At 73.3% G+C, this 56,012-nt stretch carries 56 protein-coding genes (2 of these 56 running past the window's edge); 25 read left to right on the forward strand and 31 right to left on the reverse strand.

Going from position 1 to position 56,012, the window contains the following annotated elements; genetic code table 11:
- From ABEB17_RS13500 to ABEB17_RS13515, 4 genes are all read right to left on the reverse strand, one after another.
- A protein-coding gene (locus ABEB17_RS13500; RefSeq protein ID WP_345717199.1) for a M48 family metallopeptidase crosses the window boundary here: on the reverse strand, positions 1-1,281 show its 5' portion. Its footprint begins 36 nt before the window's first position; the window shows 1,281 of its 1,317 coding nt (coding positions 1-1,281); its start codon is at positions 1,279-1,281; its stop codon lies off the left edge, out of view.
- Positions 1,278-2,651, reverse strand: coding sequence for a gluzincin family metallopeptidase (locus ABEB17_RS13505; protein WP_345717200.1), 1,374 nt, complete (start codon positions 2,649-2,651; stop codon positions 1,278-1,280). Before ABEB17_RS13505 ends, ABEB17_RS13500 begins: the two co-directional genes overlap by 4 nt.
- A 73-nt stretch (positions 2,652-2,724) precedes the next feature.
- Complete coding sequence (locus ABEB17_RS13510) at positions 2,725-2,907, reverse strand: hypothetical protein (RefSeq protein ID WP_345717201.1); 183 nt, start codon at positions 2,905-2,907, stop codon at positions 2,725-2,727.
- A gap of 116 nt (positions 2,908-3,023) precedes the next feature.
- Positions 3,024-4,355 (reverse strand): NYN domain-containing protein, encoded by a 1,332-nt coding sequence (locus tag ABEB17_RS13515; protein ID WP_345717202.1) that lies wholly within the window; start codon positions 4,353-4,355, stop codon positions 3,024-3,026.
- A 63-nt stretch (positions 4,356-4,418) separates the two neighbouring features.
- Between ABEB17_RS13515 and ABEB17_RS13520 the strand changes: the two genes are divergently transcribed.
- On the forward strand, positions 4,419-6,176 hold the full coding sequence (locus tag ABEB17_RS13520; protein ID WP_345717203.1) for a DEDD exonuclease domain-containing protein: 1,758 nt from the start codon (positions 4,419-4,421) through the stop codon (positions 6,174-6,176).
- Between the two features lie 82 nt (positions 6,177-6,258).
- Positions 6,259-6,543, forward strand: a complete 285-nt coding sequence (locus ABEB17_RS13525; protein ID WP_345717204.1) for an Lrp/AsnC family transcriptional regulator — start codon at positions 6,259-6,261, stop codon at positions 6,541-6,543.
- A gap of 6 nt (positions 6,544-6,549) precedes the next feature.
- On the opposite strand, the gene trpD is transcribed toward ABEB17_RS13525, so the two are convergent.
- Together trpD and ABEB17_RS13535 are read right to left on the reverse strand one after the other, a co-directional pair.
- Positions 6,550-7,638: an anthranilate phosphoribosyltransferase gene (trpD, locus tag ABEB17_RS13530; protein ID WP_345717205.1), complete on the reverse strand. Its 1,089-nt coding sequence runs from the start codon at positions 7,636-7,638 to the stop codon at positions 6,550-6,552.
- A 3-nt stretch (positions 7,639-7,641) separates the two neighbouring features.
- Positions 7,642-8,067 (reverse strand): response regulator, encoded by a 426-nt coding sequence (locus ABEB17_RS13535; RefSeq protein ID WP_345717206.1) that lies wholly within the window; start codon positions 8,065-8,067, stop codon positions 7,642-7,644.
- A gap of 171 nt (positions 8,068-8,238) precedes the next feature.
- On the opposite strand from ABEB17_RS13535, the gene ctaE reads away from it, so the two are divergent.
- The 4 genes from ctaE to qcrB all read left to right on the forward strand — a co-directional run bounded on the left by ctaE (position 8,239) and on the right by qcrB (position 12,644).
- A complete protein-coding gene (gene ctaE, locus ABEB17_RS13540) occupies positions 8,239-8,886 on the forward strand; it encodes an aa3-type cytochrome oxidase subunit III (protein WP_345717207.1) in 648 nt (215 codons plus the stop codon).
- 133 nt (positions 8,887-9,019) lie between these two features.
- A complete protein-coding gene (qcrC, locus tag ABEB17_RS13545; protein ID WP_345717208.1) occupies positions 9,020-9,823 on the forward strand; it encodes a cytochrome bc1 complex diheme cytochrome c subunit in 804 nt (267 codons plus the stop codon).
- Positions 9,824-9,870: 47 nt separating this feature from the next.
- A complete protein-coding gene (gene qcrA / locus ABEB17_RS13550; protein ID WP_378226956.1) occupies positions 9,871-10,956 on the forward strand; it encodes a cytochrome bc1 complex Rieske iron-sulfur subunit in 1,086 nt (361 codons plus the stop codon).
- On the forward strand, positions 10,953-12,644 hold the full coding sequence (qcrB, locus tag ABEB17_RS13555) for a cytochrome bc1 complex cytochrome b subunit (RefSeq protein WP_345717209.1): 1,692 nt from the start codon (positions 10,953-10,955) through the stop codon (positions 12,642-12,644). Before qcrA ends, qcrB begins: the two co-directional genes overlap by 4 nt.
- 17 nt (positions 12,645-12,661) lie before the next feature.
- On the opposite strand, the gene ABEB17_RS13560 is transcribed toward qcrB, so the two are convergent.
- From ABEB17_RS13560 to ctaC, 5 genes are all read right to left on the reverse strand, one after another.
- Positions 12,662-13,480, reverse strand: a complete 819-nt coding sequence (locus ABEB17_RS13560) for a phosphotransferase (protein ID WP_345717210.1) — start codon at positions 13,478-13,480, stop codon at positions 12,662-12,664.
- A 63-nt stretch (positions 13,481-13,543) separates the two neighbouring features.
- Entirely contained in the window at positions 13,544-14,785 is a 1,242-nt protein-coding gene (locus ABEB17_RS13565; protein ID WP_345717211.1) for a L,D-transpeptidase, read from the reverse strand.
- Positions 14,786-14,983: 198 nt separating this feature from the next.
- Positions 14,984-15,385 carry a cytochrome c oxidase subunit 4 gene (locus ABEB17_RS13570; RefSeq protein ID WP_345717212.1) on the reverse strand — a complete coding sequence of 134 codons (402 nt, stop codon included), beginning with the start codon at positions 15,383-15,385 and terminating at the stop codon, positions 14,984-14,986.
- Position 15,386: 1 nt separating this feature from the next.
- Positions 15,387-17,177, reverse strand: a complete 1,791-nt coding sequence (gene ctaD / locus ABEB17_RS13575) for an aa3-type cytochrome oxidase subunit I (protein WP_345717213.1) — start codon at positions 17,175-17,177, stop codon at positions 15,387-15,389.
- Positions 17,177-18,016: an aa3-type cytochrome oxidase subunit II gene (gene ctaC, locus ABEB17_RS13580; RefSeq protein ID WP_345717214.1), complete on the reverse strand. Its 840-nt coding sequence runs from the start codon at positions 18,014-18,016 to the stop codon at positions 17,177-17,179. Before ctaC ends, ctaD begins: the two co-directional genes overlap by 1 nt.
- Before the next feature lie 150 nt (positions 18,017-18,166).
- Between ctaC and ABEB17_RS13585 the strand changes: the two genes are divergently transcribed.
- From ABEB17_RS13585 to ABEB17_RS13595, 3 genes are read left to right on the forward strand one after another with little or no spacing between them, the layout of a single operon-like run.
- Positions 18,167-19,327 carry a cysteine desulfurase family protein gene (locus ABEB17_RS13585; protein ID WP_345717215.1) on the forward strand — a complete coding sequence of 387 codons (1,161 nt, stop codon included), beginning with the start codon at positions 18,167-18,169 and terminating at the stop codon, positions 19,325-19,327.
- On the forward strand, positions 19,324-19,605 hold the full coding sequence (locus tag ABEB17_RS13590) for a sulfurtransferase TusA family protein (protein ID WP_345717216.1): 282 nt from the start codon (positions 19,324-19,326) through the stop codon (positions 19,603-19,605). Before ABEB17_RS13585 ends, ABEB17_RS13590 begins: the two co-directional genes overlap by 4 nt.
- A gap of 26 nt (positions 19,606-19,631) precedes the next feature.
- Positions 19,632-20,267: a pyridoxamine 5'-phosphate oxidase family protein gene (locus ABEB17_RS13595; protein WP_378226970.1), complete on the forward strand. Its 636-nt coding sequence runs from the start codon at positions 19,632-19,634 to the stop codon at positions 20,265-20,267.
- An 18-nt stretch (positions 20,268-20,285) separates the two neighbouring features.
- Here the strand turns inward: ABEB17_RS13595 and aat are convergent, their stop codons facing one another.
- Both aat and ABEB17_RS13605 read right to left on the reverse strand, forming a co-directional pair.
- On the reverse strand, positions 20,286-20,963 hold the full coding sequence (gene aat / locus ABEB17_RS13600) for a leucyl/phenylalanyl-tRNA--protein transferase (RefSeq protein WP_345717218.1): 678 nt from the start codon (positions 20,961-20,963) through the stop codon (positions 20,286-20,288).
- Positions 20,964-20,989: 26 nt separating this feature from the next.
- On the reverse strand, positions 20,990-21,976 hold the full coding sequence (locus ABEB17_RS13605; protein ID WP_345717219.1) for a carbohydrate kinase family protein: 987 nt from the start codon (positions 21,974-21,976) through the stop codon (positions 20,990-20,992).
- 62 nt (positions 21,977-22,038) lie between these two features.
- Between ABEB17_RS13605 and ABEB17_RS13610 the strand changes: the two genes are divergently transcribed.
- Positions 22,039-22,239: a hypothetical protein gene (locus ABEB17_RS13610; RefSeq protein WP_345717220.1), complete on the forward strand. Its 201-nt coding sequence runs from the start codon at positions 22,039-22,041 to the stop codon at positions 22,237-22,239.
- A 76-nt stretch (positions 22,240-22,315) separates the two neighbouring features.
- Here ABEB17_RS13610 and ABEB17_RS13615 read toward each other — a convergent pair whose 3' ends face one another.
- The gene (locus tag ABEB17_RS13615) at positions 22,316-22,690 is read right to left on the reverse strand and encodes a HesB/IscA family protein (protein ID WP_345717221.1); all 375 of its coding nucleotides are present in this window, start codon (positions 22,688-22,690) and stop codon (positions 22,316-22,318) included.
- Positions 22,691-22,807: 117 nt separating this feature from the next.
- The gene (locus tag ABEB17_RS13620; RefSeq protein WP_345717222.1) at positions 22,808-23,959 is read right to left on the reverse strand and encodes a glycerate kinase family protein; all 1,152 of its coding nucleotides are present in this window, start codon (positions 23,957-23,959) and stop codon (positions 22,808-22,810) included.
- Between the two features lie 74 nt (positions 23,960-24,033).
- Here ABEB17_RS13620 and nadA point away from each other — a divergent pair, with 74 nt between their 5' ends.
- Positions 24,034-25,230, forward strand: coding sequence for a quinolinate synthase NadA (gene nadA / locus ABEB17_RS13625; protein WP_378226957.1), 1,197 nt, complete (start codon positions 24,034-24,036; stop codon positions 25,228-25,230).
- Between the two features lie 21 nt (positions 25,231-25,251).
- Here nadA and ABEB17_RS13630 read toward each other — a convergent pair whose 3' ends face one another.
- Positions 25,252-25,575, reverse strand: coding sequence for a cupin domain-containing protein (locus tag ABEB17_RS13630; protein ID WP_345717224.1), 324 nt, complete (start codon positions 25,573-25,575; stop codon positions 25,252-25,254).
- On the reverse strand, positions 25,572-26,948 hold the full coding sequence (locus ABEB17_RS13635) for a dipeptidase (RefSeq protein ID WP_345717225.1): 1,377 nt from the start codon (positions 26,946-26,948) through the stop codon (positions 25,572-25,574). The genes ABEB17_RS13630 and ABEB17_RS13635 overlap by 4 nt, the downstream gene beginning before the upstream one ends.
- Positions 26,949-26,982: 34 nt before the next feature.
- Between ABEB17_RS13635 and ABEB17_RS13640 the strand changes: the two genes are divergently transcribed.
- The 9 genes from ABEB17_RS13640 to pepN are packed head-to-tail and all read left to right on the forward strand — an operon-like array spanning position 26,983 to position 35,583.
- Positions 26,983-27,999: a cation diffusion facilitator family transporter gene (locus ABEB17_RS13640; protein WP_345717226.1), complete on the forward strand. Its 1,017-nt coding sequence runs from the start codon at positions 26,983-26,985 to the stop codon at positions 27,997-27,999.
- Between the two features lie 9 nt (positions 28,000-28,008).
- A complete protein-coding gene (locus tag ABEB17_RS13645; protein WP_345717227.1) occupies positions 28,009-28,617 on the forward strand; it encodes a DUF3043 domain-containing protein in 609 nt (202 codons plus the stop codon).
- Positions 28,618-28,624: 7 nt separating this feature from the next.
- Positions 28,625-29,422, forward strand: a complete 798-nt coding sequence (locus ABEB17_RS13650) for a methyltransferase (protein WP_345717228.1) — start codon at positions 28,625-28,627, stop codon at positions 29,420-29,422.
- 29 nt (positions 29,423-29,451) lie between these two features.
- Positions 29,452-29,787 carry a VOC family protein gene (locus ABEB17_RS13655; RefSeq protein ID WP_345717229.1) on the forward strand — a complete coding sequence of 112 codons (336 nt, stop codon included), beginning with the start codon at positions 29,452-29,454 and terminating at the stop codon, positions 29,785-29,787.
- Positions 29,784-30,353 (forward strand): MBL fold metallo-hydrolase, encoded by a 570-nt coding sequence (locus ABEB17_RS13660; RefSeq protein ID WP_345717230.1) that lies wholly within the window; start codon positions 29,784-29,786, stop codon positions 30,351-30,353. Before ABEB17_RS13655 ends, ABEB17_RS13660 begins: the two co-directional genes overlap by 4 nt.
- Complete coding sequence (locus tag ABEB17_RS13665) at positions 30,350-31,591, forward strand: lanthionine synthetase LanC family protein (RefSeq protein ID WP_378226958.1); 1,242 nt, start codon at positions 30,350-30,352, stop codon at positions 31,589-31,591. Before ABEB17_RS13660 ends, ABEB17_RS13665 begins: the two co-directional genes overlap by 4 nt.
- A 23-nt stretch (positions 31,592-31,614) precedes the next feature.
- Positions 31,615-32,067 (forward strand): DUF3237 domain-containing protein, encoded by a 453-nt coding sequence (locus ABEB17_RS13670; RefSeq protein ID WP_345717231.1) that lies wholly within the window; start codon positions 31,615-31,617, stop codon positions 32,065-32,067.
- A gap of 10 nt (positions 32,068-32,077) precedes the next feature.
- Complete coding sequence (locus ABEB17_RS13675) at positions 32,078-33,088, forward strand: aldo/keto reductase family protein (protein ID WP_345717232.1); 1,011 nt, start codon at positions 32,078-32,080, stop codon at positions 33,086-33,088.
- A 2-nt stretch (positions 33,089-33,090) separates the two neighbouring features.
- The gene (gene pepN, locus ABEB17_RS13680) at positions 33,091-35,583 is read left to right on the forward strand and encodes an aminopeptidase N (RefSeq protein WP_345717233.1); all 2,493 of its coding nucleotides are present in this window, start codon (positions 33,091-33,093) and stop codon (positions 35,581-35,583) included.
- A gap of 3 nt (positions 35,584-35,586) precedes the next feature.
- Here the strand turns inward: pepN and ABEB17_RS13685 are convergent, their stop codons facing one another.
- From ABEB17_RS13685 to ABEB17_RS13710, 6 genes are read right to left on the reverse strand one after another with little or no spacing between them, the layout of a single operon-like run.
- Positions 35,587-35,802, reverse strand: a complete 216-nt coding sequence (locus ABEB17_RS13685) for a hypothetical protein (protein WP_345717234.1) — start codon at positions 35,800-35,802, stop codon at positions 35,587-35,589.
- Between the two features lie 22 nt (positions 35,803-35,824).
- On the reverse strand, positions 35,825-36,358 hold the full coding sequence (locus ABEB17_RS13690; RefSeq protein WP_345717235.1) for a DUF1697 domain-containing protein: 534 nt from the start codon (positions 36,356-36,358) through the stop codon (positions 35,825-35,827).
- A gap of 9 nt (positions 36,359-36,367) precedes the next feature.
- Positions 36,368-37,612, reverse strand: coding sequence for a uroporphyrinogen-III C-methyltransferase (gene cobA / locus ABEB17_RS13695; protein WP_345717236.1), 1,245 nt, complete (start codon positions 37,610-37,612; stop codon positions 36,368-36,370).
- On the reverse strand, positions 37,609-39,372 hold the full coding sequence (gene cobT / locus ABEB17_RS13700) for a nicotinate-nucleotide--dimethylbenzimidazole phosphoribosyltransferase (protein ID WP_378226959.1): 1,764 nt from the start codon (positions 39,370-39,372) through the stop codon (positions 37,609-37,611). The genes cobA and cobT overlap by 4 nt, the downstream gene beginning before the upstream one ends.
- Positions 39,369-40,460 carry an Rv2231c family histidinol phosphate aminotransferase CobC gene (cobC, locus tag ABEB17_RS13705; RefSeq protein WP_345717238.1) on the reverse strand — a complete coding sequence of 364 codons (1,092 nt, stop codon included), beginning with the start codon at positions 40,458-40,460 and terminating at the stop codon, positions 39,369-39,371. The genes cobT and cobC overlap by 4 nt, the downstream gene beginning before the upstream one ends.
- Positions 40,453-41,841, reverse strand: coding sequence for a cobyrinic acid a,c-diamide synthase CobB (locus ABEB17_RS13710; protein ID WP_345717239.1), 1,389 nt, complete (start codon positions 41,839-41,841; stop codon positions 40,453-40,455). Before ABEB17_RS13710 ends, cobC begins: the two co-directional genes overlap by 8 nt.
- 84 nt (positions 41,842-41,925) lie before the next feature.
- Here ABEB17_RS13710 and cbiE point away from each other — a divergent pair, with 84 nt between their 5' ends.
- Positions 41,926-43,140, forward strand: a complete 1,215-nt coding sequence (cbiE, locus tag ABEB17_RS13715; protein WP_345717240.1) for a precorrin-6y C5,15-methyltransferase (decarboxylating) subunit CbiE — start codon at positions 41,926-41,928, stop codon at positions 43,138-43,140.
- Positions 43,137-43,892: a precorrin-4 C(11)-methyltransferase gene (gene cobM / locus ABEB17_RS13720; protein WP_345717241.1), complete on the forward strand. Its 756-nt coding sequence runs from the start codon at positions 43,137-43,139 to the stop codon at positions 43,890-43,892. Before cbiE ends, cobM begins: the two co-directional genes overlap by 4 nt.
- On the opposite strand, the gene ABEB17_RS13725 is transcribed toward cobM, so the two are convergent.
- Complete coding sequence (locus tag ABEB17_RS13725) at positions 43,853-44,950, reverse strand: cobalt-precorrin-5B (C(1))-methyltransferase (protein WP_345717242.1); 1,098 nt, start codon at positions 44,948-44,950, stop codon at positions 43,853-43,855. The two genes, cobM and ABEB17_RS13725, sit on opposite strands and share 40 nt — an antisense overlap.
- A gap of 29 nt (positions 44,951-44,979) precedes the next feature.
- On the opposite strand from ABEB17_RS13725, the gene ABEB17_RS13730 reads away from it, so the two are divergent.
- Positions 44,980-45,747, forward strand: coding sequence for a cobalt-precorrin-6A reductase (locus tag ABEB17_RS13730; protein WP_345717243.1), 768 nt, complete (start codon positions 44,980-44,982; stop codon positions 45,745-45,747).
- 21 nt (positions 45,748-45,768) lie between these two features.
- Here the strand turns inward: ABEB17_RS13730 and ABEB17_RS13735 are convergent, their stop codons facing one another.
- The 4 genes from ABEB17_RS13735 to ABEB17_RS13750 are packed head-to-tail and all read right to left on the reverse strand — an operon-like array spanning position 45,769 to position 49,791.
- A complete protein-coding gene (locus tag ABEB17_RS13735) occupies positions 45,769-47,334 on the reverse strand; it encodes a precorrin-2 C(20)-methyltransferase (protein ID WP_345717244.1) in 1,566 nt (521 codons plus the stop codon).
- 2 nt (positions 47,335-47,336) lie between these two features.
- On the reverse strand, positions 47,337-47,984 hold the full coding sequence (locus ABEB17_RS13740; RefSeq protein ID WP_345717367.1) for a precorrin-8X methylmutase: 648 nt from the start codon (positions 47,982-47,984) through the stop codon (positions 47,337-47,339).
- Between the two features lie 17 nt (positions 47,985-48,001).
- The gene (locus ABEB17_RS13745; RefSeq protein WP_345717245.1) at positions 48,002-49,276 is read right to left on the reverse strand and encodes a precorrin-3B synthase; all 1,275 of its coding nucleotides are present in this window, start codon (positions 49,274-49,276) and stop codon (positions 48,002-48,004) included.
- Positions 49,276-49,791 (reverse strand): histidine phosphatase family protein, encoded by a 516-nt coding sequence (locus ABEB17_RS13750; RefSeq protein WP_345717246.1) that lies wholly within the window; start codon positions 49,789-49,791, stop codon positions 49,276-49,278. Before ABEB17_RS13750 ends, ABEB17_RS13745 begins: the two co-directional genes overlap by 1 nt.
- A gap of 194 nt (positions 49,792-49,985) precedes the next feature.
- On the opposite strand from ABEB17_RS13750, the gene ABEB17_RS13755 reads away from it, so the two are divergent.
- A complete protein-coding gene (locus tag ABEB17_RS13755) occupies positions 49,986-50,195 on the forward strand; it encodes a CbtB domain-containing protein (RefSeq protein ID WP_345717247.1) in 210 nt (69 codons plus the stop codon).
- A gap of 12 nt (positions 50,196-50,207) precedes the next feature.
- Positions 50,208-50,972 carry a CbtA family protein gene (locus ABEB17_RS13760; protein WP_345717248.1) on the forward strand — a complete coding sequence of 255 codons (765 nt, stop codon included), beginning with the start codon at positions 50,208-50,210 and terminating at the stop codon, positions 50,970-50,972.
- 35 nt (positions 50,973-51,007) lie between these two features.
- Here the strand turns inward: ABEB17_RS13760 and cobO are convergent, their stop codons facing one another.
- The 3 genes in view from cobO to cobN are tightly spaced (at most 1 nt apart) and all read right to left on the reverse strand, a layout consistent with a single transcriptional unit that may run on beyond the window.
- Positions 51,008-51,622: a cob(I)yrinic acid a,c-diamide adenosyltransferase gene (gene cobO / locus ABEB17_RS13765; RefSeq protein WP_345717249.1), complete on the reverse strand. Its 615-nt coding sequence runs from the start codon at positions 51,620-51,622 to the stop codon at positions 51,008-51,010.
- 1 nt (position 51,623) lies between these two features.
- Positions 51,624-53,669, reverse strand: coding sequence for a putative cobaltochelatase (locus ABEB17_RS13770; protein ID WP_345717250.1), 2,046 nt, complete (start codon positions 53,667-53,669; stop codon positions 51,624-51,626).
- A protein-coding gene (gene cobN, locus ABEB17_RS13775) for a cobaltochelatase subunit CobN (protein WP_345717251.1) crosses the window boundary here: on the reverse strand, positions 53,666-56,012 show its 3' portion. It continues 1,385 nt past the right edge of the window; only the last 2,347 of its 3,732 coding nucleotides appear in the window; its start codon lies beyond the right edge, outside the window; its stop codon occupies positions 53,666-53,668. Before cobN ends, ABEB17_RS13770 begins: the two co-directional genes overlap by 4 nt.

The raw sequence follows: 56,012 nt of genomic DNA on the forward strand, positions 1-56,012 counted from the left end.
GTGGTCCTGCGCCCAGGCCCGGGCCAACGCCACCCGCCAGGCGGACGACGGGTGGTTCTCGAAGAACAGCTCGCGGTACCAGCGCGGGTCCAGGTCGCTGATGTTCGCCAGCGCCAGTCCGCGCTGCATGTCCGCGACCGTGGCGGGGTCGCGGGTGAGGTCGAGGGCGTGGACGTCGGCCCGTGTCTCGATGTTGCGGGACACCAGGTTGGTGACCGGCGCGGCCAGCCAGGTGCCGGCCGCCAGCACGGCGAGCAGGAAGGCGATCGACCGCGGGTCGCCCACGCCGCGGACACCGGCCCGGCGACGCCACCACCGCCCACCGGTGAGCAGGCCCAGGCCGACCACCGCCCAGACCGCGCCCAGCGCGCCCAGGGTGGTGCCGTGCCGGACGTCGTGGTTGGCGACGTGGCCGAGCTCGTGCGCCACCACGGCCTCGACCTCGGCCGGCGAGGCCCGGTGCAGCAGGGTGTCGTAGACGACCAGCCGCCGCGTCGACCCGAAACCGGACACGTAGGCGTTCTCGGCCGTCGTCCGGCGGGAGGCGTCCGCGACGAGGACGTCCCGCACCGGCTGGCCGTCGTCGGCCGCCAGCTGCAGCAGGTCGGTCCGCAGCTGGCCCGCAGCCAGCGGGGTGAACGTGTTCGACAGCGGCTCGATCAGCACCGGGTAGAGCAGCGAGCCGACCACCACGAGAACCGCGGCCAGACCCGCGCACGGCGCCCACCACCAGCGCGGCCAGCGCCTCGCCAGCCCGACCACGACCAGCAACGCCAGCGCGGTGACGAGGCAGCTGATGCCGGTGCCGCGCAACAGGTCCACGGTCCAGCCGGCCCAGTCCTGGGTCGACAGGCCGTACCGGCGCAGCACCAGCTCGGCGGCGACCGAGAAGGGCAGCGCGACCAGGACGGACACCACCGTCAGGGCGAGCGTGCCCGCGACGACGGTGGCCGGCCAGGACCCACCGAGCAACCGGCCGGCCCGGCCCACCAGGCGACTCCCGAGGGGGGTCAGCCCGAGGATGAGCGTGGCGGTGAGGCCGACCAGCAGCCGGGGGTAGGTCCAGATCCGCAGGTCCGCGTGGAAGGTGCTGTCGCGCTTCAGCTGCTGGGCGGTGAAGTCCAGCGCCGGCGTGGAGTGCACCGTCGAGCCCGACCACGGGTGCCACGGGACCAGCACGGCGGCGGCGACCAGCAGCAGCACCCCCAGCACGGCGAACGTCGTCCAGGCGACCTGGCCTGAACGGTCCCGGTCGACCCGCGGCTGCGTCTCGACGCTCACTGGTCGGCCAGGCGGCCCAGGTAGCGGCGCCAGTCCTGGACGAACGCCGACTCGCTGACCCCGAGCGCCTTCGGGAAGGCCGCGGACAGCTGTTCCTGCGGATCCGAGTCGGGCGACCTCGACCCGGCCGCCCTGCGGTAGAGGTCGACCAGCTCGTCCTGGCCGTACTCGTCAGCGATCCGCAGGCAGGCCAGCCACGACGCCGAGTACGACGGCGCGATGGTCGTGCGGGTGGGATCGAAGTCGTCTGCGGTGGGCAGTGCCGTCGGCCCGTGGCCGCTGCGGACGAGCACGAGCACGTCGCCGGCGGCGCCTCTCGCCGTGACGCCCGTGCCGCGGTAGCCGACGTAGTCGGCGAACCCCTCGGCCAACCAGGTCGGGACCGAGGCCGATGTGGTCTGACGCACGGCCACGTGCGTCATCTCGTGCGTGAGCACCACGCGCTGCCCGGTGCTGCTGAGCCGTGCGAAGGCGCCGGGGTTGAGCACGACCCGGTCGTTGCCCGCCCGGCCATCGGCGGCGTCCGGTGCCGACGAGCCGGGGCTGCCGAGTGCGCCTGTCGTCACGGCGGCCACCTGGCTCAGTCCCTTGGACTCACGCAGCAGGAGCTTGCCGAACTCGGCCTGCGTCCGCGGCACCACCAGCACCGCCCGCCGCGACCAGTCCCGGCCCCACACCTCGCTGACCCGGCCGACGGCGCGGTCCCCCGCGGCCGCGTACGACCGCAACGTGCTCGGCGAGGCGGTGCCCAGGACGAGGACCCGGTCGCCACGGGCCACGTGCACGGGTCCCAGGTCCCAGGGCTGCGGGGCGGTCCCGCCGTCAGTGTCCGCCGCGACGTACCAGTGCCCGTCCCGCTGGACCATGGTGAGGTACTGCTCGGCCGTCGAGGTCGTCGTGTCGAAGCCGCGAAGGCGGTAGCCAGCCTCGACTCGGGCCACCCACGGATGACCGCCCAGGCGGGTCGCGCGTTGCGCGGACAGCTCCGGAGCGCGGTTGAGGTACTGGTACGTCCACGACGCCAGCGGGACGGCAGACAGGTTGTCGAACACGGCGGCCTGTCGCGCCCGGAACGCCGCCGCCTCGGGGTCGACGGTGGACAGCCAGCGGGCTCGGTCGCGATGGGTCAGCGCACCGACGCGCGTATCGAGCAACCCGCGCAGCGCGTCGACCTGCTGCTGGTCCTCGTCAGCGGTCGGACTGCTCGTGGCGGTTGCGGCCGGAGCGGGTCGGGCGGAGCCACCACGGGGCCACCACGCCGTCCCGAAGCCGATGACCAGGCCGACGACGACAACCGCTGCCACCAGGGCTGCCAGCAGCGACACCACGGGCGCGCCGCGCCGGGTGGGCCACCCTCGCGGCTCGCTCACTCCGACATCGTAGGCAACCGGACCGATCCCCCCGGCCGCTTCGGCGAACGTCGTCGCGCCCCGACCAGACACCTCATCCGGTGGCGCGCCTCAGTCGCAGCGGGGGAACGAGACCGGTCTCGGACAGGACCCCAATGGCCACCTGCTCGGCGGCGTCGAGCTCGACCCCCTCGGGCGCGGCACCCAGCAGGAAGGTGACCACGCAGTCACCGCAAGCCAGACCCTTGACCTCACAGCTGTCGCAGTCGATGTGCATCTCGGTCGCCTCCTCACGCGGGGGGCCGACGACCTGCCGACCTCGCTGCAGACGACGCTAGGGGCAGGGTCTGACAACCGGCCGTGCACGCCTGGCCCGAGGAGTCTGATTCCCCCTCAGCCGCGGGTGAGCAGCTTGACCAGGGCCGCGCTGGGCACGGGTCTCGCTCCCGAGCGGCGCACCCCGTCGGCGACCTCCCGGTCGCTGGAGACCACCACCACGACCCGGCCGGTCGGCTCGGCGCGGACCAGCCTTCGGATCAGCTCGTCCGCCGTCTGTCCGGGGTCGCTGAAGCGGACGCGCACGCCCCGGGCCGCGGGCGCGCTGACCCGTCCCTCGACGACGGCGCCGTCGAAGCAGCAGGTCACCTCCGCGCCGGTACGAGCCGCCAGGGCCGACAGGCCGCTCACCAGCCGGCTCCGCTGGTCGACCAGCGGCAGCTCGCCGTACGCGCTCTTGGTCACGTTGTAGCCATCCACCACGAGGTGCGCGCGGGGCATCAGCAGCAGCTCGGTCAACCGGGTCGGGTCGTCCTCCTCGCGGGCCCGTGATGCGGTCACCGGTGCGCCGGCCGACGGGTCGTGCGCACCCACCAGGTCGGCCGGCAGCACGTCCGCCGGCGGCAGCCCGAGCTCGCGACGCAGACCGACGGCGGCGTCCACCACCGTGTCCAGCAGCAACCGCGCGCGTGACCCGGCCAGCGAGCGTCCCTCGCGGTCGGCCCGCCGCAGAGCCTCCAGCGCGTCCTGGGCGCGGGCGAGGTCGCCCTGCGCCCTGGCCGCCTGGGCCTGCGACTCCCGGACCCGCTCGTCCGCTGCCGCGGCCCGCTCCTGCGCGGCCTGCTCGGCCGCCTTGCCCTGCGCCCGGGCCCGATCGGCGTCCGATCGGTGCCGACGCAGCTCGCGGCGCACCTCCGCCAGCTCCTCGTCCAGCGCCCGGACCCGCTGCTCGGACTCTGACTGCTGGGTGTCCAGCTGCGCCCGCGCGGCCGCCAGCTCCGTCCGCAGCCGGGTCAGCTCTCGCGCGTCCTGGGCCACGGCGCCAGCCTCGGCGCGCTGTCGTACCTGCTGCAGGGCGGCCTCGAGGGTGGCCTGCCAGCCGTCCGGCCGGAGCAGGTACGCGGTGACGGCGACGTCCACCGGGTCGGCGGCGGCGGGCACCTCGCCCGCCGCGAGGGCGGCCGACAGCTCCGGGGCGGACTGCCGGACGACGGATGCGGCCTCAGCGCGGAAACCGGCGTCCCGCTCGAGCGCGGCCGCCAGCGGCGTCGCGCCGGAACCGGCCCGACGGGCCGGCGCGAACCCCCGCACCCGCGCCAGACCGGCGGGTACGAGCTCGGGCGCGAGCTCGCCCAGGGCAGTCGCCGCGGCGTCCAGCACCCGGCGCCGCACGACGTCCGGCAGGACCGGCGCGGCGGCGAGCGGTTCGGACGCGGTCTCTCTGGACACCGTCGCAGCCTAGGTCAGCGAGCCTCACCGCCGCTGTCGGCGCCCGGATCTACCCTCCGGAACATGAGGCTGATCCAGGGCACGCTCGACGAGCTGGGCACACCGCTGTCCGACGTCGAGTTCGTCGTGGTCGACCTCGAGACGACCGGCGGTGCGCCGGGGACGTCGGGCATCACAGAGGTCGGCGCCGTGCGGGTGCGCGGTGGCGAGGTCCTCGGCGAGTTCCAGACGCTGGTCCACCCCGGGGTGCCGATCCCGCCGTTCATCGCCCTGCTCACCGGCATCACCGACGCGATGGTCCGCGAGGCACCGGGTATCGGCTCGGTGCTCCCGGCGTTCCTGGAGTTCGCCCGCGGCAGCGTGCTGGTCGCGCACAACGCCCCGTTCGACGTCTCGTTCCTGAAGGCCGCTGCGCGCCAGTGCGGCCAGCCGTGGCCAGGCTTCGCGGTCGTCGACACCGTGCACCTGGCCCGCCAGGTGGTCACCAACGACGAGGTGCCGAACCGCAAGCTGAGCAGCCTCGCCCGGCTGTTCGGCTCCCCCACCACGCCCGACCACCGCGCCCTCACCGACGCGCGCGCGACCGTGCACGTCCTGCACGGTCTGCTCGAGCGGGTGGGCTCCCTCGGGGTGCGCTCGCTCGAGGAGCTCAGCACCTTCAGCTCGCGCGTGTCCCCCGCGCAGCGTCGCAAGCGGCACCTCGCGGAGCCGCTGCCCAACGCCCCCGGCGTCTACGTGTTCCGCGACGGCCGCGACCACGTCCTGTACGTCGGGACGTCGCGTGACATCCGGACCCGGGTGCGCAGCTACTTCACCGCGTCCGAGACCCGCACCCGGATGGCCGAGATGGTCGGCATCGCCGAGCGGGTCGACCCGATCGTGTGCGCGACGCCGCTCGAGGCCGAGGTGCGCGAGCTGCGGCTCATCGCCGAGCACAAGCCGCGGTACAACCGGCGTTCGCGGTTCCCCGAGCGCCAGCCCTGGGTGAAGCTCACGGTGGAGCCGTTCCCCCGGCTGTCCATCGTCTCCGAGGTCCGGGCCGACGACGCGACGTACCTGGGGCCGTTCAGCGGCCGCCGGGCCGCGGAGCAGGCCGTCGACGCGCTGCACGAGGTCTTCGCCCTGCGTCAGTGCTCCCGGCGGATGGGGCGGCGGGGCGGCGGGGGCGCGTGCGCACTGGCCGAGATGGGACGCTGCGCCGCGCCCTGCACCCGCGCGGCTGACGAGTACGACCACGAGCAGGCGGTGGTCGACTACGCCGCGATCGTCGCGCAGGCACGGGCCGCGATGACCGGGGACTGCCGCGGGCTGGTCCGCGACCTGAGAGCCCGGATCGGCTCGCTCAGCGACGACCAGCGGTTCGAGCAGGCCGCGGTCGTCCGGGACCGCCTGGTCGCGGTGGTCCGGGCGGCGGCCCGGGTGCAGCGGATCGGCAGCCTGGCCTCGTGCGCCGAGATCGTCGCCGCCCGCCGCCCAACGCAGGGTGGGTGGGAGATCGTCCTCGTGCGGTACGGACGCCTGGCGGGCACCACGGTGAGCCCGCGCGGCAGTGACCCGTGGCCCTACGTGGACGCCCTGCGCGCCACCGGTGAGGTCGTCGAGAGCCCGGTGCTGCCCTCCCCCGCGGCGACGCCCGAGGAGGCCGAGAAGGTGCTGCGCTGGCTCGAGGCGGACGGCACCCGGCTGGTCGACGTCCAGGGCTCCTGGTCGTGCCCGCTGCACGGAGCAGGCTACGAGCGGGCGCAGCTCGACCCGGTGTCCGCGGCGCTGCGCACCGGTGTCGCCGGCTTCGGCGACCGGCTCGCCGGGGTGGCCGGCTGACGGCTGCGCCGACCCCGGCCGAGACCTGCGATCCGGGCCAGTACGCTCGGCACGAACCCCCCGACGTCCAGGGAGACCACCCGTGATCACAGCGATCGTGCTCATCCAGGCCGAGGTGGACCGCATCCCCGAGGTCGCCGCCGCCATCGCCGCCCTCGACGGGGTCAGCGAGGTGTACTCCGTGACCGGCGACATCGACCTCATCGCCCTGGTCCGGGTGCGCGAGCACGACGCCCTCGCCGACGTGATCGCCGACCGCCTCAACAAGGTGCAAGGCGTGCTGAACACGCAGACCCACATCTCGTTCCGGGCCTACTCCAAGCACGACCTGGAGGCGGCCTTCGCCCTGGGCTTCGACGAGGGCTGACCGCGGTCAGAACGCCGCGGTGGCAGCGACCCAGCGGTCGAGCACCTGAGCGGTCGCACCGGTGTCGACGGACTCCGCCGTCCGGACCAGGGCCTCGCCCATCCGCTCGGTGAGGCTGCCGGAAGACCGCTCGGTGGGCCGGGCGTCGTCCGCGGCATCGGCCGCGACCAGCGCCGAGGCCGCGTTGAGCAGCACCGCGTCCCGCACCGGACCGGGCTCCCCAGCGAGCAGCCGGCGCACCACGTCGGCGTTGAAGGCCGCGTCGCCGCCGCGCAGCTGCTCGATGGACGCCCGCGGCACGCCGAGGTCCGCCGGGTCGAGCGACTGCTCGACGACGTCCCCATCCCGCACCTCCCAGACCGACGACGGGCCCGACGTGGTCAGCTCGTCCAGCCCGTCGTCGCCCCGGAACACCAGGGCGCTGACCCCGCGGCCGGCCAGCACCCCGGCCACGATCGGAGCCATCCGCCGGTCGGCCACGCCGACGGCAGCGGCCCGCGGCTGGGCCGGGTTGGTCAGGGGCCCGAGGAAGTTGAACGCGGTCGGGACGCCGAGCCCGGCCCGGGCCGGGGCGGCGTGTCGGAACGAGGGGTGGAAGACCTGGGCGAAGCAGAAGGTGATCCCGGCCTGCTGGGCCACCTGGGCCACCTGGTCCGGCGACAGGTCCAGCCGGACGCCGAGGGCTTCCAGCACGTCGGCCGACCCGCAGGCGCTGGACGCCGCGCGGTTCCCGTGCTTGACGACGCGCGGGCCCGCGCCGGCCACCACGAGGGCCGCCATGGTCGAGATGTTCACCGTGTGGGCCCGGTCGCCGCCGGTGCCGACGATGTCCACGCACGGGCCGGGCACCTCGATCCGGACCGCGTGGTCCAGCATCGCCGCGACCAGGCCGGTCATCTCGTCGACGCTCTCGCCCTTGGCGCGCAGCGCCACCAGGAACCCCGCGACCTGCACGGGCGCCGCCTCGCCGGACATGATCCGGTCCATGGCCCAGGCCGTCTGCCCGGCGCTCAGGTCACCGCGCCCGATGAGCCGGTGCAGCAGCTCGGGCCAGGTGGGCTCGGCGACGGGCCGATCCGCGCCCTGCTCGGGCACCGCTCAGGCCTGCAGGCTGCGAGCGAGCTCGGCGACCGCCTCGGCGACGCCGGCCGGGTCGAGCGGGTGGGACACCGCGTTGTCGGCGAGCGACCATGCGGCCAGCCACGAGTCCTGCGGCCGACCGGTGAGCACCAGGATCGGCGGGCACCGGAAGATCTCGCTCTTGAGCTGGCGGCACAGGCCCATCCCGCCGAGCGGGCTGGCCTCGCCGTCCAGGATCACCAGGTCGGCGCGGCCGGCGTCCAGCGCCTCGACCACAGCGGCCGGCGTGGCGCACTCGAGCCACTCCACCCGCGGCACGTCGGCGGCCGGACGACGTCCGACGGCCATCCGGACCTGGGTGCGGGTGTCGACGTTGTCGCTGTAGACCAGCACGGTCAGCGTCCGGGTGTCCTGCTCCGCGCTGGTCGCCTGCGTCGCGCTCATGCGTGTCGTCCTCTTGGGCCGTGGGCTGTCTGGGGTGGGATCTGGCGTGCTCGCGATGGTAGCGCTCCCGGCCTGAGGCGAACCGAGCGCACCCGACGTCCGCACTGATTTCGCGCCACCTTCGCCCGGGCCGGGGGGTCGCTTCCCCCTTCCGTGGCTGATGGGGCAATAATGACGCCCGTGGCGACCGCATCCGCAGTTCAGGCTCCCTCAGCCCACGCGTCGGTGAGCCGGCCGAACATGGCGTCGGTGGGCACCATCGTGTGGCTGTCCAGCGAGCTGATGTTCTTCGCCGGCCTGTTCGCGATGTACTTCACGATCCGCTCCGTCGTTCCGGCCCTGTGGACCGAGAACACCGACAAGCTGAACGTGCCGTACGCAGCGGCGAACACGCTGATCCTGGTGATCAGCTCGGTCTGGTGCCAGTTCGGCGTCTGGAAGGCCGAGCAGTTCCAGCCCGCGCGCACCGGCTCGCTGCTGCAGGTCCGGCTGTGGGGCATGCGCGAGTGGTACGCGCTGACGTACGTCTTCGGGGCCATCTTCGTGTCCGGGCAGGTGCTGGAGTACGCGCACTTGGTCAGTGACGGCGTCAAGATCAACTCCGACGCCTACGGCTCGGTGTTCTACCTGACGACCGGCTTCCACGCCCTGCACGTCACCGGCGGCCTGATCGCGTTCCTGCTGATCATCGGCCGCACGTTCCTGACCCGCCGGTTCGGCCACGCAGAGGCCACCGGCGCGATCGTCACGTCGTACTACTGGCACTTCGTCGATGTGGTCTGGATCGCCCTGTTCGCAACCATCTACCTGCTGAAGTGACCGGTACGGTGACCAGGGAGGCAGGCTGTCGACGGATCGCGTCGCCGCCTGCGCAACGTCCCCTCGCTCGCCGTACGCTCGCTGGACAGCCCGAGCCCCGCGCTCGTGCTCGGCACGAAACGAGGATCCGCACGTGACCGCACTCGCCGCCCGTCGGCGCCACCCCATGGCCCTGGTGCTGCTGATCGCCCTGGCCCTGCTGGCGACCGGAGCCGCCTACGCCGCGCTGGCCCCCAAGCCCGCGCAGGCGTCGACGGCGTCCTCGGACGACATCGCGGAGGGCAAGAAGCTCTTCCTCGCCAACTGCGCGACGTGCCACGGGCTGAACGCCCAGGGCGGTCCGGTCAACCTGGACGACGAGACCACGGCGCCGAGCCTGATCGGGGTCGGTGCGGCGTCGGTGGACTTCCAGGTCGGCACCGGCCGCATGCCGATGGCCCAGCCCGGCCCGCAGGCACCGGAGAAGCGGGTCCAGTTCAACCAGGAGCAGATCGGTCAGCTGGCGGCGTACGTCGCCTCACTGGCTCCCGGCCCGGCGATCCCAGGTGCGGAGTACACGAGCGGTGAGGGCGGGGACGCGGCCCGAGGCGGCGCGATCTTCCGGGTCAACTGCGCGATGTGCCACAACTTCGCCGGCGCCGGCGGGGCACTGACCCGAGGCAAGTACGCGCCCAGCATCCGCGGCGTCAGCGGCACCCACATCTACGAGGCCATGGTCACCGGCCCGCAGTCGATGCCGGTGTTCAACGACCAGAACATCACGCCGGAGCGCAAGCGCGACGTGATCGCGTTCCTGAACACGATCCAGGAGGAGCCCAACGCGAGCGGCTCCTCGCTCGGCAACCTCGGCCCGGTGCCGGAGGGGCTCTTCGTCTGGATCGTCGGCATCGGCGCCCTGATCGGCTGCGCCGTCTGGCTCGGCTCCAAGGCGGCGTGATGGCTGACGACAGCACCACTGACGGCGTCGACGCAGGACGGACGGACATGAGCGACAACGCCCCGGCGCGGACCGAGGACGTCCCCGCACCCGAGCACGCGGTGACGCTGGCGGGCACCACGGCCGCCCCGACGCTGTTCGAGAACCCGGGCATGCCCGTCCACGTGCACCGGATGGCGGACTCGGACCCGCGCGCGGCCAAGCGCGCCGAGCGCCAGGTCGCCACCATGTTCGTGCTGTCGATGGTCGGCACCCTGGTGTTCCTGGTGTCCTACTTCGCGGTCGACCTCGACGACGTCGTGCACATCCCGTTCATCGGCGACACGTTGCTGCAGAACCTGTTGCTGGGCTGCGGCCTCGGCTTCGGGATGCTCTTCATCGGCCTCGGCGCGGTGCACTGGGCCAAGACGCTCATGCCAGATGAAGAGGTCGTCGAGGAGCGCCACGACCTGCGCAGCAGCGACGAGACCCGGGCGGACGCGGTCGCCGTGCTGGCCGAGGGCGGCGAGACCTCCGGCATCGGCCGCCGACCGCTGATCAAGCTGACCCTGGGCGGCGCGCTCGGACTGTTCGGCCTCCCGTTCATCGTCGGTCTGCGCGACCTCGGCCCGATGCCGGGCGACTGGCTCTCGACCACGTTCTGGGAGACCGGCATGCGCCTGGTCAGCGACCCGGAGCTCGCGCCGATCAAGGCGTCCGACGTGACGATCGGCTCCGTCTTCCACGTGATGCCCGAGGGCATCGACCAGACGGACGACGTGCTCGAGCAGCAGGCGAAGGCCGCCGTGATCCTGATCCGGCTCGACCCCACGGACATCAAGAACTCCAAGGAGCTCGACTGGGGCTACGAGGGCATCGTGGCCTACTCCAAGATCTGCACCCACGTGGGCTGCCCCGTGGGTCTGTACGAGCAGCAGACGCACCACCTGCTGTGCCCCTGCCACCAGTCCACGTTCGACGTCACCGACGACTGCAAGGTCATCTTCGGCCCGGCCCACCGCCGGCTCCCGCAGCTGGCCATCAGCGTGGACGACGAGGGCTACCTGGTGGCCCGGCAGCCGTTCCAGGAGGCTGTCGGACCGAGCTTCCCCGAGCGTGGTCAGCGCCATCCTGTGAAGGGCCAGTCATCATGAGCACCCAGACGGCGTCCGGCCGGGTAGCCGGCGGCATCGGCAACTACGTCGACGAGCGCACCGGCGCGGCCGGTGCGATGCGGTACGGCCTGAAGAAGGTCTTCCCGGACCACTGGTCGTTCATGCTCGGCGAGGTGGCGATGTACAGCCTCATCGTCCTGCTGCTGACCGGCACCTTCCTGACGTTCTGGTTCATCCCGTCGGCAGGCCACGTCGTGTACGACGGCTCCTACGTGCCGCTGAAGGGCATCGGGATGTCGGAGGCGTACAAGTCGACGCTGGACATCTCCTTCGACATCCGCGCCGGCCTGATCATCCGGCAGATCCACCACTGGTCCGCCCTGCTGTTCGTCGCCGCGATCGCCTGCCACATGTTCCGGGTGTTCTTCACCGGCGCGTTCCGCAAGCCGCGCGAGATCAACTGGGTGATCGGCATGGTGCTGGCGCTGCTGGCGCTGGTCGAGGGTTTCGCCGGCTACTCGCTGCCGGACGACCTGCTGTCCGGCACCGGCCTCTCCTTCGCCCGCGGCATGATCCTGTCGATCCCGATCGTGGGCTCGTACGTGTCGTCGTTCGTGTTCGGTGGGCCCTACCCCGGTGAGGCGCTGATCCCCCGGCTCTACACCGTGCACGTTCTGCTGATCCCGGCCCTGCTGGTCGGGCTGTTCACCGTGCACATCATGCTCGTCGCGCTGCAGAAGCACACCCAGTACCCCGGCCCCGGCCGGACCAACAAGAACGTGGTCGGCTTCCCGGTCATGCCGGTGTACGCGGCGAAGGCCGGCGGCTTCTTCTTCATCGTGTTCGGCGTCACGACGCTGCTCGCGGCCATCGCGCAGATCAACCCGATCTGGGCGTACGGCCCCTACAACCCCTCTCCCGTCACGGCCGGCTCGCAACCGGACTGGTACATGGGCTGGCTCGAGGGGGCGATCCGGCTCCTGCCTGGCTGGCTGGAGTTCCAGGTCTTCGGGTGGACGTTCAGCTTCAACATCGCCATCGGCGGATTGATCCTGCCGGGCATCGTGACCACCGTGGCCATCGCGTACCCGTTTCTCGAGGCGTGGGTGACCGGTGACAAGCGCGAGCACCATCTGCTCGACCGCCCGCGCAACGCACCGACCCGGACGGCCCTGGGCGCGATGGCGATCTCGTTCTACCTGCTGCTGTGGGCGGGTGGCGGCAACGACATCATCGCCACGCACTTCAAGCTGTCGATCAACGACATCACGAACTTCCTGCGGATCGCGGTCTTCGTGATCCCGCCGCTGGTGTTCCTCGTCGCCAAGCGGATCTGCCTGGGACTGCAGCGCCGGGACCGGGACCTCGTCCTGCACGGCGTCGAGACCGGTCGCGTGGTGCGTCTGCCGCACGGTGAGTTCTTCGAGGTGCACGCGCCGTTGGACGAGCACGCCCGCTGGGAGCTCGTGCAGCACGACACCCACCGCCCGCTGCCGGTCGAGGACGGCGTCGACGAGAACGGCGTACGTCGGCCCGGGCACCGGGCGCAGGCGATCCGCGCGAAGCTGTCGAACTTCTGGTTCGAGGACCGCGTCGAGGCCGTCACCCCGGCCGAGCTGGCCGCGGCACACGCCCACGGGGGGCACGACGCCATCGAGGCCCACGACGAGCACCGTGCGGCCATCGAGGGCAGCCCCGTCGGGTCAGGCGCCGACACCCACGCCTGACCGCCGGCTCAGCCGGTTCAGCGCGCGAGCAGCGAGCTGCGCGCCAGGTCGGCGTGGACCCACCACTCGGCGTCGCGGCGGGCCGCTCGGGCGTAGTCGAGGTCGACCAGCCGAGCGAACACCGGGTCGCTCCGGGCCATGTCGTCGAGGTCCGCTGCGTGGCCGCTCATCTGCCGCGCGATCGCGTCGGCCAGTGCGCGCCGTTGGCGCTTGGACGGGCCGTACCCGTCGAGGAGGCCGGCCAGGTTCCGCTCCTGGCGCCGGCGGACGTCCTCGTCGGCGCCGACCCCGTACTCGGCATGCCATCGTCGGCCGGTCATCAACGGCACCCATCGCCACGCCGCCCAGGCCAGGTCCTCGATCGGATCCCCGGGTCGGGCGAAGTCCCAGTCCAGCACGACGAGGGAGCCGTCCGGTCGACGCACGGTGTTGTACGGCGAGACGTCGTGGTGCACGATCACGTCGTCCGGCCCCAGCGCAGTCCCCTCAGCGCGCCGCCACGGCTTCGCGGGATCCACCACAAGACCCGCCTGCGCTGACTGGAAGTCGCGGATCCAACGTCCGATCGACCAGCAGCTCTCCGGCGTCCGAAACCACGCCGGCAAGGGCTCAGCCTCGGTCAGCCGTCCCACGTCGCCCGGGACGAACTCGAGGATCTCCCGATCCGCGTCGTCGATGCCGAGAACCTGTGGCGAGCCAGCGAAGCCGACCGCGGTCAGGTGGTTCAACAGGTCGTGCACGGCCGGCGTCCACGGCCCGACCGGACGCCGCACCGTCGCCCCGACGCGGACGACGACCGTGGTGTTGCCACCGGTGAGCGGTTCCTCCTCAGGCATGACGGGAAGCCTCTCACGCTACGAGCAGCGCGCTCCCCCGCCCCCGGGGCCACCGCCAGCCGATCAGCTCGCGAGGGCGGACTTCTGACCCCACTGCGCAGCCGTCTGGTTCCACATCGTGTAGCCGTTGTACTCCTCGAGCCCGCGGCTGGAGCCGACGAACTTCACGACGTCCCCCATCTTGGAGTGGTCGAAGAGCCACTTGGCGTCGGAGGGGCTCAGGTTCGTGCAGCCGTGGCTGACGTTCGCGCTGCCCTGCGAGCCGACCGACCACGGTGCGGAGTGCAGGAACTCACCGCTCCAGGTCAGGCGCATCGCCCATTCGGTCTTGAGCCGGTAGTAGCCCGGCTGACCCTTGGGGATCCCGACCGTCGTCGAGTCCATCGTGTGCTCGGACTCGCGCGACAGGATGACCTTGATCCCGCTGCGGGTCTCGGTCTTGCTGCCGGGGCGGCCGGTGCTGACCTTGAGGGTGCGCAGCACCTTGCCGTTCTGGGTGACGGTCATCCGGTGCGTCTGGGTGTTCACCGTGCTGATCATGGCGGAGCCGACGGTGAAGGTCGTATCGGCGTTCGTCGCCGTCCAGAGGTCCTTCTTGGTCTCGATGCCAGCGACGTCGGCCGTGACGTGCACCTTGCTGCCGCTCTTCCAGTACTTGCTGGGCCGGAAGATCAGCTGACGCCCGTCCAACCATCCCCAGGTCCCCTTGACGGCCGGGGTGGCGCTCACCGTGACGCGCTTCTCGATGTCGGCGCGCTTGTCCTTGTCGACGGGGCTCACGAACTGGATGACCACGGGCATGCCCACGCCGACCACGCCGCTGGACGGGATGACCGTGTAGTTCGCCGTGTCCTTCGGGGTCAGCGTGCGCAGGGTCGACGTCGTCGAGGTGGACGCGCCGTCAGCGTTCTCGGCCTTCGCGGTCACGGTGTACGTCGTCTTGGGCTTGAGGCCGCCGGTCGCCGTCCACACCGACTTGTCGGCGCTCAGCTCACCCTCGATGCTCGCGCCGCTCGCGGCGGTCATCGTGACCTCGCTCAGGGTGCCGTTGCTGGCCTTCACGGTGACCGGGGCATCCGGGCGCACCGACTTGGCCCCGTCGCGCGGGGTGATGGTGACGGCCGCTGCCGGCGACGTCGTCGTCGACGCCGAAGCGGACGCCGACGCGGACGGCGTCCCCTGAGCGGCAGCGTCGGGCGTGACCGACTGGCAGGCGGAGGTGGTGAGCCCGACCGTGAGCAGCACCGCGGACCACGTCAGCACGCCCTTGCGGCTCAGCAACGCGGTGGTGGTCGAACTCGTCATGCACATCCCCTGTGGCTGTCCCGGGCGGGGGGCACCCAGGTGCCGCGCGCTCGACCGGGACCAGATGGACTGACCGCCGCCGTGACGCGTCCCGGCAGGGGCGTCAAGATCCACGACGGCGTGGATCTGGCGACCCTCCGATTGTAGAGCACGAGGACAGGTCTGCCCTAAATCTCGCCGGCTGCCGCCGCGTCGCGCTCAGTGCGCGTGCACGCCACGCCAGTACTCGAACACCCAGCCGACGAGCGCGAGAGCGGCCAGCCCGACCCCGATGTAGAGCAACCACCAGCCCACGGCCAGACCCAGGAACATCACGGCGCACGAGGCGGCTAGCGGCAGTGGCCACCAGCTGTGCGGGGAGAAGAATCCGTACTCCCCCGACGCGGCCTCGATCGGCGCGGCCGGGTCGTCCTCAGGTCGCGGGTCGATGTGCCGGGCGGTGTACCAGAGGTACCAGCCGACCATCAGGGCCAGACCCGCGGTCAGGAACAGCCCCACCGGGCCGACCGGCTCGTCCCAGTGCGTGAGGATGCCGTAGATGATCCCGACCGGCGCGAAGAAGAACGCGCCGGCCCCGAACAGCCAGCTCTCGACCTTCACGTCAGCTTCCCTCGCCCTTCCGGTCCTGGTTCGCGGCCGTACCGTCGCCCGAGCCCACGCCACCGGACGTCGTCCCGGCGCCCTCGGCGCCGATGTCCGGCTCGCCGTAGAGGTCGTCGAGGATGGTCTTGTCAGCGGTCGGCTGGTCGAGGTTGGCGATGTCGGGGTGGTGCAGGTCGAACGCGGGACGCTCGGAGCGGATCCGCGGGATGCTGGTGAAGTTGTGCCGCGGGGGCGGGCAGGAGGTGGCCCACTCCAGCGACGCGCCGTAGCCCCAGGGGTCGTCGACCTCCACCAGCGGCGCCGTACGCCAGGTCTTCCACACGTTGTAGATGAACGGGAGCGTGGAGGCGCCGAGCAGGAAGGCGCCGATCGTGGAGAACTGGTTCTCCCAGGTGAAGCCCTCGCCCGCGACGTAGTCCGCGTAGCGACGCGGCATGCCCTCGACACCGAGCCAGTGCTGGATCAGGAACGTCATCTGGAACCCGATGAACAGCATCCAGAAGTGGATCTTGCCGAGTGTCTCGTCCAGCATGCGCCCGGTGAACTTCGGCCACCAGAAGTAGAAGCCCGCGAACATGGAGAACACCACGGTGCCGAACACGACGTAGTGGAAGTGCGCCACCACGAAGTAGCTGTCGGTGACGTGGAAGTCCAGTGCGGGACTGGACAGGATGATGCCGGTCAGGCCACCGAACAGGAACGTCACGAGGAAGCCGATGGACCACAGCATCGGGGTCTCGAAGCTCAGCTGGCCCCGCCACATCGTGCCGACCCAGTTGAAGAACTTCACCCCGGTCGGTACCGCGATCAGCATCGTCATGAACGCGAAGAACGGCAGGAGCACCTGGCCGGTGGCGTACATGTGGTGGGCCCACACCGTCACCGACAGCCCGGCGATGGCGATGGTCGCGAAGACCATGCCCTTGTAGCCGAACAGCGGCTTACGGCTGAACACCGGGATGATCTCGCTGATGATGCCGAAGAACGGCAGGGCGATGATGTACACCTCGGGGTGGCCGAAGAACCAGAACAGGTGCTGCCAGAGCATGGCTCCGCCGTTGCTGGCATCGAACACGTGCGCGCCGAGTCTTCGATCCGCGCCGAGGGCGAGCAGCGCGGCCGCCAGCACCGGGAACGCCATCAGCACGAGCACGGACGTGATGAGCGTCGTCCAGCTGAACAGCGACATCCGGAACATGGTCATGCCCGGGGCGCGCATGCAGATGATCGTGGTGATGAAGTTGACGGCGCCCAGGATGGTGCCGAAGCCACCCATGGCCAGGCCGAACACCCACAGGTCCGCGCCGAGGTTGGGCGAGTAGACCAGGCTCGACAGCGGCGAGTACGCCGTCCACCCGAAGCTGGCCGCGCCCTGCGGGGTGAAGAAGCCGATCGAGGCGATCAGGCCGCCGAACAGGTAGAGCCAGTAGGCGAACATGTTCAGGCGCGGGAACGCGACGTCCGGCGCGCCGATCTGCAAGGGCATCAGGGCGTTCGCGAACCCAGCGAACAGCGGGGTGGCGAACAGCAGCAGCATGATCGTGCCGTGCATCGTGAAGAGCTGGTTGTACTCCTCCGGCGTGCGGACGATCTGCAGGCCCGGGGAGAACAGCTCGGCGCGGATCAGCAGCGCCAGCACACCACCGATCAGGAAGAACACGAACGAGGTGATGAAGTACAGGTTCGCGATCACCTTGTGGTCGGTGCTGGTGAACCACTTGACGACGGTGCGTCCGAGCGTGGGGCGTCGGGGCTCGACCCAGTCGGCTTCGCGGTACAGCGCGGTCATCACTGGCCCCCCACGTTCGGAATCTTCTCGGCCTGGCCCGGCTCGAGGTTCTCCAGGCTGAGGGAGTTGGGCAGCAGGCCGGTCTGGCCCTTGGCCTTGAGCTCCGCCATGTGCTGGTCGTAGTCGGCCTGCGAGACGACCTTCACGGAGAACAGCATCTGCGAGTGGTACGTGCCGCACAGCTCGGCGCACTTGCCCGTGTACGTGCCGATCTCGGTCGGCGTGACCTGGAAGGTGTTCACCAGCCCGGGCAGCATGTCCATCTTCATCAGGAAGGCCGGCACCCAGAACGAGTGGATGACGTCGCGCGACGTCAGCACGAACTGAGTGGACTTGTCGACCGGCAGGTACAGCACCGGTGCGGCCGCCTGGTCAACCCCGCCAGCCGTCACCGGGGTCTGCACGCTCGCCTCGTAGACGTCGTTGGACAGGTAGTTGAAGTCCCAGGCCCAGCGCTTCCCCACGATGTTGACCACGTTGTTGGGGTTGTCGGAGACCTTGAGCAGCGTCGCCTCGTCGCGGGCCGTGTAGTAGAAGAGCGCGCCGATCATGAACAGCGGGATGACCGAGTACAGGATCTCGATCGGCAGGTTGTACCGCAGCTGCACCGGCACGCTGTCGTCGTCCTTGCGGCGGCGGTACGCGACCACGCAGAAGATGATCAGGCCCCAGACGAGCACCCCGACGGCGAGCGCCGCGATCCACGAGCCCACCCAGAGGTTCGTGACGACGTCCTTGTCCGTGGTCACGCCCTTGGGCAGGAACCCGCGCTTCTGCGTGTCGGTGCACCCGGTGAGGGCCACCGCGGCCACCGCCGCAGCGACGGCGAGTCGCGACACGCGGCCGCGACTCGGACGCGATCGAGGGAGCTGTCGCACGACGCACCTTTCGGACGGTAACCGCAGCGCCAGAGGGCTGCCTTCGAACAGGTCACAACGTACCGCAGCGTCCCCGCTCAGCCTGGGCAGGGTGGGGCTAGCGTTGCGCGCGTGCCGAACCCGCCGCAGCCAGCCCGCCGGCGCCTGCTCGACGCCGCTGCACCGCCGCTGTCGCCGGTGGCTCGCCAGACCCTGCTCGAGGCCGTCGACCTTGGCTGGGCGGACCCGCGCCGGCTCTACGCGGAGGGACGGCGGGCCCGCGCCCTGCTGGACGGTGCCCGCGAGAGCGTGGCCGGGGTGCTCGGGGTCGGCACGGACGCCGTGTCGTTCACCGGTTCCGGCACCGTCGCTCGCCAGCTCGGGCTGCGCGGGCTCCTGCGCGGCCGTCGCCGGGTCGGCGACGGGCTGGTGCTGAGCGCGGTCGAGCACTCGGCCCTGCTGCACACCGGCCAGTGGCACGCAGCCGGCGGCGGGACGACGTCCCTGGTGCCCGTGGACGGTCGGGGCCGGGTCGATCTCCTCCGGTTCACTGCCGCGGTGTCCGCCGGGGGCGTGGCGGCCGCCTGCCTGCAGGCCGCCAACGGGGAGGTCGGGACGCGGCAACCGGTGGCCGGAGCCGTCCACGCCTGCCGGACGGCGGGTGTGCCGCTGCTGCTGGACGCGACGGGGACGCTCGGGCGCGACGACCTGCCGGGCGGCGCCGACGTCGTCGTCGCGGACGCGCGGTCCTGGGCCGGGCCGCCCGGGGTCGGGGTGCTGGCAGTCCGGACGGGCGTCCGGTGGCGCTCGGACGGGCCCGCCGACGAGCACGAGCACGGACGGGTGCCGGGGGAACCGGACGTCCCGGCGGTGCTGGCCGCCGCGGCGGCGCTGCTGGACGCGGAGGAGCACCGGGCCCGACGCGCGAGTGTCGCGCACGCGTTGGTGGAGCGGATCCGGGCTGCGGCCGCGGCGGTCCCGGACACGGAGGTGGTCGGCGACCCGGTGGACCGGCTCCCCCACGTGTCGACGTTCTCGTTCCTGTTCGTCGACGGCGAGGCGCTGGTGCACGAGCTCGACCGGCGCGGCTTCGCGGTGGCCAGCGGGTCCGCGTGCACCGCGAGCACCCTCGAGCCCAGCCACGTGCTGGCCGCGATGGGGGTGCTCACCCACGGCAACCTGCGGGTCACCCTCCCGCTGGAACCGGTCGAGGCCGACGTCGACGCGTTCTGCGCGGTGCTGCCCGAGACGGTGGCCCAGGTACGGCGGGTGCTGGGCACGGAGGGGCTGTGAGCGACCAGCCGGTGGTGGTGGACGCTCGTGGCCTGCGCTGCCCGCTGCCGGTGGTCCGGCTCGCGCAGGCAGTGGCCGACCTGCCCGCCGGCAGCGTGGTGGTGGTGCGCGCCACCGACCCGGCGGCGCAGCACGACGTGCCCGCCTGGGCCCGGATGCGTGGGCACGAGTGGCTCGGCGCGGAACCGGACGAGCCCGACGGCCTGCGCCTCACCGTCCGGATCGGCCCATCCGGTTCGGCCGGTCCGTCGGTGGGCCGTCCTAGGGTGGTCCCGTGAGCGCCTCCACGAACGACGAAACGCCCATCGATACCACCCCGGTCACCGAGATCAGCAGCCTCGAGCAGCTGCGCGCCCTGGTCGGCGAGCCGATGGCACGGGCCGCGGCGAAGGACCGTCCCGCCCTCGAGGACGTGCACCGCCGCTGGCTCGCCGCCGCGCCGATGTGCTTCCTGGCCACCGCAGCCGCCGACGGCACCTGCGACGTGTCTCCGAAGGGTGACCCGGCCGGCGACCTGGCGCTGGTGCTCGACGAGCGCACGCTGGCGATCGCCGAGCGGCCGGGCAACCGTCGCGTGGACGGCTACCAGAACGTGCTGAGCAACCCGCACGTCGGTCTGATCTTCGTGATCCCCGGAAGGGACGACACGCTGCGGGTCAACGGGCGAGCCCGACTGGTGTCGGACGCACCCTGGTTCGACGACATGGTGGTCAAGGGGCACCGGCCGCTGCTGGCCCTGGTCGTGGACGTCGAGCAGGTGTTCTTCCACTGCGCCAAGGCGTTCCTGCGCTCGCGGCTGTGGGACCCCTCGACGTGGCAGCCCGAGGCAATGGAGTCCCGGGCCAGGATCGCCGCGGAGGTCGAGCGGTCCGACCAGAGCCTGGCCGAGCTCGAGGAGTACTACGGCCCGTCGTACGCCGAGCGCCTCTACCGCGGCTAGCGGGCGGCTGGTCGGCGCCTACCCGAAGGGCACCGGGAGCGGCAGCTCCAGCGCTGCCTCGAGCCGTCGCAGGTACTCGGCTCGGGAGACCTCCCTCACCCCGAGGGTGGCCAGGTGCTCGGTGCGCCACTGGACGTCGAGCAGCCGGTCGCCGGAGTCACCCGCCGCACGCAGGAGGTCGACGAGGCCAGCCAGCGCGACCTTCGAGGCGTCCCGCGTGCGGTGGAACATCGACTCCCCCGCGAACAGCCCCCCGATCGCCAAGCCGTAGAGGCCACCGACGAGCTCGCCGTCCTGCCACGCCTCCACGGAGTGCGCCCAACCGAGGTCGTACAGCCGCTGGTAGGCCACCGCGACCGCCGGCGTGATCCAGGCGCCGTCCCGGTGCGGGTCGGCGCAGCCTCGCACGACGTCCGCGAAGGCCGTGTCCACGCGCAGCTCGAATCGTGGCAGCGCCCGGCGCAGGGACCGGCTCAACCGCAGCTCGTCCAGCACCAGCACGCCGCGCGGGTCCGGCGACCACCAGCCCAGCGGCGCCCGACCGCCGGACCCGACGCCCATCGGGAACAGCCCGCGGCGGTACGCCGCCAGGACCGTGCCCGGCTCGAGGTCCGCGCCGACGCCGACCAGGTCCTCACCGGGCTCGGGATCGACGTCCAGGTCCCAGCTGGACGGCGCTGGCTCGGCCGGGCTCACCGCGCGCTCCCCCGCTGGCGTCCTGCTCAGACCCGGCTGATCGCCAGGTGCGGCTCGACCTCGGCCGCGGCGTCCGGGCCGTAGGCGTCGGCGAAGCGCTGCAGGAAGCCGCCCCGACCCAGCTCGTACTCCTGGGTGCCGACGGTCTCGATGACGTACGTAGCCAGCATCGACCCCACCTGGGCGCACCGGGTCAGGTCCAGGTCCCAGGACAGCCCCGCGAGGAACCCGGCGCGGAACGCGTCGCCCACCCCCGTCGGGTCCGCCTTGCGCAGCTCCTGCGCGACCGCGACCTCGATGGGCTCGACGCCGGCTCGCTCGATCCGTACGCCGTTGGCCCCGAGCGTGGTGACCCGGGTGCCGACCCTGGTGAGGATCTCGTCGGCGGTCCAGCCGGTCTTCTGCTCCGTGAGGTGCGCCTCGTACTCGTTGCTGAACAGGTACGTCGCACCGTCGATGAGCCGGCGGATGAAGGGCCCGTCGGCGAAGGCCAGCTGCTGCGACGGGTCGGCGGCGAAGGCGTAGCCGCGGGTGCGGCACTCCTCGGTGTGCCGCAGCATCGCCTCGGGGTCGTTCGCGCCGATGAGCACCAGGTCGAGGCCGCCGCGGGCGGTCGCGAGCGGGGTGAGCTCGATGTCGCGCGCCTCGCTCATCGCGCCCGGGTAGAAGGACGCGATCTGGGCCTGGTCGGAGTCCGTGGTGCAGATGAACCGTGCGGTGTGCCGCAGCTCGCTGGTCCGCACGCCCCCGCAGTCGACGCCGTGCCGCTCCAGCCACGCCCGGTACTCGACGAAGTCCGCGCCGACGGCCCCGACCAGCAGGGGGCGCAGACCGAGGTTCGCCAGGCCGAACGCGATGTTCGCCGCCACTCCCCCGCGGCGGATCTCCAGGTCGTCGACGAGGAACGACAGCGAGATCTTGTCCAGCTGCTCGACGACGAGGGAGTCCGCGAAGCGGCTCGGGAAGGTCATCAGGTGGTCAGTGGCGATGGAGCCGGTGATTGCGATCTGCACGGCGGCGACACTACCGTCCGCCGCTGCTGGAGTACCCGCCGGTAACGGCCTACGTTCAGTCCATGAGCAGTGCGACGACGGTGCCCGGACGCCGCTCCGGCCTGGACGAGGGTTCCGTGCACGACCTCTGGGTGGACGCCGCCCAAGTGGTCGTGCCGGTCAGTACGCCGCAGCGGCCGCACCTGTCGCCCGCGCAGGACTCCCTCGTCGTCCCGCAGGACGCGGCCGACCTCGTCGGCGGCATCGCCACCTACGGGAGCTGAGCGCTCCCGAACGCAGCGAAGCGGGGTACCCGACGTGACGTCGGGTACCCCGCTTCTCTGCTGGGTGCGGAGCGGGTCAGCTGAAGCTGTCACCGCACGCGCAGCTGCTGCCCGCGTTCGGGTTGTCGATCGTGAAGCCCTGCTTCTCGATGGTGTCCGCGAAGTCGATCGTGGCGCCGCCCAGGTACGGGGCGCTCATCCGGTCGACGACGACCTCGACCCCGCCGAACGCCTCGACCAGGTCACCGTCGAGGTCACGCTCGTCGAAGTACAGCTGGTAGATCAGGCCCGAGCAGCCACCGGGCTGCACGCCGATCCGCAGCCGCAGGTCCTCGCGGCCCTCCTGCTCGAGCAGGCTCTTGACCTTCTGCGCAGCCACGTCCGTCAGGACCACACCGTGGGCGGGTGCCTCGGTCGCGGTCTGGTCGGTGGACTGGGTGGTCTCGGTCATTCGCGCATCCCTACTCGTCGACTCGTCGATCTGGCGGCCACCAGCGGCAACCACCAGTGCGCTCGGCATGTTCCCGGTGCTCGGGAGAACTTCGCGCTCGCCGTCCAGCGTACGTCGTCACCGCGACCAGGTGCGCGCGACCCGACGGGCGCGGCGGGCCAGGGCGCCGGCGGGGTCGCGTTGCACGTCCGCCAGCCAGCCCTGCCGGTCTGCCACCGCGTAGGCGCCGGACACCCCCAGGTTGAGGGTCTCGCGGCGCCCGACCTCGACCTCGACGGCGAGCACGACGACCGGCAGCCCGACGGCCAGCGCCGACTCCGCCACCGAGGCGACGACCCCACCGCGCATCGAGTGCCAGCCGAACACCGACTCGCCGGTGACCACCAGGTCCGCCCCGCTCAGCCGCTGCGCGAATCCGGTGGCCGCGAGCACCTCCTGGACGCCGTCGACGCGGGTGGCGCCGAGCAGCAGCAGCGCGAAGCCGATCCCGCCACCCGCGCCCGCGCCCGCCACGCCCGCCATCCCGCTGCCGCCCAGTGAGCGCCCGGCGACCTGGGAGCGCTGCGCCACGTGGGCAAAGTGGCCCAGCGCGGCCTCGAGCTGCTGGGCCTGCTCCGGGGTCGCACCGCGCCGCTCCGCGTCCGTGGCGCTCGCGCCGTGGAAGCCCAGCAACGGCAGGTCGGACGACGTCGCCGCCACGAGCTGGACGCCGCGCAGCCGCTGGCGCACGGCGTCGAGCCCGCTGAGCGCATCGGCCGTCAGGTCGGCCAGCGCACCGCCGCCCCCGCCGAGCAGCTCGGCCGGACCGGCCCCCAGTGCCGCCAGGATGCCCGCGCCCCCGTCGTGCGACGCCGAGTCGCCGATGCCGATGACGACGCGGGTGGCCCCCGTCTGCACGGCGGCCTGGACGAGCTCGCCGACCCCGGTGCTGGTGGCCCGCCAGGCGTCGCGCCGCTCGGGCGCGAGCAGGTGCAGCCCGCAGGCCTGGCTCGCCTCGAGGTAGGCGGTCCGGCTGCCGTCGGTCTCGGTGACGACCAGCACCGCGGCCGGGACAGGCTCGCCGAGGGGCCCGCTGACCGTGACGGGCACGAGCTCGCCGCCACGGGCGGACAGCACGACGTCGACGAGGCCGGGTCCGCCGTCCGAGAGCGGGGTGGTGGTGAGCTGGTCGGATGGCGCCTGCTCGGCCCAGCCGGCCGCGATGGCGTCAGCGGCCTGCTGGGCGTCGAGGTGGCCGGCGAAGGTGTCAGGGGCGATCAGGACGCGCACGTCGGCATCCTCCCAGGTCAGGGTCGTCGGTCCGGACGGATGTCGGTCCGGGGCCCTGTGCGACGATCGTGGACGTGAGCACCTTCGCCGAACCGGCTGCCACTCCTGCCGCACTGCTGCTGCTCGGTCGCGGCCGTGACCTGGCCAGCGAGCGCGGCGTGGAGTGCCCCGGCGACCTGCCCGCGCCGTCCGACCCCGGACTGGTGGAGCGAGCACGGGCGGCGAAGGCGGCGCTCGGCGACCAGGTCTTCGTACTCGGGCACCACTACCAGCGCGACGAGGTCATCGAGTTCGCCGACGTCACGGGCGACTCGTTCAAGCTCGCGCAGCAAGCGGCGGCTCGGCCGGACTCGCCGTACATCGTGTTCTGCGGCGTGCACTTCATGGCCGAGAGCGCCGACGTGCTGACCGCCGAGCACCAGCAGGTCGTGCTGCCGGACCTCGCGGCCGGCTGCTCGATGGCGGACATGGCCGCGATCAGCCAGGTCGAGGACGCGTGGGACGACCTGGTGGACGCCGGCGTGGCCGACGACGTCGTGCCGGTGTCGTACATGAACTCGACGGCGGCCATCAAGGCGTTCACCGGGCGGCACGGCGGGACGATCTGCACGTCCTCCAACGCCCGGACGGCACTGGACTGGGCGTTCGCGCAGCGCCCGGCCGGCCGCGGCAAGGTGCTGTTCCTGCCCGACCAGCACCTGGGTCGCAACACCGCGGTGCTCGAGCTGGGCCTCTCCCTCGGCGACTGCGTGCTGTTCGACCCGCACAAGCCGATGGGCGGCCTGACCCGCGAGCAGCTGCAGAACGCCCGGATGATCCTGTGGCGCGGGCACTGCTCGGTGCACGGGCGGTTCAGCCTGGACTCGGTCAACGACGTGCGCGAGCGGGTGCCCGGCGTCCAGGTGCTGGTGCACCCGGAGTGCCGGCACGAGGTCGTCTCGGCGGCCGACCACGTGGGCTCGACGGAGAAGATCATCCAGACCCTCGCCGCCGCGCCCGCCGGGTCGTCGTGGGCGATCGGCACCGAGCTGAACCTGGTGCGCCGGCTGGCCCGGGAGAACCCGCAGCTCGACGTGACGTTCCTGGACCGCACGGTCTGCTTCTGCTCGACCATGAACCGCATCGACCTGCCGCACCTGGTGTGGTCGCTCGAGTCGCTCGCCGCCGGCCGGGTGGTGAACCGGATCGTCGTCGACCCGGACGTCGCGCACTGGGCGCGGGTGGCGCTGGACCAGATGCTGGCGCTGCCTGGGATCACCGCGAAGGACTGACCCTCGTCGAGCGACCCGTGGTCAGCCGACGGCGATGTAGAGCTTGCGCAGGGGTTCGTGGACGACCCAGGTAGTCCGGTCGCCGGCGTTCAGCCGGACCGCCGAGCCGGGGGCGAGCTCGAGCGTCTCGGCACCCTCGACGCTGACCGACGCCCGACCGGACAGGACGACGAACACCTCGTCCACCTCGGTGTCCCGGGCCACCCCGAGGTCGATGGACCAGACGCCGATCTCGGTGTCCCCCAACGTGTCCAGCGTCGCCGCCGCGGTGCGCGGCTCGTCGTCGACCGGGTCGGCGGCCGTGAGCGCCAGGGCACCGACGTCCGGGCTGAGCAGGCGGCTCACGAACCCAGCCCGCCGAGCCGCTCGAGGAGCACGGCCTCCGCGACGCAGACCCGCTCGAACTCGCCCAGGTGCAGGCTCTCGTCGGCGCCGTGGGCTCGGGTGTCCGGGTCCTCGACGCCGGTGACCAGGATCGCGGCATCCGGGTAGATGGCGGCGAAGTCCGCGATGAACGGGATCGAGCCGCCGATGCCCATGTCGACCGGCTCGACGCCCCAGGCGTCCGCGAACGCGGCGCGGGCCGCGTCGTACGCCGGCCCGTTCACGTCCGCCGCGAACGGCTGGCCCGTCTCGCGGACGACGACGTCGACCTTGACGCCCCATGGGGCGTGCGAGCGCAGGTGCTCGGCGAGCAGCTCGTACGCCTCGTTCGCGTCCTGACCGGGCGCGACGCGCATCGAGATCTTCGCCTTCGCCTTGGCGGCCAACGTGTTCGACGCCTTCGCCGTGGACGTCGCGTCGAATCCGACGACGGTCAGCGCCGGCTTGGTCCACAGCCGCGACGTCAGCGACCCCGTACCGATCAGCTCGACGCCGTCCAGCACGCCGGCGTCCGCGCGCAGCTGCTCCTCGGTCAGGTCCAGGTCAGCGGCCTCACCGCCGACCAACCCCTGCACCGCAACGTCTCCGGCGTCGTCGTGCAGCGTGGCCAGCAGCCGGATCATCGCGGTCACCGCGTCGATCGCCGCGCCGCCGTACATGCCGCTGTGCACCGCGTGGTCCAGGGTGCGCACCTCGACGTAGGCCTCGACCAGGCCCCGCAGGCTGGTGGTCAGCGCGGGCACGCCGATCTTCCAGTTCGTCGAGTCCGCGAGCACGAGGACGTCGGCGGTCAGCTTGTCCCGGTGGGCCTCGAGGATCCGGCCCAGTGACGGCGAGCCGGACTCCTCCTCGCCCTCGACGAAGATCGTCAGCCCCACCGGCGGCTTGCCGCCGTGCGCCCGGATCGCGGCCAGGTGCGCCATCACGCCGGCCTTGTCGTCCGCGGCGCCACGGCCGTAGAGGCGGCCGTCGCGCTCGACCGGCTCGAACGGCGCCGACGTCCAGTCCGCGTCCTCCCCCGGCGGCTGGACGTCGTGGTGGGCGTACAGCAGGACCTGCGGGGCGCCGTCCGGACCGGGCAGGTGCCCGACGACGGCCGGCGCGCCGCCCTCCGTGAGGATCTCGACGTCCTGCATCCCGGCCCCGCGCAGCAGCTCCGCCACCGCCTGCGCACTGTCCGCCACGTGGGCCTGGTCGAACGCCTTCTCCGACACGCTCGGGATCCGGACGAGCGACTCGAGGTCGCTGCGCACTCGGGGCATCTCACGGGCCACCGCGGCGCGCAGCTCGGCGAGGCGGTCGGCAGACAGGTCAGCAGGGGCCGTCGACGTCATGCGGGTCACCCTAGCCAGGCGTAGCGTTCAGCCGGTGGCGCAGGAGCAGGACGACCAACCGGACAGTGTCGGCACCGTCCTGGTCGCGCTCGCCGCCAACGCGGGCATCGCCGTCGCGAAGGGCGTGGCCGCCGTGGTGTCCGGCTCGGCGGCGATGGCGTCCGAGACGGCGCACTCGGTCGCGGACACCGCGAACGAGGTCATCCTGCTGGTCGCGCTGCGCCGCAGCGACCGCCCGCCGGACCGCGACCACCCGTTCGGCTACGGCCCGGAGCGCTTCTTCTGGTCCTTCGTGGCGGCGGTGTCGATCTTCGTCTCCGGCGCGGTCTTCGCCGCCATCGAGGGCATCGACACCCTGCTCGGCCCGGCGGAGGAGTCCGCCGGGCTGGTCATCTCCTCGGTCGTGCTCGCCCTGGCGTTCGTGCTGGAGGGGATCAGCTGGGTGCGCGCCACCCGGCAGGTGCGGTCCGAGGCCCGCCAGCACGACCAGACCGTCCGCCAGCTGCTGCGCTCGACCGACGACCCGACCGTGAAGACCGTCTTCTACGAGGACTCGGCTGCGCTGGTCGGGGTGGTGCTCGCCTTCGCCGGCATCTGGCTGCACCACCTCACCGGGTCGTCGGTGCCGGACGCCGTCGCCTCCCTGCTCATCGCAGCGCTGCTAGCGGTGGTCGCGTTCTTCCTCGCGCGCACCAACAAGAACCTGCTGGTGGGCAGCCAGGCCGACCCGCGGCTGATCCGCGCCGTCGGTGCCTGGCTGGCGTCCCAGCCGCACGTGGACGCCCTGGTCGACCTGATGACCCAGCGGATCGGCACGGACCGGGTGCTCGTCTGCGCGCGGCTCGACTTCGCCGACGACCTGGACGCCGCCACCCTCGAGGTCGTGGCCCTGGACATGGACCGCGAGCTGCGGGTGGTCTTCCCGGACGTGGCCGAGGTCTTCCTCGAGCCCGTCCCCCGGCACGACGCCCAGCTGAGGTCGGAGGTCCGGGCCCGGTACGGCGACCGGGTGGCCGCCGCGCTGGCGGAGGCGGGCCGCGAGCCCAGGTAGGATCGCCGCGTGCTCGGACGACGCAAGACCAGCGAGAACGTAGCCCCTGCCCCCGTCAAGGAGGGCCCCGGCAAGAACCAGCCGACCCCGAAGCGACGCGAGGTCGAGGCGGCGCGCCGCCAGCCGCTCGTCGCGCCGACCAGGCCCACCGGCAAGGGCAAGGGCGGCAAGGCCACCAAGGAAGAGAAGGTGGCTGCGCGCGAGGCCCGCGTGGTGTCCCGCCAGCGGATGATGGCCGGCGAGGAGAAGTACCTGCCGGTCCGCGACCGTGGCCCCGTCCGCAAGTTCGCCCGGGACTTCGTGGACGCCCGCTGGAACGTCGGCGAGGTCCTGCTGCCGGTGATGTTCCTCTTCCTGATCCTGTCCTTCCTGGGCAACGGCGTCATCAAGAACCAGAGCGTGTTCGGCGGGCTGGTCGCCGCCACCTACGTTCTGGTCCTGATGTCCGCCGTCGACGCGTTCTGGATGCAGCGCCGGGCCAAGAAGGCCCTGCGGGCCAAGTTCGGCGACGCCGTCGACCTGGGCGGCATCGCCTGGTACTGCGTGATGCGGTCCTTCCAGATCCGTCGCACCCGGGTGCCGCGCGCCCTCGTCAAGCGCGGCGAGTTCCCGGTCTAGCGCCGCCGTGGCCGACGCCTTCTCCGCGGGCCGCGAGCCCTGGCTCGCCCGCCAGGGAAACCTGCGCAACGTCGTCCGCCAGGAGCTCGTCAGCCGTCAGCTCGCGAGCCATCTCGACCCGGCCCCCGCGCGGGTGCTGGACGTCGGCGCCGGCCAGGGCACGCAGGCGATCCGGCTCGCCCGCCTGGGCTACGACGTCCTGGCCACGGAGCCGGACGGCCAGATGCGCGCCGCCTGCGAGGCTGCCCTGCTCGGCGAGCCGGCAGAGGTGGCCGGGCGGGTCCGGCTGGGCGCGACGCCGGTGGAGTCGCTCCTGGACGACCTGGAACCGCAGTCGTTCGACGTCGTGCTGTGCCACGGCGTCCTGATGTACCTGGACGAGCCCGGCCCGGCGCTGTGGGCCCTGGCCGACCTGGTCGCTCCGGGCGGCGTCCTGTCGGTACTGGCCCGCAACGCCGACGGCATGGCGCTGCGCCCCGGCCTCCGCCGGCAGTGGGCTGACGTCCTCGACCTGCTCGACGAGGCGCGAGAGCCCTCGCCGCACTACGTGAACGAGCTCGGCGTGCGGGCCCGCGCGGACCGCCTCGAGGAGCTCGCGTCGTACATCTCCGGACGGCGCATGCACGTCGAGGCCTGGTACGGCGTCCGGGTGCTGACCGACGGGGTCCCGGTCGACGAGCCGGCGCCGTCCGACCCCGACGAGCTCGCCGCGCTGCTGGACGCCGAGGAGCAGGTCGGGCGAACCGATCCCTACCGGCGGGTCGGCACGCTGCTGCACGTGGTGGGACGGCGTCCCGCGCAGTAGAAAGGGTGCACCCGAGCGAGGAGTCGAGCATGAAGCTGGCGTTCGTGTACGCACCCGTGACCGACCTGGACCAGGGGGCCGCGTTCTACCGCGACACGCTGGGCTGGGCGGAGGCCTGGCGCGACGGCGACGACACGGTCGCCTTCGCCATCCCGGACTCCGACGTCCAGGTCATGGTGTCGACCACCCCGCAGGAGGCCGGGCCGATGTACCTCGTCGACGACGTGGCCGAGTTCCTGGCAGCGCATGCGGACCTGCCGGTCGTCGTCGACCCCTTCGCGATCCCCGACGGCCAGGTGGCCGGCGTCGCCGACCCGGCAGGCAACGTGCTGTACGTGTTCGACCAGGCCGGCGGCGAGTCGTGACCGCGCTCCTGGACGTGCTCACCGCCGGGTACGTCGGCGACCGGGTGGCCGGGACGGTCACCCTCGTCCGGGACGGGGCGCTGGTCGCCGTGATCGACCCCGGCATGGTGGCCGACCGCGACCGGATCCTCGGCCCGCTGACCGACCTCCAGGTCGCACCCGGCGACGTGACCGACGTGGTCTTCAGCCACCACCACCCGGACCACACCGTCAACGCGGCGCTCTTCCCGAACGCCCGCATCCACGACTTCCAGGCCACCTACGTGGACGACCAGTGGATCGACCGCGAGTTCGAGGACGACGTCGCGCTGCTGTCGCTGTCCGTCCGGCTGATGCTCACCCCCGGCCACACGCCGCAGGACGTCACCACGCTGGTGGACACCGACCGCGGGCTGGTCGCCTGCACGCACCTGTGGTGGTCGGCCGGCGGCCCGCTGGAGGACCCGTACGCCGAGGACGCCGCCACCCTGCGAGCCTCCCGCCAGCGGGTGCTCGACCTGAAGCCGACGTTGATCGTCCCGGGGCACGGCGCGCCGTTCGTCCCGCTCCCCTCCACCCCGTTGTGACGCTGGACGCTCAGCAGACCGCGCAGGAGCTCGCCGAACGCGGATTGCACTGGCTGGCGCAGCAGCCCGTCGATGACGACCTCAGCCTGTACAGCGGCCTCGCGGGCGTCGTCCTCGCGCTGCTGGAGGGGCACGGGGACAGCGGTTTCGAGGCGTACGCCGACGCGGCCCTCGAGGGTGCACGGGCCCTGGCCAGCTCCGTGGAGGGCACCGAGAGCAGCTCGCTCTACTTCGGGAACACCGGGACCGCGTTCTGCCTGCGCGCCGTCCACCAGGTGCTCGGGGACGACGACGCCGGCCGCGCGGCGGACCGCGCCCTGATGCTGGTGCGGGAGCGGTTCGACGGCGAGCGCTGGAACGAGATGACCGAGCTGCTGGTCGGCAACGCCGGGATCGCGCTCGGTGCCCTGGCCGCCGGCGACGAGGAGCTCGCGCTGACCGCGGTCACGCCGTACCTGCGGCTCGCCGACCCGACGCCGGGTGGCGTCAACTGGAAGGTGCGGCCGAGCGAGGCCCGCTCGCACCACGTCGCCCACGGCACGCTCGGCATCGTGCTGGCCCTGGCCACCGTCGGTGCGGCGACCGGTCGAGCCGACCTGGTCGAGCTCGCACTGGCCGGCGCCGCCGACGTGGTGGGCCGGGACGAGGCGGGCCCGGACGGTTTCCTCGTTCCGCACTCGGACCCGCCGCACCGACCTGAGCTGATCGAGCGGTACAGCTACGGCTGGTGCAACGGACCGGCCGGCGACGCGCAGGTGTTCCGCCGACTCGCAGCAGTCACCGGCGACCCTCGCTGGGACGAGCTCCAGGACCGCTGCTGGAACACCGTGGTGGAGTCGGGACTACCCGCCCGGCTGCGTCCGGGGTTCTGGGACAACAACGGCCGCTGCTGCGGCACCGCTGGGGTGCTCGCACTGGCCTGCGACCGGTACGCCGAGGGCCGCGGCACGCTGGGGTTCGCCGGGGTGCTGGTCGACGACCTCGCCACGAGGGCGACGGTGGACGGCGCCGGGGCACGCTGGTCGAACGACGAGCACCGCGCGACCCCGAGCCGGCTGCCTCCCCGGAACGGCTGGGCCATGGGCAACGCCGGCATCGTCCGCGAGCTGCTGCGGTTCCACCGGCTCGCCGGCGGCGGCGACCCCGGATACGCCGTGTGCCTGCCCGACCAACCCGCGCTCGCCGGTACGGATCCCTACCACCCGGAGCCGGGACGCGAGCAGAATGCGGTGAAGTGACCGGCCCCGGCTAGGGAGCGCGCATGCGACTCGACCCACTCTGCGACGTGACCTGGCAGTACGACCTGCTGCACGAGCTCCAGCCGTCCGAGCGGGGTGACGGCCGGGTGTACGGCCAGGGGGTCGGCACGTTCACCGGGCGCCTCGCTGGGCAGGCCCGATGGTCCAACTTCCCCCGGCTGCGCGGCGGGTTTGCCTACCCGGACGCGCGGGGCGCCATCCAGGTCGAGGGTGGGGCGACGGTGCTGTTCACCCTCACCGGCATGTCGTCGCTCACGAACGGCAGTGGCGTGCACGTGCTGACGTTCGAGGCCGAGGACGACGACCACCGCTGGCTCAACGACGTGATCGCGGTCGGCGAGGGCAGCATCGACCGCGAGCGGGCGGCCCTGTCCATGCGCTACTACGTCTGCCTCGTCGACCACCTTCCCGGCATCGCGCCACCCGGACCAGACGGATCCGCCGTGGCCCCGTAGGGTCGGGATCATGGAATTTCGCTACCTCGGCAACTCAGGCCTGAAGATCTCCGAGATCACCTACGGCAACTGGCTGACCCACGGCTCCCAGGTGGAGAACGACGTCGCCACCCAGTGCGTGCACGCCGCGCTCGACGTGGGGATCACCACCTTCGACACCGCCGACGTCTACGCCAACACCAAGGCGGAGACCGTGCTCGGCGAGGCGCTGAAGGGCCAGCGCCGCGAGGGGCTGGAGATCTTCACCAAGGTCTACTGGCCGACCGGGCCGGGCGGACCCAACGACAGCGGACTGTCCCGCAAGCACATCCTGGAGTCCATCAACGGCTCGCTGACCCGCCTGCAGACCGACTACGTCGACCTCTACCAGGCGCACCGGTACGACACCGAGACGCCGCTCGAGGAGACGATGCAGGCGTTCGCGGACGTCGTCCGGCAGGGCAAGGCGCTCTACATCGGCGTGAGCGAGTGGACCGCGGACCAGATCCGCGCCGGTCACGCCATCGCCCGTGACCTGGGCATCCAGCTCATCTCGAGCCAGCCCCAGTACTCGATGCTGTGGCGCGTCATCGAGGAGGAGGTCGTCCCGACCTCGCGCGAGCTGGGCGTCAGCCAGATCGTCTGGTCGCCGATCGCGCAGGGCGTGCTGACCGGCAAGTACCTGCCCGGCCAGGCCCCGCCCGAGGGCTCGCGGGCGACCGACACCGCCGGCGGCGCCGACATGATCTCGCGCTGGATGCGCGACGACGTGCTGACCCGCGTGCAGGACCTCAAGCCCATCGCCGACGAGCTCAGCCTCAGCATGGCCCAGCTCGCCGTCGCGTGGGTGCTGCAGAACGACAACGTGGCCGCCGCGCTGGTCGGGGCGTCGCGTCCCGAGCAGGTGCACGACAACGTGAAGGCCGCGGGTGTCCGGATCCCGGCCGAGGCGATGGCCAGCATCGACACCGCACTCGGCTCGATCGTGACGTCCGACCCGGCGATGACCGCGGAGAACTCCCCGAAGAAGCGTCCGAGCTGAGCATGCGTCCCCTCACCCAGGCCGAGGCACTGGCCCGGTTCGCCCAGCTGGACGTCGAGTCGTACACGATCGACCTCGACCTGTCCGGCGCCGAGTCCGAGCCGACCTTCGACTCGACGGTCGTCATCCGGTTCGCCGCGTCGTCGTCCGAGCCCACCTGGCTGGACGTCCAGCCCGTCGAGCTCCTCGAGGCCGAGCTCAACGGCCAGCCGCTGGATACCTCGGCCTGGGCCGATGGCCGGCTGCCGGTCGTGGGGCACGTGGGCGACGGCGTGAACGAGCTGCGACTGAAGGCCCGCTTCGCCTACTCCCGCACCGGTGAGGGGCTGCACCGCTACGTCGACCCCGAGGACGGCCGTACGTACCTGTACAGCCAGGCGTTCCTGGACGACGCCACGCGGATCTTCGGCTGCTTCGACCAGCCGGACCTCAAGGCGACCCTGACCGTGACGGTCGCCGCGCCGCCGGACTGGACGGTGCTGGGCAACACCACGGGCACCGAGACCGGCCCGGGGCAGTGGCAGTTCGCCACCACCGAGGTGCTCCCGACGTACCTGTTCGCCGTGGTGGCCGGGCCGTACCACGGGGTGCGGGAGGTGCACGACGGGATCGAGATCGGGGTCTGGTGCCGCCAGTCCTGGGCACCGCACCTGGACTCCGCGCGGCTGCTGGGCACCACCCGGTCCGGCTTCGACTACTTCCACGGGCTCTTCGGGGTCCGCTACCCGTTCGGCAAGTACGACCAGGTGTTCGTGCCGGAGTTCAACGCGGGCGCGATGGAGAACCCCGGCCTGGTCACCTTCCGGGACGAGTACTACCTGCAGCGCGGCACGGTCACGGACGACGACCGCGAGGAGGTCGCGAACACCCAGCTGCACGAGATGGCGCACATGTGGTTCGGCGACCTCGTGACCATGAAGTGGTGGAACGACCTGTGGCTCAACGAGTCCTTCGCCGAGTACATGGCCTACCGGTCGGCTGCGGAGGCGACGGAGCACACCGGCTCGTGGACGACGTTCCTGGCCAAGCGCAAGACCTGGGGCTACCTGGCGGACCAGTTCTCCACCACGCACCCGATCGCCGGTGAGTCCGACGACACCGCCGCGGCGCTGCTGAACTTCGACGGCATCTCGTACGCGAAGGGCGCCAGCGCGCTGCGCCAGCTCGTCGAGTGGGTCGGCGACGAGGCGTTCCTCGTCGCGCTGCGCCAGCACTTCGCCGACCACGCCTACGGCAACGCCTCGCTCGCGGACCTGGTCGCCGCGCTGACCGCCTCGAGCGGGCGCGACGTCGACGCGTGGTCGCGGGCCTGGCTGCGCACCAGTGGGGTGAGCACCCTCGGGATGGAGCTGTCGGTCGGTCCCGACGGGCACTACACGTCCGCAGCGATGCGGCAGAGCTCCCCGAACGGGCCGCGCCCGCACCGGGTACGGGTCGGCCTGTACGACCTGGACGGCGAGCGGCTCGTCCGGCGCACCAGCCTGGACGTCGACCTGCCAGCCGTGGACCGGCACGACATCGCGGCCCTCGTCGGCGAGCCCGCCGCGGCTCTGGTGCTGCCGAACGACGGGGACCTCACGTTCGCCGTGCTGGACCTAGATAACGCGTCGCTGGCAACGGTACGCACCCACCTGCGCGGACTCGGCGACCCGCTGGCCCGCGCACTGGTCTGGTTCGCCCTGGTGGAGATGGTGGCGGCCGGCCGGCTGGCGCCGTCCGGTCTGGTCGAGCTCGTCACCACCTCGATCACGGCGGACGACCCGGAAGCCGTCACGGACCGGCTGCTGCGCGCGACCGTGGTCGCCGCCGACCGCTGGGCGGACGCCGGCACCCGCTCGGCGCTGCTGGCCGACCTGGCCCGTTGGCTGGACGCGGAGACGCGGTCGGCCGAGCCGGGCAGTGACCGCCAGCTCGCCCTGGCTCGCACCCTCGTCCGGATCCAGCAGGACACCGCCGCCCTGCAGGCCTGGCAGCGCGGCACCGACCTGCCGGACGGGCTGACGGTGGACGCGGACCTGCGCTGGCGGGTCGTGCACCGCCTCGCCACGTTGGGCGCCGTCGATGAGGACGGCATCGCCGCCGAGCGCGAGCGGGACCGGTCCACCGCCGGCGCAAACTTCGCGCTCACCGCCCGCGCTGCCATGCCGACGGCCGCGGCCAAGGAGTGGGCGTGGTCGAGCGCGGTGGGCGGCAGCCTCAGCAACCACGAGCTCGTCGCCGTGGCCACGGGCTTCTGGAGCGCCGACCAGGCCGAGCTGCTGGCGCCCTACGTCGGGCGGTTCGCCGCCGAGTACCCGCCGTTCGCGAAGAAGCAGTCGACGGAGATGGTGCAGCTCTTCGGACGGCTGATGTTCCCGGCCACCGTCGTGGCCGACTCGACGGTGCAGGTCGCCCAGGCCCTGCTCGACGAGGCCGACCTGCCGAGCTCGGCCCGACGCATGGTCGCCGAGGGCCGGGACGAGGTGCAGCGCGGCCTGCGCGCCCGCAACGCCTGAGCCCTACTGGGCCGGGCGCAGGCTCATCGGTCCGTAGATCTCCTGCTCCCCCTGCTGCAGGTGCACGGCGTCCACCCCGGCGTCGAGCAGCGTGCGCCACTCCTCGCCGAGCCAGCTCTCGGCGTCCGACTGGGTGGGGAAGCCGGTGGACGGCGAGCCGTCGGGGACGAACGTCGCGCCGTCGGCGTCGACGTACCGCCAGGTCCAGGTCTCACTCATGCGCACGACCCTACGGCCTGCCTCACGCCTGGGCCTCCTCGGCCATCGACAGCACCTTCGTCACCGTGCGCCAGTTGCGGGCCGTACCGACCTTGCCGAACCGGCGGTCCGCGCCGGACTTCAGGAAGCCCTGGCCGAGCCCGTTCGGCGTCAGCAGGTACGCGTGGTCACCGACCACCTCGAGCTGCGCGTCGTTGATCAGCGCGGCCTGCAGGTCCTTGACCTCGGCGCGCTCGGCTCCGGACACCAGGAAGGACACGTGCGCCTGGTCGGCGTCCTCGAACGGCAGGCCGTCCACGACGTCCCGCAGCTGCTTCGGGGTGCGGACCACGACGACGACCGGGAAGCCGAAGTGCTCCTCGATCCGCTGCTCGAGCAGCGCGCGGACCTTCGCGGCCGAGCGCAGCGGCGAGGAGAAGAGCAGGTTGCCGCTGGCGATGTAGGTGCGGACGTCGGTCAGCCCGGCGTCCTCGCACAGCGAGCGCAGCTCGGCCATCGGGACCTTGCGGTGACCGCCGACGTTGATGCCGCGCAGGAACCCCACCCAGACCGCCACGAGACCGCCCTACCCGATCCCCGGGATGCCCTCGGACACCCCGGCGACTGCACCGATGACGACGACCGCGGGTGCGGTCACCTGCTCGCGGACCATCATGTCGGCGGCCCCCGACAGCGGCGACCGGCTGACCCGCTGGGTGGGCAGCCCGCCGTCCTGCACGGCCACGACGGGGGTGGCCGGGTCGACGCCGTCAGCCAGTAGCGCCGCCGCGATGTCGGGCATGGTGTGCACGGCCATCAGGCAGACGATCGTCAAACCGCTGCGTCCCAGCGCCGTCCAGTCGACCGAGCTGTCCGGGTGGCCCGGCGGCAGGTGGCCGGAGACGACGCAGAAGCCCTGCGAGACACCGCGATGGGTGACCGGCACACCGGCCAGCTCGGGCACGGCCACGGCGCTGGTGACGCCGGGGACCACCTCGACCGCGATACCCGCCGCGGCGCAGGCGAGCGCCTCCTCCATGCCGCGGCCGAACACGAACGGGTCGCCGCCCTTGAGCCGCACCACGGTGCGCCCCGCGGCGGCGTGCTGCACCAGCAGGTCGTTGATCGCCTCCTGCGGGGTGAAGCGCCCGCGGGGCACCTTGGACACGTCGATCACCTCGACGTCCTCGCGCAGCCCGTCCAGCACGGCCAGCGGCGCCAGCCGGTCGACCAGCACCACGTCCGCCTCCGCCAGCCACTCGTAGCCCCGCCGGGTCAGCAGCCCGGGGTCGCCGGGGCCGCCGCCGACCAGCACCACCCGACCCCCGGTCCGGGGCGTGCGGCTCGGTTCGGCCCGGCGGCCGTGCAGCTCGGCCTCGACGGCGGCCAGCGCGGCGTCGCGCAGCGCCACCGAACGGCGCGGGTCGCGCCCGGACAGCACCGCCACCGTCGCCGGGCCGGTCCGGGCGGTGGCCGGCGTCCACGCGGTCGCGCCGAGGGCGTCGTCCGCGCGCGAGCACCAGATCCGCCGGGCGGTCGCGTCCGCGACGACCTGCGCGTTCACCGCGGGGTCGTCGGTGCAGGCGAAGACCAGCCACGCCTCGTCGACGTCCTGCTCGGCGTACGGGCGCTGGGCCCAGTGCAGCCGGCCGCGGTCGGCCAGGTCCCCCAGCGCAGCCTCGACGGCCGGGGAGACGAGGTGGACGTCGGCACCGGACTCGAGCAGTCCGGCGACCCGGCGCAGGGCGACGTGTCCGCCGCCGACCACGAGCACCCGACGTCCCTCCAGGCGCAGCCCGAGCGGGAAGGCCGGCAGCTCGGCGTCCGTCATGGCGACACCTCGCCGGCGCGGCCCGCCGCGCCCTTGTCGGCGACCCCCGCCGAGTCGAACGTGGCCACCTCGGCGAGGGTACGGGCCGCGGCCTGCACCAGCGGCACGGCGAGCACCGCGCCCGAACCCTCGCCCAGCCGCAGGTCGAGGTCGACCAGCGGGCGCAGCCCGAGGGCGTCCAGTGCGGCGGCGGCGCCCGGCTCGGTCGAGCGGTGTCCGGCGACCCAGCAGTCCACGGCGTCCGGAGCGATGGCTCGGGCCACCAGGGCCGCGGCACCTGCGATCACGCCGTCCAGGACGACCGGCACGCGGGCGGCCGCTGCGGCGAGCAGCAGCCCGGCGATGGCCGCGTGCTCCAGGCCTCCGACGGCAGCGAGCACCGCGATCGGGTCCTGCGGGTCGCGCCGGTGCAGGTCCAGGGCACGGCGCACGACGGTGACCTTGTGGGCCAGCATCGCGTCGTCCACGCCGGTCCCCCGGCCGGTGACCTCCGCCGGGTCCAGGCCGCAGAAGGTCGCGACCAGGGCGGCGGACGCCGTGGTGTTGGCGATCCCCATGTCGCCGGCGACGAGCAGCCGGTTGCCGGCGGTAACCAGGTCGCGGCCGACCTCGATGCCGACCTCGAGCGCGGCGACCGCCTCGTCGCGGGTCATGGCCGGACCGACCGACAGGTCCGCCGTGCCGGCGCGCACCCGGCGCCGGAGCAGCCCCGGCGCGTCGTCCAGCGGTGGGCCGGCGACCCCGACGTCCACGACGCAGAGCTCGGCCCCGATCTGGCGGGAGAACGCGTTCACCACGGCGCCGCCGCCGAGGATGTTCGCGACCATCTGGCCGGTGACCTCCTGCGGCCACGGCGTCACGCCCTGCGCGTGCACGCCGTGGTCGGCGGCGAACACAGCGACCGCGACCGGCTCGGGCAGCGGCGGCGGGCAGGCGCCGGCGATCCCGGACAGCCGGGCACCGACCTCCTCCAGCACACCCAGGGCGCCCCGGGGCTTGGTCAGCGCGTGCTGGCGCTCCCAGGCCGCGGCGACCGCCTTCGGGTCGGCCGGACGCACCGCGTCGACGGTCTGCTGGATCACGGACACTGCCTCTCCTCGTTGCCGGCGACGGCCCCACGCCTCATGGTGCACGGCCCAGCCGAGCGGCCGCTGTCGTGCCCAGCCCTCGAGCGCCAGCTCCGGGGCCGGCCCGAACTCCTGGACGTGGCCGACGCACAGGTAGGCGACCACCTCGACGTGCTCCGGCAGCCCGAGCTCGGCCGCGAGCTCGCCCGGGTCGACGAAGCTGACCCAGCCGACACCCAGCCCCTCGGCCCGGGCGGCCAACCACAGATTCTGCACCGCCAGGGCGGTGCTGAACGAGGCGGTCCGCGGGTCGGCGTGCCGGCCGAGCACGTGCCGACCGCCGCGGGTCGGGTCGCAGGTGACCACGACGTTGAGCGGGGTGTCCAGGATGGCCTCGACCTTGAGGGCGGCGAACGCCCGCGCCCGGGCCGGCGGCAGGGACTCGGCGAACGCCGCGCGCTGGGCGTGCACCAGCCCGGCGACCCGCTCGCGCACACCGCGGTCACGGATCACCAGGAAGTCCCACGGCTGGGTGAGACCGACGCTCGGTGCGCGGTGCGCAGCAGTGAGCACCCGCTCGAGGACGTCGTCGTCGACGCCGTCGGGCAGGAACCCGCGCCGCACGTCGCGGCGCTCGGCGATCACCCGGTGCACGGCCTCGCGGTCGGCGTCGTCGTACGGGGGGTGGCTCATCGGGACTCCGGGGGCATCGGGCGGGCGTCGGCAAGGGCGGCCTCGAGGGCGGTGCCGAGGGCCTTGGTGAAGGCGTCGGTGACCTCCTCGCTGCGGACGGCGAGGCGCAGCCAGTCGGGCCCGAGGCCGGGGAACGTGTCGCAGCGTCGGACGGCGAACCCGTTGTCCCGCAGAGCCTGGCGCACGGCCAGGCCGTCGGGCACCGGAACGAGCACGAACGGCGCCGCCGCCGGCTGCACCGGGTCGAGCCCCAGCCGACCGAGCGCGGCCAGCAGGTGCGCCCGGCGGTCGACGAGCTCCTCGGCGGCCCGCTCCGCCTCCGCGACGGCCCGGGGTGCGCTGCACGCGACCGCCGCCACCGCCGCGAGGGAGGACACCGACCAGGGCGGCTGCGCGGACGCGCAGCGACGGACCAGCGCGGCGTCACCGAGCAGGTAGCCGGCCCGAAGCCCTGCCAGCCCCCACGTCTTGGTCAGGCTGCGCACCACGACCAGCCCCGGCGTCCCGGACTCGGCCGCCAGGGACTCCTGCTCCCCCGGCACGGCGTCCATGAACGCCTCGTCCACGACGACGGTCCGGTCGGGGCGCAGCAGAGCGCGGACGACGTCCGCCGGGTGCAGCACGGACGTCGGGTTCGTCGGGTTGCCGAGCACCACGAGGTCGGCGGTGTCGGGCACCCGGGCGGGGTCGAGCGTGAAGCCGTCCGCGGCGCGCAGCAGCAGCCGGTCGACGTGGTGGCCGGCCGCGGCGAGCGCGGCCTCCGGCTCGGTGAACTGCGGGTGCACGACGACGGCGTGCCGGACGTCGACACCGGGCCGCAGCGCCCGGGCGAGCAAGGTGAACGCCTCGGCTCCCCCGGCGGTCACCAGCACCTCGTCGGTCGCGCGGCCGTGCCGCGCAGCGATCGCCTGGAGGGCGGCGGTGGGGTCCGGGTAGGCGGCGAGGTCGTCCACGGCGGCGACCAACCGCGCGCGCAGCCACTCCGGAGCCGGCCCGCGCACGTTCACCGCGAGGTCGACCAGTCCCGGGCCGACCTCCTGGTCGCCGTGGTGGTGCAGGTCCGGTGGTGCCGGCTGGCCGTCAGCCACGGACCGGCTCCAGGTGCTGCACGGCGGCGGCGACCAGCCGCTGGGCCGCCGACGGGCTCCCAGCCCAGTGCACGTGCAGGTAGGACGCGTGCAGGGTCGGCGTGCTGAAGCCGTCGACGCGTCCGCCGTAGCCGGTGTCGGCGAACGACCAAGCGGCGTCCGGGCCGTGCGGCGGTTCCACGCGGGTGCGGTGGAACTCGTGTCCGCTGACCTGCTCGCCCGCGGGCGCGGCGGGCGAACCGCGCTCGGCCTCGGCCCGGCGGTAGCCGAGGGTGAGCCGCCCGGTCATGGCGGCAGTGGCGTCGATCGCCCCGATCATCGGCAGCCCGTCGAGCTCGCGGCACAGGTACAGCAGCCCCGCGCACTCGGCGACCACCGGCAGACCGCCCGCGATCCGGCTGGCCAGGTGCGCTCGGAGCGCGGTGTTCGCCGAGAGCTGGGCCGCGTAGACCTCGGGGAAGCCACCGCCGAGGTAGAGCCCCGAGGTGCCTTCGGGGAGCTCGCCGTCGTGCAGCGGGTCGACGTCCACCACCTGAGCACCGGCGGCGGTCAGCAGCTCGTCGGTCTCGGTGTACCGGAAGCTGAAGGCGCTACCGCCCGCGCACGCGATGACCGGAGCCGGGCCCTCGTGTCGGATGACCTCGGCCTGCGGGTCCCAGGGCTCGTCCGGCAGCGGTGCGGCGGAGTGGGCGACCCGCAGCACGGCGTCCAGGTCCACGCCCTGGGCGACCCGCTCGCCGAGCAGTCGGACCGCGGAGCGGGCCTCGTCGGCCCGCTCGACCGCGGGCACCAGGCCCAGGTGGCGGCTCGGGGTGGCCAGCGCCTCGTCGCGACCGAGGGAGCCGAGCACCGGGATGCCGATCGGCGCGAGCGCGGCGCGGATCTCGTCCTCGTGCCGCTGGCTGGCCACCCGGTTCAGGACGACACCGGCGATGCGGACCTGCGGGTCGTAGCTGGCGAACCCGAGCACGGTGGCCGCCACGCTCCGGCTGGCTCCGGAGACGTCCACGACCAGCACGACCGGCGCGTCGATGAGCCGGGCGACGTGCGCGGTCGAGCTCACCCCACCGGTGCCGATGGCGCCGTCGAACAGGCCCATCACCCCCTCGACCACCGCGACGTCCGCCGGCCTCGGCTGCAGCGCGCCGTGCAGGAACAGCGGGGCGACGCGGTGCTCGCCCTGGAGCACCGGGTCCAGGTTGCGGGGCGGGCGTCCGGTCGCCAGGGCGTGGTAGCCGGGATCGATGTAGTCCGGCCCGATCTTGTGCCCGGACACCTCCAGGCCGCGTGCTCGCAGCGCCGCCATGAGTCCGGTCGCGACGGTGGTCTTCCCGTGGCCGGATCCTGGCGCCGCGACCACGAGCCGGGGGACCTGCAGCACCGGCCGATCCTTGCACACCAGGGGCCGCCCGGTTCCGGTCGCCCGGCTGCGGTCGCCCTGTGCCGGGTCGGTAGCGTCGCGGCCATGGGTGAGCTGGTGGTGCCGATCGACGTGGTGGGTCTCGGCGCGGACGGTGCACCTGGCGTATCGGAGGCTGCGCGGTCCGCCCTGCTGGCGGCGGACGTGGTCATCGGCAGCGAGCGACAGCTGGCCCTGCTGCCCGACGACGTCGGCGCCGAGCGGGTGGCCCTCCCCCGCCCGCTGCTGCCTGGCCTCGGCGACCTGCTCGACGGTGCGGACGGACGGCGGATCGTCGTGCTGGCCAGCGGCGACCCGTCCTGGCACGGCATCGGTTCCACCCTGGTGCGGCTGGTCGGCCCGGGAGCCGTGCGCACCCACCCGGCACCGTCCACCTTGTCGCTGGCCTGCGCGCGACTCGGGTGGCCGGCCGAGCACGTCACGACCGTGAGCCTGCTGACCGGACCCGCCGCGTCGATCATCGCCGCCCTGCAGCCGGGACGGCACCTGCTCGTCCTGCTCGCGGCTGCAGCCGACCTCCCTGGTGTCGCCGACCTGCTGTGCCGCAACGGTTTCGGCGCGAGCGCGCTGACCCTGCTGGCCGACCTCGGGGCGCATGACGAGACGGTGCGGACCGGCACCGCGAGGATGCCCCCGATGCCCACCGGGAGGTTGACCGCTGTCGCGATCGACTGCGCGGCCGAGCCCGGAGCCACCTGGTGGCCGAGCGGGCCGGGGTTGCCGGACGAGGCGTTCGAGCACGACGGGCAGCTGACCAAGCGCGACCTGCGGGCGAGTGCCCTGGCCCGGCTCGCGCCGGCGCCCGGCCAGCTCCTGTGGGACGTCGGTGCCGGGGCCGGCAGCGTGGGGATCGAGTGGATGCGGCACGGGCCGACCTGCCGGACCATTGCCGTCGAGCGGCACGCGGAGCGCGCCGAACGCCTGGGCCGCAACGCCTCTCGGCTCGGGGTGCCTGGGCTGCAGGTCGTGGTCGGCCCCGCACCCGACGTGCTCACCGGGCTCGACCGACCGGACGCCGTGTTCGTCGGTGGCGGTGCGACGTCCGCCGGTCTGCTGGATGCCTGCTGGGCGGCACTCGCGCCCGGCGGCCGCCTCGTGGTGCACGCGGTGACGGCGGAGTCCGAGGCGGCGCTGGTCGGTCAGCGCTCGACCCGCGGCGGCGAGCTGGTGCGGATCGGTGTCGAGCACCTGGAACCGTTGGGTGGCTTCAGTGGGTGGCGGCCGGCCCGCGCGGTGACGCAGTGGGCGGTGACCCGATGACGGTGCACTTCATCGGCGCCGGCCCCGGGGCGGCCGACCTGCTGACCGTGCGGGCCACCCGGCTGCTCGCCGCCTCGCCGGTCTGCCTGTACGCCGGCAGCCTGGTCCCGGCCGAGGTCCTCGACCACTGCCCGGAGGGTGCCCGGCTGGTGGACACCGCGGACCTCACGCTGGACCAGATCGTCTCCGAGCTGACCGCGGCTCACGAGCGTGGCCTGGACGTCGCCCGGCTCTGCTCCGGCGACCCGTCGGTGTGGAGCGCCCTGACCGAGCAGGTCCGCCGGCTGCGCGCCGCGGGCGTCCCCTACGACGTCACGCCCGGCGTTCCGGCGTTCGCGGCGGCCGCAGCGGCCCTGGGCGTCGAGCTCACCGTGCCGACCGTGGGCCAGAGCGTGGTGCTGACCCGGACGCAGGCCCGCTCGAGCCCGATGCCGGACGGCGAGCGGCTGGCGTCCTTCGCCGCGACCGGGGCGACGTTGGCTCTGCACCTTGCGGTGCAACGCATCGAGGAGCTGGCGACCGAGCTGGCCGGGCACTACGGCGGGGACTGCCCGGTCGCGGTGGTCGCGCGCGCGTCCCAGCCCGACGAGCTGGTGCTGCGCGGCACGCTGGCCGACATCGCGGACGCGGTGCGCGAGGCAGGCGTGCGACGTACCGCCGTCGTGCTGGTCGGCCCGGTGCTGGGCGCGGCGACGTTCCCGGACAGCTACCTCTACTCGCCGGCACGTCCGCGGGGCTCGGACTCCTCGTGACCGGCCCGGCCGATCACGGCGCCCGCCCGGTCGATCACCACGACGTCGACGTGCACGGGCGACCCGCTCAGCACGGCCGCGCAGGTGTCGAGGGCGGCTCGGGCGACGGCTGCGCCGAGGTCCACCCCGGCGGACTGGGCCAGGCGCAGCGCGTGCAGGGCCGTCGTCCCCGCTTCGATCTGGCTCGCGAGCTCGTCGCCGCCGAGCGGTCGGGCCAGGTCGGCGAGGGCCGGCAGGTCGACCTGGGAACGCCCCGAGTGCAGGTCCAGCTGGCCCTGCCCGAGCTTGCTCAGCTTGCCGAACCCGCCTGCGATCGTCAGGCGCTGCACGGGGTGGCGGCGCACGTACTTCAGGACCGCGCCGGCGAAGTCGCCCATGTCCAGCAGCGCGAGCTGCGGCAGACCGTAGAGCTCGGCGACCGTGCGTTCCGAGGTGCTGCCCGTGGCCCCGGCCAGGTGCTGCAGGCCGGCCGCGCGGGCGACGTCCACCCCGCGCCGGATGCTGTCGATCCACGCCGAGCAGGAGTACGGGACGACGACGCCGGTGGTGCCAAGGATGGACAGGCCGCCGAGGATGCCGAGCCGCGGGTTCCAGGTGTGCTGGGCGATCTCCTCGCCGTGGTCGACGGAGATCTCGATCACCAGGTCGGGGGTGGAGCCGCCGGCGACCTCGGTCACCGCGTCGCGCATCAGCTGGCGGGGTACGGGGTTGATGGCGGGCTCCCCCACGTCCAGCGGCAGTCCGGGAAGGGTCACCGTGCCCACGCCGGGGCCGGCCACGAACTGGATCCCGCTGCCCGCCGGGCCGGGTCGCACGGTCGAGCGGATCAGCGCGAGGTGCGTGACGTCCGGGTCGTCGCCGGCGTCCTTGACGACGCCGGCCATCGCGGAGCCGTCGTCCAGGCGTTCGACGGCGAGCGCGAAGGAGGGGGTCTGCCCGCGCGGCAGCACGATCTGCACCGGGTCCGGGAACTCGCCGGTGAGCAGCGCCGTGTACGCGGCCTTGGTGGCGGCGGTCGCGCAGGCGCCCGTCGTCCAGCCCCGCCGCAGCTCGGTCATGGGGTCAGTGTGCCGGGCGGCGGTGACCGGTGAGCGGGGCGGTGCTGGTGGTCGGCGGGACCGGCGAGGCCCGGGACCTGGCGGGGCGGCTCGTCGACAGCGGCATCGGGGTGCTGACCTCGCTGGCCGGTGCGGTGGCCCGGCCCCGGCTGCCCGAGGGTGAGGTGCGGATCGGCGGGTTCGGCGGGCCGGACGGCCTGCGGGACTGGTTGGTCGGGCACCGACCGCTCGCCGTGGTGGACGCCAGCCACCCGTTCGCGGCTCGGATCTCCCGGTCCTGCGTGGTCGCCTGTGCGGCGACCGAGGTGCCGCTGCTGCGGTTGGAGCGACCGGCGTGGGCACCCGGCGAGGGCGATCGCTGGCACGAGGTGGACGACGTCCGCGAGGCGGCGGAGGTCGCCTCCCGGTTGGGCCGCAGCCTGCTGGTCACCACCGGACGGCGCGACCTGGCGCCGTTCGCCGCGTTGACCGAGGTGCGGGTGCTCGCGCGGTGCGTGGACCCGCCGACGCAGCCGCTGCCGTCGCACGTCGAGGTGCTGCTGGACCGCGGGCCCTACACCGTGGACGGCGAGCAGGCCCTGATGCGCGAGCACGGGGTCGACGTCCTGGTGACGAAGAACAGCGGCGGCCCGCTGGTCGCGGCCAAGCTGCGCGCCGCGCGTGAGCTCGGGGTCGCGGTGGTGATGATCCGGCGGCCGGCCCCCGCCGGAGCACCGACCGTGCCGGACGTCGACGCCGCCCTGGCATGGGTCCAGGGCCGTCTGCCCGACGACGTGGCAACCTCGCATCGCCCGTGAGGCGAGGCTGCCACGTTCTGGTCAGGTGCTCGGGTAGTGGCGGGGGGTGAGAACCAGGGGCTGACCCGGGTCGCCGTTCACCCCCGGGCGCGCCAGCACCTGAGTCGTCGACGAGCCGATGATCAGCAGGCACCGCATGTCGATTGACGACGGATCGAGGTCGCCCAACGTCACCACCCGCACTGTCTCGGCCGGCCCACCGACGTCCCGGCCGACGACCACCGGGGTGGTCGCCTGGCGATGACGCAGCAGCACCTGCTGAGCTGCCTCGACCTGCCAGGTGCGGGAGCGCGACGCCGGGTTGTAGATCGCGATGGCCAGGTCGGCCGCCGCGAGAGCGTCGAGCCGCCGCTCGATGACGTCCCAGGGCTTGAGGCGGTCGCTGAGCGACACGACGGCGTAGTCGTGGCCGAGCGGCGCCCCGACCCGGCTGGCCACCGCCTGCGCCGCGGTCAGGCCGGGAACGACCCGGACGCCGACCGCGGCCCAGCGCTCGTCCGCCGCCTGCTCGACGACGGCCGCCGCCATCGCGAACACGCCGGGATCGCCGGACGACACCACCGCGACCCGAGCGCCGGACGCGGCCAGTGCGAGCGCGTGGTCGGCGCGGTCGGCCTCCACCGTGTTGCCCGAGGCGTGCCGGGTCTGCCCGCTGCGCACCGGGACGCGGTCGAGGTAGGTCCGGTAGCCCACGAGGTGGTCCGCCCGCTCGAGCTCGCGCTTCGCCTGCGGGGTCAACCAGCCCTCCTCCCCCGGGCCGAGGCCGACCACCACCACTTCGCCGGGGGCGCACGGTGGCGCAAGGCCGTTGCCGGACAACGGCTCTGGCACCACGGCGCCGATCGCCGACTGGCCCATCGAACGCTGGCCGGTAGGACTGGGCAACAGCGCGAGCGAGAAGTACGGGACGGTCTGCGGGTCGACGTCGCGCAGGGCAGTGGTGCGCTGGTCGGGAGTGGACGCACGCTCGACGTACCAGGCGGACGGCCCCCGTCCGGCGTCCTCGATCGCGCCCGAGACGGTGCCGAACGTGCGGCCGAGCTTGAGCACCGCAGCCGAGTCGGTGTCGGCCAGCCGCCGCGCGAGCTCGGCCCGCGGCAGGGTCCCGGGCAGGATCGTAAGCACCTCGTCGCGCTCGACCAGGGGCCGGCCGAGCGCGGCGGCCGCGGCGCTCACCGAGGTGACACCGGGCACGACCTGCGTCTCGTAACGGCCGGCGAGCCGCTCGTGGGTGTACATGTACGAGCCGTAGAACATCGGGTCGCCCTCGCACAGCACCACGACGTCCCGCCCGGCGTCCAGGTGCCCGGCCAGCCGCACGGCGACCTCGTCGTAGAAGTCGCGGACGGCCCCTTCGTAGCCGTCGGGGTGCGCCGTCGTCCCTGTCGTCACCGGGTAGACCAGCGGCTCCTCGATCTGCCCGTCGCGCACGTAGGGGTCGGCGATCCGGCGGGCGATGCTGCGCCCGTGCGGTCCGGAGTGAAAGGCCAGCACGTCCGCGGCGCCGACCAGCCGGGCCGCCTTCACCGTCACCAGCTCCGGGTCGCCCGGCCCGAGCCCGACGCCCCACAACCGTCCGCGCGCCATGCTCACTCCCTCACGTCCGCGATGGCGTTGACCGCCGCCGCCGTCATCGCACTACCGCCGCGACGGCCGTGCACGACCAGGTACGGGACCCCGTGGCCCCCGGTCGCCAACGCGGCCTTCGACTCCGCGGCCCCGATGAACCCCACCGGGATGCCGACCACGGCCGCCGGGCGCGGCGCCCCGGCCGCCAGCATCTCCAGCAGGTGGAACAGCGCCGTCGGCGCGTTCCCGATGGCCACGACCGCGCCCGCCAGCCGTGGCCGCCAGAGCTCGAGCGCGGCGGCGCTGCGGGTGGTCCCGAGCCGCGCCGCCAGCTCCGGCACCTGCGGGTCGGACAGCGTGCAGACCACGTCGTTGTCCGCCGGCAACCGGGAGCGGGTGATCCCCGAGGCGACCATCTGCGCGTCGCACAGGACGGGTGCGCCGTCCCGCAGGGCCTGTCGTGCCTGCCGCACGGCACCCGGCGATGCCGCGACATCCGCCGGGAGGTCGACCATGCCGCAGGCGTGGATCATCCGGACGACGACCGGCGCCAGGTCCCCCGGCAGGCCGGTCAGGTCGGCCTCGGCGCGGATGGTCGCGAACGACTGCCGGTAGATCTCGGCGCCGTCTCGGACGTAGTCCCACGTCGGCGTCGGCGCGTCCCGCATCGGCACGGTCTCGGTGCTCACTCGGTACTCCTTCGTGGATCTGCTGCGGTCGGGTCCACTCGACCCTCGATGAGCCCTCGGGTGGTGGCCACGACCTCGTCGTGCGGGCCGGCCGGGTGCCCGCAGCGGCGCTCGCAGCCGCTGTAGTGCAACGGACTCGGCTCGCCTGTTGCGTCGGACGCCGCGACCCGAAGCCCGACGGACCGGTACGCCAGCGCCCGGACGTCGACCAGCGCGCGGGCGCAGCCGGGTCGCCCCGCGCACGCGGAGACCCCGCGCCAACCGGAGGTGCCGGTCACGTCCAGTCCGAGCCCGGACAGCTCGCGGACGAGGTTGCGCGCCGCTGACGCCGTCAGGTCGGGCACGAGCACCTCACGCCACGGTGTGAGGACGACGCCTTCCGCCGACCGAGCCATCACCCGGGCGGCCGCCGTCGACAGCCGGCCGAGCGGGACGAGGACGGCGAGCGCGGACCGGCCGTCGTGCTGGACCAGCACGCCGAGTTCCGGGAGCCGGGTGCGAGCCGGCGGCAGGGCGACCGGAGCTGCGGTCGTCGTCGACGGTTCCGCCTGCAGCACCAGGGATGTCGCCCGCTCGACACCGTCGGGGAGCTCGCCGATCCGCCAGGCTGCGGCCCCTCCGACGCGCGCGTCCTGCGCCCGGCGGGCGACGAACGCCCGCGCTACGGCGAGCAGGGCCGGCACCGCTCGGGGCAGGGTCAGGCGGACTCCGGTGTCGCGTCCGGAGACCACCAGAGCGCCCACCGGCACGGCCCCCGGGTCGTCGCCCGAGCTCGGGAGAGCCCACCACCCCACGTCCGCGCCGAGCCCGACCACGTCGCCGGTGCCGTCGTCCAGCGCGAACAGGAAGCGCCCGGGCAGGGCCGGCAGCAGGCGGTCCTGGCAGAGCTGCCGATCCAGCTCGCGCGCCGCCCCGGTCAGGTCGACCAGCCCACCGAGCCGGCCGGTACCGGGCGACACGAGGACGTTGCGGACCAGCTCGTGGCTTGGTGACGAGAGCAGCCCCGCACCCTGAATCGCCTGCACCACCACGGGATCGAGACCCTGACCGACGGCCCGGAGGGCGCGCAGCTGCACGTTGCCGCGGGACGTCAGGTGCAGTGCGCCGTCCCCGTGCCGGTCCGCCAGGTCGGCCAGCGCAGCCAGCGAACGGGACGCCAGCACCCCGCCGATCATCCTCAGCCGGACCATGGCGCCGTCCGCCGCCAGGTGCGGGCGCAGCGCACCCGGGCAGGCGTCCGCGGCGGTCCTTCCCCGCGCCGCAGGGCCCATCACGCGCTCCACCGCAGGGCACGGCGTCCGGGTCGCAGGGTGAGCTCGACCACGGCCAGCGGCTCGACGTCCAGCCGCCAGAATCCTTGCGGCGCAACACCCGCCGTCACGCACACCACGGCCCGCACCCAAGGGCCCGGTGCCACCGCGACCAACCGGCCGCGTCGCCGGTCTGCGACGCCGTCCAGCCATCGACCGGCTCGTTCCTGCAGCGCCAGCAGGGACTCGCCGCCGTGCGCGTCGAACGTCGGGTCGGTCAGCCACCGTTCAGCCAGGTCGGGCTCGGCCGCGGCGAGGACGTCGATGTCCTGGCCGGTCCACCGGCCGAGGTCCCAGTCCGTCAGGTCCGCTGCCACCGGGACGGGCTCGACGAGCCCGGCGAGCGCGCTCGCTCTGGCGCACTCGGAGCCTGGCCCACGGACGGCGTCCCAGCCGGCGAATGCGCCGGTCAGGCGGTGCGCACGGTTCGCGTCCGCGGGTCGACCGGCACTGATCAGGCTGAGCCGCAACGTCATGGCGCATCCTTTGACACCGTCGTCAGGACGGCCCTAGTGTCAGCGCCACCCTGACGTTGTGAGGCAGCCGGTGAGATTCCGGCGCGGTCGCGCCACTGTGTCCGGCGTTCGAGCCCACGGCCCGAGCATCGGGAGCCAGACCCTGCGACGTCATCCGATCCGTCCCGGACGCTCGATCCGCAGGAGGTCTTTCCGTGAGTCATCCCACCGTTTCCGCGCAGCCCACCGCTGCCCCCATCCCGCTGCGTGAGGTCGCCCCCTGGGCGGCGTTCGCGCTGCTGCTCGCGCTCGTCGTGCTGTACTTCGTGTCCTCCGAGCAGGGAGCGGTCTCCGTGTTCTCCGGCGCCGGCGTGCACGAGTTCCTGCACGACGGTCGCCACCTGCTCGGCTTCCCCTGCCACTGAGGGGCGGCCGACATGACCAGGTCCTTCCTGATCCGCGGCCTGCTCGTCGGGCTGCTCGCCGGTGCGGTCGCCTTCGTGGTCGCGCACTTCCTCGGTGAGCCGTCCGTCGCCTCCGCGATCGCGGTGGAGGAGTCCGGCCACGCCGCCGAGCACGCTGCCGGGCTCGTCGCCGAGCACACCCACGGCGAAGAGGCACCCCTCGTCAGCCGAGGCGTGCAGAGCTCCATCGGGCTGCTGACCGCGCTGCTGCTGTTCGGCGCTGCGCTCGGCGGCCTCTTCGGCATCGGCGCGGCCACGGCGCAGGGCCGGCTCGGCCGGCTCGGTGCCCGGGCGACGTCCGCGCTGCTGGCCCTGGCCGGCTTCGTCACCGTCTCGCTGGTGCCGTTCCTGAAGTACCCCGCGAACCCGCCCGCGGTCGGCGACCCGTCCAGCATCGGGCGCCGGTCCGGGCTGTACTTCGCGATGCTCGCGCTGTCCGTGCTGTTCGCCGTCGCGGCGGTGTGGGTGGCGCGTCGGTTGCGCACGGCGTCGACCTGGAACCGTTGCCTCGCAGGCGTTGGCACCTTCGTGGTCCTCGTCGGCGTGGCGTACGCGGTGCTGCCCGCCGTGGACGAGCTGGGTGCCTTCCCGGCGGACGTCCTGTGGCGCTTCCGGCTGGGTTCGCTGGCCACCCAGCTGGCGGTCTGGACGACGCTCGGGCTGGCGTTCGGCGCGCTCACAGAGCGGGCGGCAGCATCGCCAGCGGTCGCCGGTGACCGCCCGCTCGCCGCGGTCTGACGCGGTCCGGCAGGCGTTCTGGGGTCGGCGGGGCATCACCACTCGATGCCCCGCTGACCCTTGGCCCCGTCGTCCATGGGGTGCTTGACCTTGGTCATCTCGACCACCAGGTCGGCCGCCTCGACCAGGCGTGGATCGGCCCGGCGTCCGGTGATCACGACGTGCTGGTGGCCGGGCCGGTCGCGGAGGGTCTGCACGACCTCGTCGACGTCCACCCAGCCCCAGCCCATCGGGTAGGTGAACTCGTCGAGCACGTACAGCCCGTGCTGCTCGGCAGCGAGGCGGCGCTGGATCTCTCGCCACCCCTCCAGCGCGGCGGCCGCGTGGTCGTCCTCGCTGCCCTGCTTGCGAGTCCAGGACCACCCCTCGCCCATCTTCTGCCAGTCCACCGGGCCGCCCTCACCGGTCTGCTCATGCAGCCGTCCCAGGGCCCGCAGCGCGGCTTCCTCGCCCACCTTCCACTTGGCGCTTTTGACGAACTGGAAGACGCCCACGTCCCAGCCCTGGTTCCAGCCGCGCAGGGCGAGGCCGAACGCCGCCGTGGACTTCCCCTTCATGTCGCCGGTGTGCACGATCAGCAGCGGCCGGTTGCGGCGTTGCCGGGTGGTGAGCCCGTCCTGCGGGACCGTCGTCGGCTGCCCCTGCGGCATGTCAGGCCACCTTCCCGTGGGACTGCCGGTCGCGGACCACCTGGGTCAACGAGCCGGCCGCCAGGTCGGGCAGGGCCAGGTACTCGGCTGCCAGGTCGTCCGCGAGCTGTCGGGCGAGGCCGAGCGAGACCGTGCCGAAACCCGTTGCCTCGCAGTCGATCACGACGGTGGCGATGCCGCGCTCACGAATCAGCTGGGCGGCGGCCCGGGACCGGCGGACCGCATCGGGGCCGGCAGTGGCCCGGCCGTCGGTGACCACCACGAGCAGCGGGCGCCGGGTGGCGTCCTTGAGCTGCTCGACCCGGACGACGTCCGCGGCGCGCAGCAGTCCCTCGGCCAGCGGGGTGCGTCCCCCGGCCGTCAGGTGCCGCAGCCGCGCGGCGGCCGCCTCGACGCTGGACGTCGGCGGCAGCACGAGCTCGGCCCCCGTCCCGCGGAAGGTGACGAGCCCGACCTTGTCGCGACGCTGGTAGGCGTCGAGGAGCAGGCTGAGCACGGCGGTCTTGACCTCTCGCAGCCGTTGCCGCGCCGCCATCGAGCCGCTCGCGTCCACCGCGAGCAGCACCAGGTTTCCCTCGCGGCCCTCGCGGACGGGTAGCCGCAGGTCCGACCGGTGCACCAGCAGGCCGGGGCCGGTCCGGCCGCGGGCCCGCTGGTGCGGGGCGGCCGTGCTGAGCGTCGCGAGCAGGTGCGGCCGGCCGCCTTCGCCGGCGTCCGGGCGGCGGGCGCCCACCGTGCGTCCGGTGCTCGTGATCGCGCGGCCGCGACGTCCGGACACGCCGACCCCGCTGCCCGACACCGTCAGCAGACGCGCGCGGTAGGGCTCCCCCGCCTCCGCGTGCGCCCTTTGCTTGGCACGGGGGTCCCCCGCGCCACTAGGTTCGTCACTGGGTGCCCCCGCTCCATCCGGAAGTGCGTCGCTGGGGGCCCCCACTTCATCGGTGGGGCTGGGGTCCGCGCCGTTGCCGCCGTCGGGGCCGGGGTCCGGCGGGGTGGGGTCATCATCCGGGTCATCGTCCGGGGGCTGCGGCGCACCGGCATCGAGCGCGTCCTCGAGTCGCTGCTCGTCCAGGCCGGGCGGGTCGAACGGGTCACGGCGCGCCCGGTGCGGCAGGGCCAGCCGCGCGGCCGCCCGGACGTCCTCGGTCTCCACGACCCGCCGTCCGTGCCACGCGGCGTGCGCCACCGCGGCGCGGGCGGTCACCAGGTCGGCGCGCAGCCCGTCGACCCCGAACGCCGCGCACACCTCGGCGACCTGCCGCAGCGCCGCATCGGTCAGGACGACGTCCGCGACCAGCCGCTGCGCGCGGGCGATGCGCGCGGCCAGCTCGGTCTCGTCGTCCGCCCAACGCTGCGCGAAGGCGGCCGGGTCGGCCTCGTACGTCAGCCGCCGCCGAACCACCTCGACCCGGCTCGCCGCGTCCCGGCTGGCCGCGACCTGCACCGTGAGCCCGAACCGGTCCAGCAGCTGCGGTCGCAGCTCGCCCTCCTCCGGGTTCATCGTGCCGACGAGCACGAACCGCGCCGCGTGGGACGCCGAGACCCCTTCACGCTCCACGGTCGAGCGGCCCATCGCCGCGGCGTCCAGGAGCACGTCGACCAGGTGGTCGGCGAGCAGGTTGACCTCGTCGACGTAGAGCACGCCGCGGTGCGCCCCGGCCAGCAGCCCCGGCTCGTAGACGGTCTCGCCGTGCGCCAGGGCGCGCTCCAGGTGCAGGGACCCGAGCACGCGGTCCTCGGTGGCCCCCACGGGCAGCTCCACGAGCCGGGCCGGACGGCGTGCGGCCGACACCGGCGGGGGGTGCGGGCCGTCAGGGCAGTCCGGGTCGGGCGTCACGGGGTCGCAGGAAAACCGGCAGCCGCTGACGACGTCCACGTCGGGCAGCAGCCCGGCCAGGGCGCGGACCATCGTGGACTTGGCCGTGCCCTTCTCGCCGCGCACCAGCACCCCGCCGACCGCTGGGGACACGGCGCTGAGCACCAGGGCGAGCCGCAGGTCGTCCATGCCGACGACCGCCGTGAACGGGTAGCGCGTCGAGATGCTCATGAGCCCTCCCCCTCGAGGTCGCCCTCGGTCTCCAAGATGGCGTCCTGCAGGACCTGCATCGACTCAGGTGACGGCTCGGCCCACAGGCCGCGCTGCGCTGCCTCGACCAGCCGTTCCGCGATCCCCTTGCGGGCCCACGGGTTCGAGCGCTTCATGAAGGCGCTGACCTCCGGGTCCTGCACGTACTCGCGGGTCAGGCTCTCGTACATCCAGTCGTCGACCACACCGGCCGTGGCGTCGTAGCCGAACAGGTAGTCCACCGTCGCGGCCATCTCGAAGGCACCCTTGTAGCCGTGCCGCTGCATCGCGGCGATCCACCGCGGGTTCACCACCCGCGCGCGGAACACCCGCTTCGTCTCCTCGCCGAGGGTGCGGGTGCGGACCTGGTCCGGCACGGCCGAGTCGCCGACGTACGCGGCGGGGTCGCTGCCGGTCAGGTGCCGCACCATCGCGACCATCCCGCCGTGGTACTGGAAGTAGTCGTCCGAGTCGACGATGTCGTGCTCGCGGGTGTCCTGGTTCTTGGCCGCGACCTGCATCCGCGCGTAGGTGCGCTCCATGTCGCCGCGGGCCGGGGCACCGTCCAGTCCGCGGCCGTAGGCGTAGCCGCCCCACACGGCGTACACCTCGGCGAGGTCGGCGTCCGAGCGCCAGGACCGCGAGTCCATCAGCGGCAGCAGACCGGCGCCGTAGGCCCCCGGCTTCGAACCGAACACCCGCGCACTGGCTCGACGGGGCTCGACGCCGGCCGCCACGTCGGCGCCGACGTGCGCCCGCACGTAGTTGTCGTCGGCCGCCTCGTCGAGCTCGGCGACCAGCTGCACGGCGTCGTCCAGCATCGTCACGACGTGCGGGAACGCCTCGCGGAAGAAGCCTGAGATGCGGATCGTGACGTCGACCCGCGGCCGACCGAGCTCGGCCAGCGGCACGACCTCGAGGCCGGTGACCCGCCGCGAGGCGTCGTCCCAGACCGGCCGGACGCCCAGCAGCCAGAGCAGCTCCGCGACGTCGTCCCCCTGGGTGCGCATGCAGGCGGTGCCCCAGACCGACAGGCCCACCGAGCGGGGGCACGCGCCGGTGTCCGCGACGTGCCGGGCGATCAGCGACTCGGCCAGTGCGACGCCGGTGTCCCAGGACGTGCGGGACGGCACGGCCTTCGGGTCGACCGCGTAGAAGTTGCGGCCGGTCGGCAGCACGTTCACCAATCCGCGGGTCGGCGAGCCCGACGGGCCGGCCGGCACGAAGCCGCCGCCGAGCGCGTGCAGCACGTTGTCCACCTCGTCGGTGGTCCTCGCCAGCCGCGGCACCACCTCGGTCGCACCGAACTCCAGCACCCGCACGACCTCGGAGACCTTCTCCCCCAGCACTTCCACGCTCACGTCCGCGCAGCGGTCCGGCGCCCAGCCGAGCGTCTCCATCGAGAGGACGAGTCGCCGTGCGAGACCTTCCAAAAGGTCGACGACGTCCGCGCCGGTGCGGCACGGACCGTCCACCAGCCTCGACAGCGCCGACGCCCCCAGCACGTCGGCGCCGTCGAGGGCGGCCCCCGGCTCGCGTAGCAGCACGGCCTCGTCCAACCCCACCCAGGACGCGATCGCGCTGCGCAGCCCCGGGAACGCCTGGGTGCGGCCGCCCCAGACCTGGGCGGCCCGCAGCACGGCCAGGACGAGGTTGACCCGGCCCTCGCCGACCGGGCCCTGCCCGAGCACGTGCAGACCGTCCCGGATCTGCACGTCCTTCACCTCGCAGAGGTAGCCGTCGATGTGCAGCACGAAGTCGTCGAACGCCTCGTCGTCGGGTGCCTCCTGCACGTGCAGGTCGTGGTGCAGCTGCGCCGTCTGCACGAGATCCCAGATCTGCGCGCGCAGCACCGGGGTCTTGTCCGGGTCGAGGGCCTGCACGAGCGCGTACTCGTCGAGCAGCTGCTCGAGCTTGGCCATGTCCCCGTACGTCTCGGCCCGGGCCATCGGCGGCACCAGGTGGTCGACCACGGTGGCGTGCGCCCGCCGCTTGGCCTGGGTGCCCTCCCCCGGGTCGTTGACGATGAACGGGTACACCAGCGGCAGGTCGCCGAGGACCGCGTCCGGCGCGCAGGAGGCCGACAGCCCGATCCCTTTGCCCGGCAACCACTCCAGCGTGCCGTGCTTGCCGAGGTGCACCACGGCGTGCGCACCGAAACCGCCGTCCTCCGGCGACGCCTCCAGCCAGCGGTAGGCGGCGAGGTAGTGGTGCGAGGGCGCCATGTCCGGGTCGTGGTAGATCGCCACCGGGTTCTCGCCGAAGCCGCGCGGCGGCTGGATCATCAGCACCACGTTGCCGAACTGCAGCGCGGCCATCGCGATG

Origin of the sequence: Angustibacter luteus (genome assembly GCF_039541115.1) — a bacterium.
Taxonomy (GTDB): Bacteria; Actinomycetota; Actinomycetes; order Actinomycetales; family Angustibacteraceae; genus Angustibacter; species Angustibacter luteus.

Excerpts from the sequence above, each read along its gene's own strand:
- ABEB17_RS13685 (WP_345717234.1), bottom strand. The coding sequence starts at position 35,802 with ATGAGTGAGACCTGGACCTGGCGGTACGTCGACGCCGACGGCGCGACG.
- ABEB17_RS13565 (WP_345717211.1), bottom strand. The coding sequence starts at position 14,785 with ATGACGAGTTCGACCACCACCGCGTTGCTGAGCCGCAAGGGCGTGCTG.
- ABEB17_RS13740 (WP_345717367.1), bottom strand. The coding sequence starts at position 47,984 with ATGCGGGACGCGCCGACGCCGACGTGGGACTACGTCCGAGACGGCGCC.
- ABEB17_RS13560 (WP_345717210.1), bottom strand. The coding sequence starts at position 13,480 with ATGCCTGAGGAGGAACCGCTCACCGGTGGCAACACCACGGTCGTCGTC.
- ctaE (WP_345717207.1), top strand. The coding sequence starts at position 8,239 with ATGACGCCCGTGGCGACCGCATCCGCAGTTCAGGCTCCCTCAGCCCAC.
- cbiE (WP_345717240.1), top strand. The coding sequence starts at position 41,926 with ATGGGTGAGCTGGTGGTGCCGATCGACGTGGTGGGTCTCGGCGCGGAC.
- cobA (WP_345717236.1), bottom strand. The coding sequence starts at position 37,612 with ATGACGGACGCCGAGCTGCCGGCCTTCCCGCTCGGGCTGCGCCTGGAG.
- qcrB (WP_345717209.1), top strand. The coding sequence starts at position 10,953 with ATGAGCACCCAGACGGCGTCCGGCCGGGTAGCCGGCGGCATCGGCAAC.
- ABEB17_RS13510 (WP_345717201.1), bottom strand. The coding sequence starts at position 2,907 with ATGCACATCGACTGCGACAGCTGTGAGGTCAAGGGTCTGGCTTGCGGT.
- cobM (WP_345717241.1), top strand. The coding sequence starts at position 43,137 with ATGACGGTGCACTTCATCGGCGCCGGCCCCGGGGCGGCCGACCTGCTG.
- ABEB17_RS13725 (WP_345717242.1), bottom strand. The coding sequence starts at position 44,950 with ATGACCGAGCTGCGGCGGGGCTGGACGACGGGCGCCTGCGCGACCGCC.
- cobO (WP_345717249.1), bottom strand. The coding sequence starts at position 51,622 with ATGCCGCAGGGGCAGCCGACGACGGTCCCGCAGGACGGGCTCACCACC.
- ABEB17_RS13520 (WP_345717203.1), top strand. The coding sequence starts at position 4,419 with ATGAGGCTGATCCAGGGCACGCTCGACGAGCTGGGCACACCGCTGTCC.
- ABEB17_RS13635 (WP_345717225.1), bottom strand. The coding sequence starts at position 26,948 with ATGACGTCGACGGCCCCTGCTGACCTGTCTGCCGACCGCCTCGCCGAG.
- ABEB17_RS13615 (WP_345717221.1), bottom strand. The coding sequence starts at position 22,690 with ATGACCGAGACCACCCAGTCCACCGACCAGACCGCGACCGAGGCACCC.
- ABEB17_RS13735 (WP_345717244.1), bottom strand. The coding sequence starts at position 47,334 with ATGGCGCGCGGACGGTTGTGGGGCGTCGGGCTCGGGCCGGGCGACCCG.
- ABEB17_RS13675 (WP_345717232.1), top strand. The coding sequence starts at position 32,078 with ATGGAATTTCGCTACCTCGGCAACTCAGGCCTGAAGATCTCCGAGATC.
- ABEB17_RS13670 (WP_345717231.1), top strand. The coding sequence starts at position 31,615 with ATGCGACTCGACCCACTCTGCGACGTGACCTGGCAGTACGACCTGCTG.
- ABEB17_RS13655 (WP_345717229.1), top strand. The coding sequence starts at position 29,452 with ATGAAGCTGGCGTTCGTGTACGCACCCGTGACCGACCTGGACCAGGGG.
- ABEB17_RS13535 (WP_345717206.1), bottom strand. The coding sequence starts at position 8,067 with ATGAGCGCGACGCAGGCGACCAGCGCGGAGCAGGACACCCGGACGCTG.
- cobT (WP_378226959.1), bottom strand. The coding sequence starts at position 39,372 with ATGAGCCACCCCCCGTACGACGACGCCGACCGCGAGGCCGTGCACCGG.
- ABEB17_RS13745 (WP_345717245.1), bottom strand. The coding sequence starts at position 49,276 with ATGGGCCCTGCGGCGCGGGGAAGGACCGCCGCGGACGCCTGCCCGGGT.
- ctaD (WP_345717213.1), bottom strand. The coding sequence starts at position 17,177 with ATGACCGCGCTGTACCGCGAAGCCGACTGGGTCGAGCCCCGACGCCCC.
- qcrA (WP_378226956.1), top strand. The coding sequence starts at position 9,871 with ATGAGCGACAACGCCCCGGCGCGGACCGAGGACGTCCCCGCACCCGAG.
- ABEB17_RS13750 (WP_345717246.1), bottom strand. The coding sequence starts at position 49,791 with ATGACGTTGCGGCTCAGCCTGATCAGTGCCGGTCGACCCGCGGACGCG.
- ABEB17_RS13770 (WP_345717250.1), bottom strand. The coding sequence starts at position 53,669 with ATGAGCATCTCGACGCGCTACCCGTTCACGGCGGTCGTCGGCATGGAC.
- ABEB17_RS13760 (WP_345717248.1), top strand. The coding sequence starts at position 50,208 with ATGACCAGGTCCTTCCTGATCCGCGGCCTGCTCGTCGGGCTGCTCGCC.
- ABEB17_RS13610 (WP_345717220.1), top strand. The coding sequence starts at position 22,039 with ATGAGCAGTGCGACGACGGTGCCCGGACGCCGCTCCGGCCTGGACGAG.
- pepN (WP_345717233.1), top strand. The coding sequence starts at position 33,091 with ATGCGTCCCCTCACCCAGGCCGAGGCACTGGCCCGGTTCGCCCAGCTG.